Annotated in this window: 54 protein-coding genes and 1 pseudogene (2 of these 55 running past the window's edge); 25 read left to right on the top strand and 30 right to left on the bottom strand. The window is 70.8% G+C overall.

Features of this window, described 5'->3' with window-relative positions:
- On the top strand, positions 1-633 hold the 3' portion of the coding sequence (locus J3486_RS05595) for an ROK family transcriptional regulator (RefSeq protein ID WP_207818787.1). It extends 528 nt beyond the left edge of the window; only the last 633 of its 1,161 coding nucleotides appear in the window; its start codon lies beyond the left edge, outside the window; the stop codon is at positions 631-633.
- Positions 634-789: 156 nt separating this feature from the next.
- Positions 790-1,680, top strand: a complete 891-nt coding sequence (locus J3486_RS05590; protein ID WP_207818786.1) for an aminoglycoside phosphotransferase family protein — start codon at positions 790-792, stop codon at positions 1,678-1,680.
- A gap of 199 nt (positions 1,681-1,879) precedes the next feature.
- On the opposite strand, the gene J3486_RS05585 is transcribed toward J3486_RS05590, so the two are convergent.
- From J3486_RS05585 to J3486_RS05565, 5 genes are all read right to left on the bottom strand, one after another.
- Positions 1,880-2,728, bottom strand: coding sequence for a hypothetical protein (locus tag J3486_RS05585; RefSeq protein WP_207818785.1), 849 nt, complete (start codon positions 2,726-2,728; stop codon positions 1,880-1,882).
- A 960-nt stretch (positions 2,729-3,688) separates the two neighbouring features.
- Entirely contained in the window at positions 3,689-4,090 is a 402-nt protein-coding gene (locus J3486_RS05580; protein WP_207818784.1) for an SMI1/KNR4 family protein, read from the bottom strand.
- Positions 4,091-4,175: 85 nt separating this feature from the next.
- Positions 4,176-5,702, bottom strand: a complete 1,527-nt coding sequence (locus tag J3486_RS05575) for an ISL3 family transposase (protein ID WP_307804697.1) — start codon at positions 5,700-5,702, stop codon at positions 4,176-4,178.
- 311 nt (positions 5,703-6,013) lie between these two features.
- Complete coding sequence (locus tag J3486_RS05570) at positions 6,014-6,799, bottom strand: class I SAM-dependent methyltransferase (protein WP_207818783.1); 786 nt, start codon at positions 6,797-6,799, stop codon at positions 6,014-6,016.
- Positions 6,800-6,950: 151 nt separating this feature from the next.
- Entirely contained in the window at positions 6,951-7,586 is a 636-nt protein-coding gene (locus tag J3486_RS05565) for a TetR/AcrR family transcriptional regulator (RefSeq protein WP_229377418.1), read from the bottom strand.
- A gap of 91 nt (positions 7,587-7,677) precedes the next feature.
- Between J3486_RS05565 and J3486_RS05560 the strand changes: the two genes are divergently transcribed.
- A complete protein-coding gene (locus J3486_RS05560; RefSeq protein WP_207818782.1) occupies positions 7,678-9,180 on the top strand; it encodes an APC family permease in 1,503 nt (500 codons plus the stop codon).
- 7 nt (positions 9,181-9,187) lie between these two features.
- A complete protein-coding gene (locus J3486_RS05555; RefSeq protein WP_207818781.1) occupies positions 9,188-10,084 on the top strand; it encodes a carbon-nitrogen hydrolase family protein in 897 nt (298 codons plus the stop codon).
- 29 nt (positions 10,085-10,113) lie between these two features.
- Here J3486_RS05555 and J3486_RS05550 read toward each other — a convergent pair whose 3' ends face one another.
- Both J3486_RS05550 and J3486_RS05545 read right to left on the bottom strand, forming a co-directional pair.
- Positions 10,114-11,037 carry a GDSL-type esterase/lipase family protein gene (locus J3486_RS05550; protein WP_207818780.1) on the bottom strand — a complete coding sequence of 308 codons (924 nt, stop codon included), beginning with the start codon at positions 11,035-11,037 and terminating at the stop codon, positions 10,114-10,116.
- A gap of 44 nt (positions 11,038-11,081) precedes the next feature.
- Complete coding sequence (locus J3486_RS05545; protein WP_207818779.1) at positions 11,082-11,891, bottom strand: acyltransferase; 810 nt, start codon at positions 11,889-11,891, stop codon at positions 11,082-11,084.
- 209 nt (positions 11,892-12,100) lie between these two features.
- On the opposite strand from J3486_RS05545, the gene J3486_RS05540 reads away from it, so the two are divergent.
- Positions 12,101-12,952, top strand: a complete 852-nt coding sequence (locus J3486_RS05540; RefSeq protein ID WP_307804696.1) for a class I SAM-dependent methyltransferase — start codon at positions 12,101-12,103, stop codon at positions 12,950-12,952.
- 20 nt (positions 12,953-12,972) lie between these two features.
- On the opposite strand, the gene J3486_RS05535 is transcribed toward J3486_RS05540, so the two are convergent.
- Complete coding sequence (locus J3486_RS05535; protein WP_207818778.1) at positions 12,973-13,755, bottom strand: hypothetical protein; 783 nt, start codon at positions 13,753-13,755, stop codon at positions 12,973-12,975.
- Between the two features lie 461 nt (positions 13,756-14,216).
- On the opposite strand from J3486_RS05535, the gene J3486_RS05530 reads away from it, so the two are divergent.
- From J3486_RS05530 to J3486_RS05515, 4 genes are all read left to right on the top strand, one after another.
- Positions 14,217-14,417, top strand: coding sequence for a cold-shock protein (locus J3486_RS05530; protein WP_207818777.1), 201 nt, complete (start codon positions 14,217-14,219; stop codon positions 14,415-14,417).
- A 294-nt stretch (positions 14,418-14,711) separates the two neighbouring features.
- Positions 14,712-15,035, top strand: coding sequence for an STAS domain-containing protein (locus J3486_RS05525; RefSeq protein ID WP_207818776.1), 324 nt, complete (start codon positions 14,712-14,714; stop codon positions 15,033-15,035).
- A gap of 204 nt (positions 15,036-15,239) precedes the next feature.
- On the top strand, positions 15,240-15,923 hold the full coding sequence (locus J3486_RS05520; protein ID WP_307804695.1) for a hypothetical protein: 684 nt from the start codon (positions 15,240-15,242) through the stop codon (positions 15,921-15,923).
- Positions 15,924-16,358: 435 nt separating this feature from the next.
- A complete protein-coding gene (locus J3486_RS05515; protein ID WP_207818971.1) occupies positions 16,359-17,384 on the top strand; it encodes a YdcF family protein in 1,026 nt (341 codons plus the stop codon).
- A gap of 31 nt (positions 17,385-17,415) precedes the next feature.
- Here J3486_RS05515 and J3486_RS05510 read toward each other — a convergent pair whose 3' ends face one another.
- From J3486_RS05510 to J3486_RS05495, 4 genes are read right to left on the bottom strand one after another with little or no spacing between them, the layout of a single operon-like run.
- The gene (locus J3486_RS05510; protein ID WP_207818775.1) at positions 17,416-18,423 is read right to left on the bottom strand and encodes a DUF5914 domain-containing protein; all 1,008 of its coding nucleotides are present in this window, start codon (positions 18,421-18,423) and stop codon (positions 17,416-17,418) included.
- Positions 18,420-19,445, bottom strand: coding sequence for a phytoene/squalene synthase family protein (locus tag J3486_RS05505; protein WP_207818774.1), 1,026 nt, complete (start codon positions 19,443-19,445; stop codon positions 18,420-18,422). The genes J3486_RS05510 and J3486_RS05505 overlap by 4 nt, the downstream gene beginning before the upstream one ends.
- On the bottom strand, positions 19,442-20,986 hold the full coding sequence (crtI, locus tag J3486_RS05500; RefSeq protein WP_207818773.1) for a phytoene desaturase family protein: 1,545 nt from the start codon (positions 20,984-20,986) through the stop codon (positions 19,442-19,444). The genes J3486_RS05505 and crtI overlap by 4 nt, the downstream gene beginning before the upstream one ends.
- The gene (locus J3486_RS05495) at positions 20,983-22,278 is read right to left on the bottom strand and encodes a polyprenyl synthetase family protein (RefSeq protein ID WP_229377416.1); all 1,296 of its coding nucleotides are present in this window, start codon (positions 22,276-22,278) and stop codon (positions 20,983-20,985) included. The genes crtI and J3486_RS05495 overlap by 4 nt, the downstream gene beginning before the upstream one ends.
- A gap of 190 nt (positions 22,279-22,468) precedes the next feature.
- On the opposite strand from J3486_RS05495, the gene J3486_RS05490 reads away from it, so the two are divergent.
- Genes J3486_RS05490 through J3486_RS05480 form a run of 3 tightly spaced genes read left to right on the top strand, consistent with a single transcriptional unit; the run spans position 22,469 to position 26,032 of the window.
- On the top strand, positions 22,469-23,680 hold the full coding sequence (locus J3486_RS05490; protein WP_307804694.1) for a lycopene cyclase family protein: 1,212 nt from the start codon (positions 22,469-22,471) through the stop codon (positions 23,678-23,680).
- 52 nt (positions 23,681-23,732) lie between these two features.
- Complete coding sequence (locus J3486_RS05485; protein ID WP_207818772.1) at positions 23,733-24,455, top strand: methyltransferase domain-containing protein; 723 nt, start codon at positions 23,733-23,735, stop codon at positions 24,453-24,455.
- Positions 24,392-26,032: an FAD-dependent oxidoreductase gene (locus tag J3486_RS05480; protein WP_207818771.1), complete on the top strand. Its 1,641-nt coding sequence runs from the start codon at positions 24,392-24,394 to the stop codon at positions 26,030-26,032. Before J3486_RS05485 ends, J3486_RS05480 begins: the two co-directional genes overlap by 64 nt.
- 31 nt (positions 26,033-26,063) lie before the next feature.
- On the opposite strand, the gene J3486_RS05475 is transcribed toward J3486_RS05480, so the two are convergent.
- Both J3486_RS05475 and J3486_RS05470 read right to left on the bottom strand, forming a co-directional pair.
- Positions 26,064-26,564, bottom strand: a complete 501-nt coding sequence (locus J3486_RS05475) for an isochorismatase family protein (RefSeq protein ID WP_207818770.1) — start codon at positions 26,562-26,564, stop codon at positions 26,064-26,066.
- A gap of 41 nt (positions 26,565-26,605) precedes the next feature.
- Entirely contained in the window at positions 26,606-27,262 is a 657-nt protein-coding gene (locus tag J3486_RS05470) for a TetR/AcrR family transcriptional regulator (protein WP_229377415.1), read from the bottom strand.
- Between the two features lie 145 nt (positions 27,263-27,407).
- Here J3486_RS05470 and J3486_RS05465 point away from each other — a divergent pair, with 145 nt between their 5' ends.
- Together J3486_RS05465 and J3486_RS05460 are read left to right on the top strand one after the other, a co-directional pair.
- Positions 27,408-28,019 carry an NAD(P)-dependent oxidoreductase gene (locus tag J3486_RS05465; RefSeq protein ID WP_207818769.1) on the top strand — a complete coding sequence of 204 codons (612 nt, stop codon included), beginning with the start codon at positions 27,408-27,410 and terminating at the stop codon, positions 28,017-28,019.
- Positions 28,020-28,156: 137 nt separating this feature from the next.
- Positions 28,157-28,933, top strand: coding sequence for a hypothetical protein (locus J3486_RS05460; protein ID WP_207818768.1), 777 nt, complete (start codon positions 28,157-28,159; stop codon positions 28,931-28,933).
- Positions 28,934-29,527: 594 nt separating this feature from the next.
- Here the strand turns inward: J3486_RS05460 and J3486_RS05455 are convergent.
- From J3486_RS05455 to J3486_RS05435, 6 genes are all read right to left on the bottom strand, one after another.
- The gene (locus J3486_RS05455; RefSeq protein WP_207818767.1) at positions 29,528-30,091 is read right to left on the bottom strand and encodes a dihydrofolate reductase family protein; all 564 of its coding nucleotides are present in this window, start codon (positions 30,089-30,091) and stop codon (positions 29,528-29,530) included.
- 102 nt (positions 30,092-30,193) lie between these two features.
- Positions 30,194-31,447: an ROK family protein gene (locus J3486_RS05450; protein WP_207818766.1), complete on the bottom strand. Its 1,254-nt coding sequence runs from the start codon at positions 31,445-31,447 to the stop codon at positions 30,194-30,196.
- 9 nt (positions 31,448-31,456) lie between these two features.
- Positions 31,457-33,982, bottom strand: coding sequence for a beta-galactosidase (locus J3486_RS05445; RefSeq protein ID WP_307804692.1), 2,526 nt, complete (start codon positions 33,980-33,982; stop codon positions 31,457-31,459).
- Positions 33,979-34,917, bottom strand: a complete 939-nt coding sequence (locus J3486_RS43905) for a carbohydrate ABC transporter permease (RefSeq protein WP_229377414.1) — start codon at positions 34,915-34,917, stop codon at positions 33,979-33,981. The genes J3486_RS05445 and J3486_RS43905 overlap by 4 nt, the downstream gene beginning before the upstream one ends.
- Positions 34,917-35,837 (bottom strand): carbohydrate ABC transporter permease, encoded by a 921-nt coding sequence (locus J3486_RS05440; protein WP_207818764.1) that lies wholly within the window; start codon positions 35,835-35,837, stop codon positions 34,917-34,919. The genes J3486_RS43905 and J3486_RS05440 overlap by 1 nt, the downstream gene beginning before the upstream one ends.
- Before the next feature lie 6 nt (positions 35,838-35,843).
- Positions 35,844-37,136 (bottom strand): sugar ABC transporter substrate-binding protein, encoded by a 1,293-nt coding sequence (locus tag J3486_RS05435; protein WP_207818763.1) that lies wholly within the window; start codon positions 37,134-37,136, stop codon positions 35,844-35,846.
- A 305-nt stretch (positions 37,137-37,441) separates the two neighbouring features.
- Between J3486_RS05435 and J3486_RS05430 the strand changes: the two genes are divergently transcribed.
- From J3486_RS05430 to J3486_RS05420, 3 genes are read left to right on the top strand one after another with little or no spacing between them, the layout of a single operon-like run.
- Positions 37,442-38,965: an alpha-N-arabinofuranosidase gene (locus tag J3486_RS05430; protein WP_207818762.1), complete on the top strand. Its 1,524-nt coding sequence runs from the start codon at positions 37,442-37,444 to the stop codon at positions 38,963-38,965.
- Between the two features lie 50 nt (positions 38,966-39,015).
- The gene (locus J3486_RS05425; RefSeq protein WP_229377413.1) at positions 39,016-40,299 is read left to right on the top strand and encodes a glycoside hydrolase family 27 protein; all 1,284 of its coding nucleotides are present in this window, start codon (positions 39,016-39,018) and stop codon (positions 40,297-40,299) included.
- An 8-nt stretch (positions 40,300-40,307) separates the two neighbouring features.
- Positions 40,308-41,342 (top strand): LacI family DNA-binding transcriptional regulator, encoded by a 1,035-nt coding sequence (locus J3486_RS05420; RefSeq protein ID WP_207818761.1) that lies wholly within the window; start codon positions 40,308-40,310, stop codon positions 41,340-41,342.
- Between the two features lie 158 nt (positions 41,343-41,500).
- Here the strand turns inward: J3486_RS05420 and J3486_RS05415 are convergent, their stop codons facing one another.
- The 3 genes and pseudogenes from J3486_RS05415 to J3486_RS05405 all read right to left on the bottom strand — a co-directional run.
- Positions 41,501-42,085 carry a DinB family protein gene (locus J3486_RS05415; protein WP_207818760.1) on the bottom strand — a complete coding sequence of 195 codons (585 nt, stop codon included), beginning with the start codon at positions 42,083-42,085 and terminating at the stop codon, positions 41,501-41,503.
- Between the two features lie 43 nt (positions 42,086-42,128).
- The gene (locus J3486_RS05410; protein ID WP_207818759.1) at positions 42,129-42,677 is read right to left on the bottom strand and encodes an NUDIX hydrolase; all 549 of its coding nucleotides are present in this window, start codon (positions 42,675-42,677) and stop codon (positions 42,129-42,131) included.
- Between the two features lie 271 nt (positions 42,678-42,948).
- Positions 42,949-43,209, bottom strand: a pseudogene (locus tag J3486_RS05405) (hypothetical protein); the annotation flags it as partial.
- 376 nt (positions 43,210-43,585) lie between these two features.
- On the opposite strand from J3486_RS05405, the gene J3486_RS05400 reads away from it, so the two are divergent.
- Both J3486_RS05400 and J3486_RS05395 read left to right on the top strand, forming a co-directional pair.
- A complete protein-coding gene (locus tag J3486_RS05400) occupies positions 43,586-44,839 on the top strand; it encodes an amidohydrolase (protein WP_207818758.1) in 1,254 nt (417 codons plus the stop codon).
- 160 nt (positions 44,840-44,999) lie between these two features.
- Positions 45,000-46,094, top strand: a complete 1,095-nt coding sequence (locus tag J3486_RS05395; protein ID WP_207818757.1) for a chemotaxis protein — start codon at positions 45,000-45,002, stop codon at positions 46,092-46,094.
- 46 nt (positions 46,095-46,140) lie between these two features.
- Here J3486_RS05395 and J3486_RS05390 read toward each other — a convergent pair whose 3' ends face one another.
- A complete protein-coding gene (locus J3486_RS05390; protein ID WP_207818756.1) occupies positions 46,141-46,932 on the bottom strand; it encodes a hypothetical protein in 792 nt (263 codons plus the stop codon).
- A gap of 275 nt (positions 46,933-47,207) precedes the next feature.
- On the opposite strand from J3486_RS05390, the gene arr reads away from it, so the two are divergent.
- The 4 genes from arr to msrA all read left to right on the top strand — a co-directional run bounded on the left by arr (position 47,208) and on the right by msrA (position 50,121).
- A complete protein-coding gene (arr, locus tag J3486_RS05385; protein ID WP_207818755.1) occupies positions 47,208-47,618 on the top strand; it encodes an NAD(+)--rifampin ADP-ribosyltransferase in 411 nt (136 codons plus the stop codon).
- Between the two features lie 79 nt (positions 47,619-47,697).
- The gene (locus J3486_RS05380; RefSeq protein WP_207818754.1) at positions 47,698-48,069 is read left to right on the top strand and encodes a hypothetical protein; all 372 of its coding nucleotides are present in this window, start codon (positions 47,698-47,700) and stop codon (positions 48,067-48,069) included.
- Positions 48,070-48,204: 135 nt separating this feature from the next.
- Positions 48,205-49,419, top strand: coding sequence for a carbohydrate-binding protein (locus tag J3486_RS05375; RefSeq protein WP_207818753.1), 1,215 nt, complete (start codon positions 48,205-48,207; stop codon positions 49,417-49,419).
- Between the two features lie 177 nt (positions 49,420-49,596).
- Positions 49,597-50,121, top strand: coding sequence for a peptide-methionine (S)-S-oxide reductase MsrA (gene msrA / locus J3486_RS05370; protein WP_207818752.1), 525 nt, complete (start codon positions 49,597-49,599; stop codon positions 50,119-50,121).
- 31 nt (positions 50,122-50,152) lie between these two features.
- On the opposite strand, the gene J3486_RS05365 is transcribed toward msrA, so the two are convergent.
- The 4 genes from J3486_RS05365 to J3486_RS05350 form a co-directional block, all read right to left on the bottom strand.
- A complete protein-coding gene (locus J3486_RS05365; protein ID WP_207818751.1) occupies positions 50,153-50,419 on the bottom strand; it encodes a hypothetical protein in 267 nt (88 codons plus the stop codon).
- A gap of 73 nt (positions 50,420-50,492) precedes the next feature.
- Positions 50,493-51,470, bottom strand: coding sequence for an alpha/beta hydrolase (locus tag J3486_RS05360; protein WP_207818750.1), 978 nt, complete (start codon positions 51,468-51,470; stop codon positions 50,493-50,495).
- 156 nt (positions 51,471-51,626) lie between these two features.
- On the bottom strand, positions 51,627-52,532 hold the full coding sequence (locus J3486_RS05355; RefSeq protein ID WP_207818749.1) for a YihY/virulence factor BrkB family protein: 906 nt from the start codon (positions 52,530-52,532) through the stop codon (positions 51,627-51,629).
- A 268-nt stretch (positions 52,533-52,800) separates the two neighbouring features.
- On the bottom strand, positions 52,801-53,304 hold the full coding sequence (locus J3486_RS05350) for an Asp23/Gls24 family envelope stress response protein (RefSeq protein WP_207818748.1): 504 nt from the start codon (positions 53,302-53,304) through the stop codon (positions 52,801-52,803).
- A 188-nt stretch (positions 53,305-53,492) separates the two neighbouring features.
- On the opposite strand from J3486_RS05350, the gene J3486_RS05345 reads away from it, so the two are divergent.
- Entirely contained in the window at positions 53,493-53,876 is a 384-nt protein-coding gene (locus J3486_RS05345) for an SRPBCC family protein (RefSeq protein WP_207818747.1), read from the top strand.
- 27 nt (positions 53,877-53,903) lie between these two features.
- Here J3486_RS05345 and J3486_RS05340 read toward each other — a convergent pair whose 3' ends face one another.
- Positions 53,904-54,872: a hypothetical protein gene (locus J3486_RS05340; RefSeq protein ID WP_207818746.1), complete on the bottom strand. Its 969-nt coding sequence runs from the start codon at positions 54,870-54,872 to the stop codon at positions 53,904-53,906.
- A 354-nt stretch (positions 54,873-55,226) separates the two neighbouring features.
- On the opposite strand from J3486_RS05340, the gene J3486_RS05335 reads away from it, so the two are divergent.
- Positions 55,227-55,466 carry a hypothetical protein gene (locus tag J3486_RS05335; RefSeq protein WP_207818745.1) on the top strand — a complete coding sequence of 80 codons (240 nt, stop codon included), beginning with the start codon at positions 55,227-55,229 and terminating at the stop codon, positions 55,464-55,466.
- Between the two features lie 124 nt (positions 55,467-55,590).
- Here the strand turns inward: J3486_RS05335 and J3486_RS05330 are convergent, their stop codons facing one another.
- Positions 55,591-55,653 carry the 3' end of an aldo/keto reductase family oxidoreductase gene (locus J3486_RS05330; protein ID WP_207818744.1) on the bottom strand. Its footprint extends 867 nt past the window's final position, so the window shows 63 of its 930 coding nt (coding positions 868-930); its start codon lies beyond the right edge, outside the window — the gene reads right to left on this strand; it ends in the stop codon at positions 55,591-55,593.

Raw genomic sequence — 55,653 nt, 5'->3', positions numbered from 1 at the left:
GAGGAGCGCACCGGTCTGCCGGTGGTCGTCGAGAACGACGTCGCCGCCCTCGTCGAGTCCGAGACCTGGTTCGGGGCCGGCCGGGGCCTGGACCGCTTCGTCGTCCTGACCATCGGCGCCGGAATCGGCTACGGCCTGGTCCTGGGCGGCAAACGGGTCCCGCCCGCCGAGGAGGACCGCGGGTTCGGCCGCCACTGGATCATCGATCCCCACGGCCCGCTCACCCCCGACGGTGCGCGCGGCAGCGCGGAGTCACTGCTCACGATCCCCAACATCCGCTTCCAGATCCGCGCCGCCACCGGCCGCGACCGGAGCTACGAGGAGATCCTCGCCCTCGCCGACGCCGGTGAACCCATGCCGGCCCGTGTCATCAAGGAGGCCGCTCGCGCCCTCGGCATCCTGGTCTCCCACATCGCCAACTTCGCGATGCCGCAGAAGATCCTGCTCGCCGGCGAAGGGGTCGGCCTGATGGATGTGGCCGGGGACACGGTACGGGCGACCGTCCGCGCTCATCGGCATCCCATGGCGACCCCGGTCGTCCTGGAGACCAAGGTCTCCGACTTCCACGACTGGGCGCGCGGCGCCGCGGTCCTGGCGATCCAGATCCTGGTACTCGGCTCACCGGAATCGTGACGCTTCCCTCGGTTCCGCGTTTGCTCCTTTTCATGGCCCGCTGCATGCCATCGTTACGATCCGGACCACGGGCCCACCGGACCAGGGGACTACGGGACCACGAGACCACGAGACCACCGGACCACGGGACTAGTGAGAGGACCTGCGAGATTGCCCATGCACGACGACCAAGTGGACGTGACCACCGACATCGTTGCGACCTTGATCCGGGAACAGTTCCCTCAGTGGAGCGACCACGCGATCCACCTCCTGTCGTCGACCGGAACCGTCAACGCCATCTTTCGTATCGGGGACGGCCTCTCCGCGCGATTCCCGCTGCGTCTGACGGATCCGGCGGAGGCACTGGCAGTTCTGGAACGGGAAGCGCGGGCGAGTGCGGAGCTGGCGCAGGTGTCCCGGTTCCCCGTTCCGGAACCCGTCGCCCTTGGAAAGCCGGGGCCGGGCTGTCCCATGCCGTGGTCGATCCAGACCTGGCTCCCGGGAATCGTCGCCTTCGACGCCGACCCGAGCGGGTCGGACGCTTTCGCCGAGGACCTTGCGGCCTTCATCGCAGCCCTGCGGGGCGCCGAGACGCGCGGCCGGCGTTTCAGCGGCCAGAATCGCGGCGGCGTTCTCACTGACCACGACGACTGGATGGCGAAGTGCTTCGAGGAGAGCGAGGGGCTCCTCGACGTGCCCCGGCTGCGCCAGGTGTGGAGCCGTCTAAGGGAGTTGCCACGCACGGCCGCCGACGTGATGAGCCATGGTGACCTGATTCCCGGCAACGTACTGGTCATGGGAGACCGGCTCAGCGGGGTACTCGACACGGGCGGCTTCGGCCCGGCCGACCCCGCGCTGGACCTGGTCAGTGGCTGGCACCTGTTGCAGTCGGGCCCACGTGCGGTGCTCCGTCGAGCACTCGCCTGCGACGATCTGGAGTGGGAACGCGGCAAGGCGTGGGCCTTCGAACAGGCGATGGGTCTTGTCTGGTACTACGTCGAGAGCAACCCGACGATGAGCAGCCTGGGACGCCGGACACTCGAGCGCATTCTGGAGTCCACGCCATAACGCGGGCTCGATCGTGGGCCGCGTCCGGGACGGCGCCTCCAAGGGCACGGCGATCGGTTGATCGCGCGGCGCGACGAGGATTCCCAAAATGTGGCCATGGAGCCCAGGACGGACGCAGCCGTGGAGAACGAAGTGCCGTTGTCCGGCGGGCGCATCACCCCTGGCATGGTCAGGGTCGGCAGCACCGTCCGTCGGCCGGTCAGCCGCTCTCGGTAGCGCCCTGCGCCATGATCCGGGCGATGACCGTCTGTCGCGCCCGCTCGCGTGCGGAGGCCAGGCGCCGGTCGAGGATGAGCAGGGGGACGAACCACAGGAAGCCCCAGAACGTGATGCCCTGCACCACATCGAGCGTCCGCAGCATGAAGTTGGTGACGAAGGCCAGGCCCGCGGCCACGACGTAAGCCCCTGAACGATTACGGGCCACAAACCTCAGCGGTGCGTACGCCCTGCCCGACAGCTCCTCCAGTGTCGCAGCGAGGATCGCCGCCCGCTGTTCTTCGGCGATTCCGGCAGCCCGCAGCCAGGAGTCGGCAACGGTCGCGTCGACGCCCACCCCAGCGTCGCCATGCCCCCTCTGCGCCGTCAGAGCACGATCCAGGTCCCCACTCTGCTGCTCCAGCTGCGCCCTGCGCGCCCGACCGTCCACGACCGCCAGCCGGAAGTCCTCCAGATAGCCACGCCGATGCCACGCAAGGACCTCCCGGATGTGCTCGTCCTGCGGCGATCCCGCGGCCAACTCCTCAAGCCGCGCCACCAGCTCCGGCGCACGCCGGGCTCTTCGCGGATACTCCCACTCATCGGCACGCAGACACAGTTCGGCATACGCGGCGAGCAGATCAACGTCGTCGGGCGCGAGCTCAAGGCCCCGCAGAAACGCCTTCTCCGCCTCCGCATCATGATCGTCCTCATCCTCGGCCATGTGCCCAAGACCTAGCCACAGGTACACCACCGGGTCGGGCCCGTCCACGGCCAGCGCATCCGCGGCGAGACCGCGTATCTCCCGATATCCCTCGACCACGAACAACTCTTCAACGGTTTCCCGATTCACCACAGCTCCTCACAACCACACCGCCCATTTCGGCGACTTGCACGCAAAACACTCCACGACCGCCCCGCAGCAGGAGCCGACGCCAACACAGACCGATCCCCAGAGTCGACTTCAGAACCCGTTCTTCACCGTTCCGTTCACCTCATCGTGGCCGACGCGGGCCCGATTGAAGCGGGCGGTCACCGAACCACAGTGCCACCGCAGGCGCCATCGGGAATTGTGCCCCACCAGCGGCGACAAGCGGTTCTCGGCCGGCTGAGGGAGAGACGTACGCGGACCTCAGCGATGCGTGCCTGCCGGTCGCGCCGTTCTCACGCCCCCCTGACCAAGAGCACGTAACTGGCCGGGAATTGAGCACTCCCTACCGCTCACTTCCCCGGATCGGCAACGGCCTCCTGGGCATCGTACCGACGGTTTGTCTCATCGATCCGCCCCCGATGCCACTCGGCCCACACACGCAGCGCGGAAAGCGGCTCCTCCAGGGAGCGGAACTGCGCCCCCATGGCATCGGCGTGTTCGCGTCCCACCCCGGCCTGCTCGGCCTCGGCATCGCCCGGGAGCACCTGCCTCGCCACCCCACCGGCGGCCCGCGGACCGAACACGTCGGCGAGTGGCTCAGCGCGAGCAGGGCCGATTCATCCCGCCCGAGCAGGCCGTGCAGGCCGTCCCGCACCCGGCCCGAGGCAAAGCCGACGCGAGGTCGGGGGGCCACTGCCTCACCCCCGACACGATCCCCCTCGGTCCGCCCGACGTTCAACCCGAGGCGGAGGCACTTCCTGGTGAGGGCGCCGAGGCCGCAAGAGCCGTTCGGATCAGAGTCTGGTGCCCAACAGCCAGACCGTGTGCGCGAGATAGCCGCCGACGAAGAGCCCTCCCTCGAGTCGGCCGAGCCTTCGGTGGCTCCAGAAGGCGGGCACGCAGACCCCGACGGAGGATCAGGCACACATTCCGTGAGGACGATCAAGGTGCGGGGTCGTCCCACTTCCACCCTGTCTGGGGGAACTCTTCGAGGAAGGCTGTCAGGGAGGACGCCTGGTGGATGGCGGATGACCAGTCTTGTGCGGATACGTCGAGCAGGACCAGAGGCGGCGGGTCATGTCGGAAGTCGTAGGTGAGCATCTCGCGACTTCCGTCGCCACCGATGACGAGGCTTCCAGGGAATCGCTCCTGGAACTCGCCGGCCTCGTTGACCTCGACGAGCTCCGCAGCCTCATTGATCATCAGGTAGTCGTCGGCCGGGAGGACGAACTGACTCATGCTGCCCTGTGTGGCCAGGAAGTGCCGGTAGTCCGGGGGAAACTGGATTCCGAAGTGCTGCTCAGCCTGCCTGATCGGGCTGATCGGGTCCTCGTTCGAGCTCATGACGCTGTTCTATCAAGGCAGCGTCCTGCCGAGCAGAACGCCCCTGAGCGGCGGTGAGGAGTACCCGCTTGCGGAGGAGGGGAAGTTATGCCCGGCCGAACATTTGCCTCTTGATCATTTTGATGTGGTTGACGCGGCCTTCGACGGGGCCGGAGTTCCAGCGCGTGGTCAGGCCCTGGAGCACGGCGTCCCAGCCCTTCTCCAGGCCGTGCGCGAAGGCATGGAGTGAGGGGAGATCCTTGGCCTGGGCGGCGATGACCCAGTCCTTGAGATGCTGGCCAGAGCGGGTGGTGAGGATCTCGGTGAAGGACCGGACAAGCTGTTCAGCCGCGGCGAGCTCGGGGCAGCGGCCGAGAATGCCGGCTAACTGCTCCCGATCCTCGTCCCGCAGCCGGTCGGGGTGCCGCATCATCCAGCCGGTTACCTGACGGACGCCCGGCGATGCCGGGCCGACGACACGGACACGCTGTCGGCGACGGGGCCGCAGATAGTCACTGATGATCTGGTAACTGCCCCGATAGCCGAGCTCTTTCAGCTCGGCGTACAGATGAATGGCATTGGTGTGGCCCTCGGCCCAGCGCCGGTCCAGATGCGGCTTGAAGGGATCGAGCTGGCTCGGGCGGGGCTGGTGACGACCGTTGAGCATCTGCTCGGGTATTTCGGCGCGCGCCGCCCGGCGGACGGTATTGCCGCCCATGTGTAGTTCCCGGGCGATCTCCCGGATGCCGTGTCCTTGGTCGAGCAGGGAATGGACGACCGCGTGGCGTTTTCGCAGTCGTGCCTCGATGGGCGACATCTCCTTCGTCGTGTTGTCCTGCCCGGCGAAGGAGATGTGCACGGTGCTGTTCGCGTCGGCGTCGGGCGGTTTGAGGCAGGCGTTGTGTCGGCGGACGCAGCGTTCCACCGCGGTGCCGAGGTTTTGCAACAAGTGGAAGGGGTCTGCGACCTGGACCGCGAGGGGTGCTCCGGTGCGGGCCCCGTCGGCGTAGGACCCGGCCCGGTCCCGGCAGATGCACTCAGGGCCCGGATGGGCCCGCAGCCAGGCGGCCAGCGTCTCGGCGTCCCGTCCGGGCAACAGGTCCAGGGGCTGACCGGTCTCGCAGTCGATGATGACGGTGCCGTAGTGCTGCCCTCGGCGGGTGGCGAAGTCATCCACGCCCAGCACCTTCGGCACGGTCCAGGCCGGGTCGGGCATGGCCATCACCAACCTCAGTAGTGTCATGCGGCTTACGACGCTGTGGAGGGATTTCGTGAAGCGAGCCCCGGAACGTCCGGCGAGAGCGACAGCCACGGCTTCTAGCACCCGGCGGAAGGCTGGAGTCTGCCTGCCGTACCGCACGGTGAGTCCCTCGACCTGCTCGGCGAACGTGCGGCGCTGACAAGCGGCGTTCTCGCAGTACAACCGCCGGACGGACAGGTCGATCCGTACCGACTGATCGCCCACAGGGCCGTCGGCCAGATGCCGCTCATAGGTGCTGTGCACCCGCTCGGAGGGCATTGCGCAGTCGGGACATCTCACGACGACATCCCGGGTTCTGGCCACCACATGAACCGCATCCTCCGTCGGGATGACGGCGTCCACCTGCACGGTGCCGAGATACGGGAACAGCACGCTGACGAGCTCGTCACACCGCACCACGGTCCCAGATGTTGCTGCGTCACCGTCCTGAAGCTCCGCTGATCGTCCTCACGGAATGTGTGCCTGATCCCGACGGACACCACCATGACGACCAGATCGAGAGCGAGCACGTCGCCGAGTGCCTCCACGGTTCCCGGCGCCACCAGCACGGTGGGACCGAGGAGAGGCCGCGTTCCCCACGGCCGCCGAAGGAGCGGCGCACCGAGCGTCGGGACCACCGGATGGGCGGCGAAGTCCTGCCCCTGCCGCTTGCCACAGCCGGCCCGGGCCGCACCGCGCCCCGGTCACCGCCCGGCCGCTCCCGCGTCCATGGACCGCGCCGCATAGACCGTCGCCGTCATCTCCGCGCTCACCGGCCCCGTACCCAGAGCTTCCGTCATCGCCCGGGTGACGGCGGCTCGGATGGTCGCCGCGTCCGGGCGAGCGGCGAGCGCGGCGCTCACCGGTGTGCCGGTGAGGAATCCGGTGGCCACGGAGGCCGCCGACTCCGCCACGCCCTCCAGCGTCACCTCCTCGGCGGTGTCCAGGACGAGTCCCGCCGCCGCGAGGTCCTCGGCCACCACGGCCGGGTCGGAGTAGCCGTGCGGCACGTCGGGCAGAAAGGTCGGCGCGCCCTCGGGCATCGCGGCTTCCAGGGCGCTCTGGAAGGCGGCGTCGAATCCGTGCGAGGCCAGCGGTCCCCAACTGCTGAACAAGAAGCGCCCCTCCGGAGCGAGGACTCTGCGCACTTCCGCGTAGGCACCGGGCCTGTCCGGGAAGAACATGACTCCGAACTGGGACAGGACGAGGTCGAACGAGGCGTCCTGGCACGGCAGTTCCTGCGCGTCCGCCTGCCGCCAGTGCGCACGGGACTCCCGGGCCGACCCGCGGGTGACCATCGCCTCGTTGAGGTCGGTCGCCAGGACGTCGGCGTCGGCGGCCGCGTCGAGCACCGCGCTGGTGAGGGCCCCGGTGCCCGCGGCGAGTTCGAGGACGCGGCGCGGGCGCAAGGCCGCCGCCCGGGCCGCAAGGTCCACCGCGAAGGGCCGGAACAGCACCGGCACGAGGTGACGCTCGTAGGCATCAGGCATGGACCGGGTCCACCGCCGGTTCGTATCGTCTCCGCTCACACTTGCGACGGTACTCGCGCCTCCGGCACTCGGCAGCCCCAGCCGGCCGCAGGTCGCGTCGGCCGGTTCGAGCCGCTCCTCTCGGGCTCAAGCCGTCTCGGCTCGGCTCGTTTCAGGCGCGGGCGGCCACGTCGTGTCCCGTGACCGCGCGGGCATAGGCGTGCAGCGCGGCGATCACTTCGGCGCGCGAGCGGCGGCCGGCGAGGACTTCCATCTGATAGCCGTCCTCCATCGCGACGAAGCTGGCCGCGAGCAGACGCGGCGGGTCCTGCAACGCGAAGTGGCCCTGGGCCTGCCCCAGGACCAGGATCCCCGAGTAGACGGCGATCTGGCGTTCGGTCAGTGCGCTGTCGAGGGCGGCGGCCTTGGCGTCGCGCAGGCAGCGTGGCCAGTACTCGAAGAGCAGCCGGGTCAGTGTGTCGTCGGGGCCGCTGGCCACCCCTTTGTCGATGCAGGCTTCGAGCTGGTCCCGGGCGTCCTCGAAGCGGCTCGCGGCCCGTTCGCGTTCCTGGCTGTAGCGCTCGATGGCCTGCTGATAGGCCGCGTGGACCAGTGCGTCCAGGTCGCCGTAGTAGAGCACCGCGGCAGGCGTGACCCCGGCCTCCGCCGCGACATCGCGCAGCCGCAGTCCCTCAAGACCGCGCGCCACCAGCGCGCGCTCCACCGCCTCGCCCAGCTCGGCCCGGCGAGCTTCCTTGCTACTGCCCTTCCTGGCGGCCACGTGCATCCCTTCGCCGTTCTGTTCCATCGAGATTTAACAGTAGCCCGACAGCTATTGACCGCGCGACCACCCATGTCTTAAATCTGCGTTTAACAAAACTGCGGCCCACGGAGGCACCATGCCCAACCCGATCGACGCCGAGGCCGGACCGGGGTCGGCGCCCGCCCCGCCGGACAAGGGACTGCGTGGAGGCTCGGTGGGGCTGCTCGCCTCCGTCACGCTCGGTCTCTCCTGCGTCGCCCCGGCCTACAGCATCGCCGTCACGCTCGGCTTCGTGACCCTGACCGTCGGGAATCTCGCGCCGGCCGCCCTGTTGCTGGGCTTCGTGCCGATCCTGCTCACCGCGTTCGCCTTCCGTGAGCTGAACCGCGAGATGCCCGACTGCGGCACCACCTTCGTGTGGACCACGCGCGCGTTCGGCCCGCTGACCGGCTGGCTCACCGGCGGCTGGGTGGTGCAGATCGCCACGCTCATCGCGATGACGGCCCTCTCCCAGGTCGGCGCCGGCTACCTGCTCCAGCTGCTCGGCCTGCACTCCCTCGCCGACCGCAGCCTCGCCGTGACGATCACCGCGGTGGCTCTGCTGGCGACGGTGACGGCGATCGCCTACCGGGGCCTGCACCTCGCGGCGTCCGTCCAGTACGTCCTGCTGGGACTGCAGCTGACCGCCCTGCTCGGCTTCGGAGCCGCCGCCTTCGCCCGCCACGGCGCCGTCACCCCCTCCCTGACCTGGCTCGATCCCTTCGCCTTCGACGGGATCGGCCCCTTCGCCGAGGCGGTCATGCTCTGCCTGTTCATCTACTGGGGCTGGGACGCACTGATCACCGCGAACGAGGAGACCCGCGACGGAGAACGTGTCGCCGGACAAGCCGCCGTCATCTCCACCCTCGCCCTGCTCGGGACCTACCTGTTCACCGCCTTCGCCGCGATCAGCTTCGCCGGAACCGGCACCGGCGGCACCGGCCTCAACAACCCCGACAACGCCGCCGACATCCTGTCCACCCTCGCCCCACCGGTCCTCGGCCCGGCCCTGGCCAAGGTGATGCAGCTGGCCGTCTGCGTCTCAGCGGTCTCCGCCCTGCTCACCAGCCTCGTCGGCTCCTCCCGCGGCACCCTGTCCATGGCCGCCCACGGCGCCCTGCCCGCAACCTTCGCCCGTATCCATCCCCGGCACCGCACCCCCGGCTTCGGCACCCTGTTCATCGGCGCGACGGCCGCCGGCCTGCTCGTCCTGCTCACCCTCGTCTCCACCGACTTCCTCGGCGACGCCGTCCTGTGCATCGGCCTGCTGATCGCCTGCTACTACGGCACCACCGCCCTCGCCTGCGTCTGGTACTTCCGGGGACGGCTGCGCGACTCGCTCCGCGACCTGCTGCTGCGCGGCGTCCTGCCCCTGCTCGGCGGGCTGATGATGCTGGCCGCCTTCGCCCGCAGCGCCCACGACATGTACGACCCGGCCTACGGCAGCACCTCCTTCCACGGCATCGGCGGAGTCTTCCTCCTCGGCGCCGGCTCCCTCGCCACCGGAACCCTGGCCCTGGCCGCCGCCCGCACCCGCTATCACCGCTTCTTCCGTCACGGCCGCTCCACGGTCACCGAACTCACCGTCACCGAGGACTGACACACCCATGCGCACACTCGCCATCGCCGCGATCCAGACCACCCCCGTCGCCCACGACCTCGAGGCGACCTGGCAACGCTTCGCCGACCAGGTCCGCAGCACGCGCGACCTGTTCCCCCATGTCCAACTCGTCGTCGTACCCGAGCTGTTGCTGGCCGCCGAGGGCGCCCTGCTCCAGCCGGCTCCCGAGGACTGGATGGAACGGACCGCCGTCGCGATCCCGGGCCCGCTCACCGACCGGATCTGCGCCCTGGCCGTGGAGACCGGACTGTGGCTGGTCCCCGGAAGCATCTACGAGCGGGCGGAGGACGGGCACATCTACAACACGGCCCTGGCCGTCTCCCCGGAGGGCGAGATCGCCGCCCGCCACCGCAAGGTCTTCCCGTGGCAGCCGTACGAGAAGACCTCCCCGGGCGGCGAGTTCACCGTCTTCGACATCCCCGGCGCAGGCCGGGTGGGCCTGGCCATCTGCTACGACGGCTCCTTCCCGGAGACAGTGCGCCAGTTGGCCTGGCTGGGCGCGGAGGTCGTCCTCCAGCCCACTCTCACGCCTACCCGCGACCGGGAGATGGAACTGGTCTGCGCCCGCGCCAACGCCTGGACCAACCAGGTCTACGTCGTCAACGTCAACGCCGCCGACCCGGCCGGCGTCGGCCAGAGCACCGTCGTCGACCCCGAGGGCCTCGTGCGTCAACAGGCAGGCCCCGGCGAGGAGATCCTCGTCGACGTCCTCGACCTCGACGCCGTCAGCCGAGTACGCGCCTACGGCTCCACCGGCCTCAACCGGCCCTGGGCCCAGCTCGCCCGCTACGGCGGGTCGGTGCAGCTCCCGGCGTACGGCGGCGGGGGGTTCCGCAGACCCGACTGGATCAAGGACGAACCCCACGCCGGACTTCAGCCGTAGGCGCGAGCCGTCACCTCTTCCTCACACGGTCATCGGCGCCCCCGTGCCGGGGGCTGAGCCGCGGGAACCGGACTTTCAGCGCTCCTGGCACCGCCGGTCGGGCCGGCCACCGCCCCGGAACCGGCCGTGACCGGGTCGGGGACCGGGTCCAGGCCCGCTCCCAGGTGTTCGGCGCTGATCGCGGCCAGGCGCTGGGCCTTGACCGCCGCCAGCTCGACGTCCGGCACATCGGGGTAGGGGCGCGGGTAGGAACGGCCGATGCCGAACCGGTAGGCGAGGACGTCGGCGAACGCCGCGGCGACCCGCATCTCACCGTTCGGGTTGGGGTGGACCCCGTCGTAGGTGTGCCGGTCGGCGAAGAACTCCACTGCCGTGTCGGCCACTTCGATGGGCGACACATGGGTGCGCAGTTCGGCGGCAACCGCGCGGATCCGGTTGTTGCACTGCTGCACACGTTTGTCGAAGTCGTGTTCCACGTTGGCCCGGTGGGTGTCCAGGATGGTGCCCAGGATCAGGTGCACCCAGCGGTTGCCGGCGCGGGCGTTGGCGATGAACTCGCGCAGGTTCGCCTCGAACTCGTCGGGTGTGGTGGGGTGCCAGGCAAGGTCGTTGATACCCAGCAGGACGAGGACGAAGTCGGGCTGATGGTCAGTCACCCACTCCCGTACGAGGTCCTTGGCCACCATGTAAGGCTGTCCCCACTGGGCGGCGTGGTCGCGGTCGAACGCGGTGTCGGCGTACCCCTGCTGGGGTGTGCCGAGCCGTTTGCTCCGGGCGTCGGCGAGGTCCTTCTTCGGGCCGACGAGATCGACTTTCACCCCGCTGGCGTCCATGTGCTGCCAGAACCGGTAGCGCCAGGTCCAGTCGCCGCTGGTGCCGTGGCTGATGGAGTCGCCGACGATCATCAGGGAGATGTCCCAGTCGGCGGGGTTGTCGAAGTCCTTGGCGGGCATGCGGAGTTCCTTTCCTCGGACCGTTGTGCGCCGTGCAGGAGGGGCTACGGGGTTGCGGTGTCGTCCGTGACGCGCGGCCGCTTCACGGGGCTGAGCGGCCGGATGCCCCGGCGCCGCGGGGCGCGGGCCCGGCCGTGGCGCCGGTCCTGTGCGACCTGGCGTCGGGAGTCGTACGGTGCCGCGCCGGCCGGGGCCGGTCCGGCATCGGCCGGCGCGGGCGCGGGCGCGTGCCAGCCGCTGCCGGGGGTGAACGATCGAAGGACCCGGGCCGGCACGCCCCCGATCACACAGTGGTCGGGGAAGACGCCGCGTACGACGGAACCGCCCGCCACGGTGACGTTGCGCCCGAGCCGGGATCCCGGCAGCACGATCGATCCGGTGCCCAGCCAGCAGCCGTCACCGATGACCACCGGCGCGTTGACGGGCCACTGGCGGCCGACGGGTACGTCCGGTTCCGCGTACGTGTGGTTCTGATCGGTGATGTACACGTACGGGGCGACGAACACGTCGTCGCCGATGGTCACGGACTCGTGCACCACGACATGGCTGCCGCGGCCGATCGAGGTGCGGGCACCGATCCGCAGCCGTACGTCAGGGCCGAGGTCCTGCTCCGGCGCGTAGCCGACACTCAAGGTGACCAACTCGCCGATGAGCGCCTGCTCACCGATGGCGATCTTGTCCTCGCCGTAGACGCAGCCCGGCGGGAAGGCGAGCAGCGCCCCCGACCCGAAGGAGGCGAAGCGGTAGGGGTTCGGGGTGTGCGGGCCGATGGCGCCGTGCCGCTGGGCCCATCTCCAGCCGCGGTGGAACAACCACGCGGACGTGGGGATCACGAGCCTCCGTCGGATGTCCATGCCTACGAGCCTGCAATGCGCGTCCTACCTGCGCAAACGCACCCTACGGAGCGTGACGGACCATTCCGGACATCGACGCCGTCGTCCTGCACGCCGGAGCCGCACGGGTGCCGGGCAAGTTCCGGGAATGCCCGGCGGCGGCCGTGGTGAAAAGGAGCGGGGCCGGCTCCGCTCATCAGACCCAGAAATCGGTCATCTAGGCTGGCACGGTGACTGAGGAGCAGGAGCAGGTGCAGCCGTCGGGAGTGTGGGCCACGGCGGTAGGTGTGGCCCGGGTACGGGCGCTGGAGACCGCACGGGAGAACGCGCTGTTCCACGATCCGCTGGCACAGGCCTTCGCCGCCGCCGGCGGCTTGTGGCCCTCCTCGTCCCCGCTGCCCGATGACGAGGCCGCGCGACGCCGTCGGCTGGCCGTGGCATTCTCCATCGTCATCCGGACGAAGTTCCTCGACGACCTGTTGCGGGAGGCCTCCGCCTCCGGGGTCCGGCAGGTCGTGCTGCTCGGCGCCGGGATGGACAGCCGGGCCTTCCGGATGGACTGGCCCGAGGGCACCCGCCTGTTCGAGGTCGACACCGCCGTCCCGCTGGACTTCAAGGCGTCGGTCCTGCGCCAGGAGCAGGCCGTCGCGCGCTGCGAGCGGAGCACCGTCGCGGTGGATCTGCGGGACGACTGGCCGGCCGCGCTGGCCGCCGCAGGGCACGATCCGGCGGCGCCGACCGTGTGGATCGCCGAGGGACTGCTGATCTATCTGCCCGAGGACGCGGTGGAGTTGCTGCTGGCCCGGATCAGCGCGCAGTCGGCGGCAGGCAGTCGGCTGGGGCTGACGTTGGGCTCGCGCGGCGTGATCGAGCGCTTCGGCGCCGACGCGGCGCCGGGATCGGCGGCGTCCATGTGGGTCTCGGAGATGCCCGACGACCCGGTGGGCTGGCTGGCCGGGCACGGCTGGGAGGCCGACAGTCGCACCCTGCGTGAGTGCGCTGCCGCCTACGGCCGCCCGATCAACACCCCGCCGCAGCGCGAGGAGCGGCCCGGCGGACTGATCTCGGCAGTCCGCCGGTAGAGCCCTGTCGCCCGTCCCGTTCAGTCGGCCAGGGTGTCGTTCCGTGTTGCCGCACGTGCTTCGGTGAGGGCTTGCCGCCTGAGGTTGCCGCCGAACAACTGCATCGTGGCGGCGGCCAGTACGTCGTCCCTGCTGATGGTCCGGCTGTCCCCGTCGCGGGTGGACAGGGCGTGGATGTCATCCGGCAGGGCCGGAGGTGAGGCTGGTTCGCCCGGTATCACCAGGCTGACCGCCCCGAAGCGCTTGACCCCGCCCTCACGAACGACCGTGGTCGCGTCCCGGGCGAGTCCGGCCATGAACACGCTCGCTATGCCGTCCAGGTCGCGGACCAGCGCCGGGACGGCCCTTGCCCCCTGACTGCGCAGCAACTGCTTGACCCCGGCCTCGAACCGGTGGGCGCCGACCACCGCGCTCGGTCTGCGTGACCTGCTGCGTCTGCGGCGCGGTACGACGACTCCCTGAGCGTCGTACCGCACACCGGTCAGGCCATGGAACGTCGGGCTGTGCTCGTACCACTTGTCCCCCACCTCGAGTTCGACGTTCCGGTCGATGGCCGAGACAAGATCTCTGGGCATCAGCTTCTTCCTGGCTTCCTCCTCCGCCGCTCTCCTCGCGCCGCCGATGATCTCCGTGATCACGGTCCGCGTCACCACCGCGGCGGCCAAGGCGGCCGACCGTGAGACGTGCATCGGGGTCACTTCCCGGAACACCGCTGTGACGAGGCCCGGCTTGAACGGCGAGACGCCCATGTCCGAGACGGTCTCGGTGCCGCGGCGCCCAGAACGGGCGGGGCGTGTGGTCATAGGAAGGAACGCTCCCAGCTGTCGAAGTTGCCGCCGATCTGCGCTGGATGACGCAGACCCGCGCTCTGCCTCACCCATCCTCCGTCCCGGCAGCACCTGGTCAAGGTCAGGGAACGGACGCTCACCTCCTGACGCCCGGGCTCACGCCGAGCGTCATCTCCCTCACGCCGTGGTGCCGTTGCACGTGCGCGGGACACTCGCGGCTGTTCACGCTCAGCCCTCCACGCTCCCCTCACTCGGTGATGGCCGCCGCCTGCCACGCACCGGGGCGCACACCGGTCGTCGGCAGGGCAGGGCCCCACCGGACCCATCGGATCCGCCCACGGAAACATGCCGTGGCGTCCGTTCCGCCGGAGGGGATAGGTCTGTGAGGTTGTGGGTAGAGGTCTCGTGCCGTACGAATGATCTCGCTCGGCGCTCACACCCCCGCCCCGTTCGGGGCTTCGAAGAAGGACGTATGCATGGCCAGCGGCACGGTGAAGTGGTTCAACTCCGAAAAGGGCTTCGGGTTCATCGCCCAGGACGGCGGTCCCGACGTCTTTGCCCACTACAGCGCGATCAGCGGCTCCGGGTACCGCGAACTCGTCGAAGGTGAGACCGTCACCTTCGACGTGACCCAGGGACCGAAGGGCCCGCAGGCCGACAACATCATCCGCGGCTGACCATACGCGCCCCGGCGAAAGGGTGGCCTCGGCCCGACGGCCGTCGCCACCCTTTTCCCTGTCCTGATCGGCCCGCCTCACCGCACGCCTTCGTACGGGCGCTGGCCATCACGCGTGCGTCTGTGCCACGGTGGACGGACATGAGACCGAGTCGGTCCGGCCATGTGCCGGCTCTTTGGGTCGCGGACGTTGCCCCCAACCCGGGCATCCGCCACCCGCCTTAGTCGTCGACCCCGCACCCGAGGGGTCGTCTCGTCTTCGGGCTCAACGACCCCCGGAAGGGGGACGACCACCATGCACATCACCACAGAACTCCACGGCGACCGTGCCACCCTCACGCCGCACGGCGACATCGACGCGGACCACGTCGACCAGCTCCGCGCCTCGGTCACCGCTCTCCCCGACGCCGTGACTTCCCTGGTGTGGGACCTGCGGGACGCACCGTTCCTCGACATCCCCGGGCTGCACCTGTTCGAACCGGCCACCGACCCGGTCCGCACCACCGTCGTCAACCTGCAGCCCCAGCCCCTGCGCCTGCTGCGACTGGCCCACGAACTCTTCCCGGATTCGGGCTGGGAGCGGCACCTCAACGACCCCGGTACGGCCGAAGCCGCGTAGCACCGGACCGGCCGCACCCGAGGAGATGCGGTCTGTGAGGGTTGCACGGACGGACGGATCAGTTCCGTAACCGTCCGGCGCACCTTTGATCACACCCTCGCGCCCACACCCGACACAGGCTCCGTCCAGGGAAAGATGGGCACGCCACCCATCTCATGGTCCGGGCGTTGCTTCTCCACGGGCCCGGCACTTCAAGGATCCACTGTGTCCCACCTCCGGACGGCGCTCGTCGTCCTGGCCCTGTCGGGGCTGACGCTCACCGCGTGCGGTTCAGGCTCACCCACCCCCACCCCCACACCCGCCAGGACCGGCCGCCAGATCGTCCTCGACCGGCTCGACGCGGCGGACCGGGCACCGTACTCGGCCGCACTCGACGCCGTCACACAGTCAGGAACGAGGCGGCTCCAGCACATGACCGGCCGGATCAACCTCAACGCGCCGCTGACCGGACGGACGAAGGACAAGACCGAGCAGTACACCGAGGACGTCGTCATGACCCGCCGGCATGTGTACCGGCGGGCCACCGGCACCCACGGCACATGGCAGACGTTCGCCGCCTCGACGGCCAAGGGCGGCATCCCGACCGACCGGCTTCCGCAGTACGCACGCCTCGTGCTCGACCACGGCGGCGCGGTCCACCGGAACGCCGAACCCCTCCGCGTGTCAGGCCGCTTGACGCCGAAGGACGTGGAAAAGGTCGACAGGACGAGCGGACGCAACCTGCGCCCCGCCACGTCCATCGACGCGGACGTCTGGCTCGACAAGCAGGGTCGGATCGTCGAGGTCCGCCAGACCATTCACTTCGCGTCCCGTTCGCCCATCCGCAACACGCTCACGCTCACGGACTTCCAGAAGCCCATGGCGGTCAGGTCTCCCGCCGCGAACTGAAGGGGCGACTCCCGGATGACGCGAGCAGGGCCTCCGGTGTCAGGCGTCGGTGGGTTGTGTCCCCGGAGCCGGGTCGGTAAGAGGTCGCCGCGGTGCCGACGCCGGCGGAGATCACTGAGCAGCCCCGTCGTCTGACGCGCCGTCTGAAACCCGGCGGTGGTGCGGAGGCCGTCCGTCGGCCGCCGGCCCACGCCGCCGCAGGTCGATCGGCCGGGTTCCTCGGCGCTCGGTCTTTCGAGCCGGTCGGCCTCCTTCACCGAGCCGGACGGTTCCCTCGCTCGACACGATGCTGGACCTCCGCCCGGCTCTGGAGCCGGCAGAACCCCTGACTCGGCGCGGTCACCCGTCACGCATCTGCGCCGCGGTCACCCGTTGGCCGCTGGCGCCGCCGCCCGTTCGGGAGGCACCCGTCGCGCCCCTAGCATGTTCGGCATGCTGCTGCTCTACGTGCCGTCCGTGCTGTGCCTCGTCGGGTTCTGTGCGGGGGTGGTACGGGAGCGTCGCAGGCTCAGCAACGCGGTGTTCCTGGGACTGACCATTGTCTTCGCAGCCGTGGCCGCTCTGCTGCAACTCGGCTCCCTGAAACCAGACTTGAGCGGTGATGTCGCGATCGGCCTGTTGGTGGTGGCTGCTGTCGCGGTGGTCGTCCTCGCCGGGTTTCTGCTCGCCAACGGCATCACCATGGTGCGCAAGGAGGGCAGGAGCCCGGCGAATCTGGTGTCCTTGGGCGTCGGGCTCGCGCTGATCGTGCTGCTCGCCCTGCTGGTCGCGGCGCTGGTGCTGCACACGCGCGCGCTGGCTGTCGCCGCGGGGACCGCCGTGGTGCTGGCCGGCCATGTCGCCTTCCTGTTCGTGTGTTTCCTCTTCTACTCCGCTCTCTACCAGCGGCTGGCCTTCTGGCGCCGAGGCGACTTCGTGGTCGTACTCGGCTCGGGGCTGATCGGCGGCAGCACGGTACCTCCGCTCCTGGCCGGCCGGCTCGACAGGGCTCACGAGGAGCACACGAGGCTGTCCCGTCGCGGACGGCGGCCCGTGCTCATCGTCTCCGGCGGGCAGGGGCCCGACGAGGAGCTGCCGGAGTCCCACGCGATGGCCTCCTATCTCCTCGAGCGCGGCTTCCCTGCCGACCTCATCGAGCGTGAGGACCGCTCCACGACCACGGAGGAGAACCTGACGTTCAGCCAGGACCTGATGCGCACGCAGCAGCCCGCGGCGCGCTGTGTGATCGTCACGAGCGACTACCACGCGTTCCGCGCCGCCATCACCGCGCGACGTCTGGGGGTGCGCGGCCACGTCGTGGGTGCGCCGACGGCGTCGTACTTCTGGCCGAGCGCCGTCATCCGTGAGTTCATCGCGTTGGTGGTGCACTACCGCCGCCTCAACGCGGCGCTCCTCCTCGTCATCCTTCTGGGCGGCCTGTTCATGTGGTGGTGGGGCTGGCCGCCCACGAACCACATCTGAGACTCCCCCGACCCGAGTGCCCTCAGGACGGTCAGCAGGGCAGGTCGGGCCGTGACCGCAGTTTCCAGCGCCGTTCCGCGTAGGCGAGGTCGTCGCGCCACAGCCGCCCGGCGGTCGCTCGCATCAACGGCCGCAGCAGCGCCGAGGCGTGGCGTGCAACGGTGAACCCGGGGCGCTCGGACGTGGCGATCACCGCCTCGACCACCGCGGTGCGGGGCGTGGGGTGTCCCGGAGCGGTGAGCGGCGTGGCGTGGGTCTCGACGACGGAATCGCGGCCTTCGCCGTCCGTGATGTGCATGACGACCGTCCGCGGCTCCGGCGCGGTGAACGCGGCACGGACCGGGACGACCAGGCGGGAGGTGAGCCGGAAGGAGACCTCGACGGTGAAGGCGTCCGTCTCGGAGGCGTCACCGTCCGGGCTGTCGACGACCTTCAGGTCGACGAAGGAGTACGGGTGCAGCCAGGCCCCGTGCCAGGGGTCGAGCCGGTTGGCGACGATGTCCTCGGGTTCGCAGCGTCCGACGCCGGTGTAGACGGCGCCCACGGATCGTGCCAGGCGCGGGCGCGCGGGGATGACGGGGCGTTCGAGGGGCTGTTCCTCCCCCGCGCTGTCGAGGCGGACCCACATCAGGACCCCGTCGTCGTGGACGGGCAGCGTGCGCCATCCGGCCCGGCCCTGAGCGGTCAGGGAGAGGCCGTGCCAGTGACAGACGAGGGTGCCGCAGCGCACCGGACTGTCCTTGAGCGGGGCGCCCAGATGGGGGCAGGCGCCCGGACCGGCGGCCAGATTGCCTTCGGCGTCACGCCAGATGACCACCTCGCGCCCGGCGACGGTCCGTCCGAGCGGAGCCCGGCGGGGAACCTCGTCGCTCCCTCCGACGACGTACCAGTTCCCCGAAGGGCGTGCCTGCGCCCGCTTCAGCGCGGAATCGATCACGGCGGGCCGCGCGTCGCGCCAGGTGGGATCCTGGCGTTCCCACGACAGCGGGTTGCGCCGCAGGGCCAGCGGAAAGCGCGGCGTCCTGCTCCGGTTGCTCATGCCACCTCCCGGCTGCACGTCGTCGTGCTCACCGGTACGCGCGCCGGCCCGGCGACGGTGCCCTCCTGTGGGTGCGGCCCCGGTACGCGGCGGCGGCTGATGCGGGCGCACGCGATCCGAGCGAGGCCGTCCACGGCGACGGCCGCGCGGCGGCGCCGGGGCACGACGGCGCGCCGGTGCAGCACGCTGTACCCGTCGGCGGCGACGGCGTCGAGGATGCCGGAGTACAGCACGAACGCGGTGCGGATGCAGGGGCGGGAGACCGGGTCGAGGAGGGCGATGCCGGGAGCCGCCTGCCGGTAGATGTCACGGGTGAGCGCTTCGAAGTCCTGGAAGGCTCGGGTGATGCGCGGGTCGCGGCGGCCGGTGTCGCGGCTCCACTGCAGGCGGTCGCGGTCGATTCCGTGCGCGTGCAGCACTTCCCCGGGGACGTAGACGCGTCCGCGGTCGAGGTCCTCCCCCACGTCTCTCAGGAAGTTGGTGAGCTGGAAGGCCACGCCGAGGTCGGCGGCGTACGGTTCCGCCTCGGCCCGTGGCACGACGGTGCCCAGGACCGGGAGCATCTGCAGGCCGATGACGGCTGCCGAGCCGTGCATGTAGCGACGCAGGTCGGCGTAGGTGGGGTAGTCCGTGACGGTGAGATCGTCGCGCATCGCCGTCATGAAGTCCTGGAAGTGGCGGTGGTCGATCGCGTACCGGTGAGCGGTGTCGGCGAGGGCCCGGACGACGGGTTCGGTGCTGCGGCCCGTGGCGAGGCCGTGCTTCAGCCGGGTCGACAGGTCGTGCAGCGCCGTGGTGCGTTCGCCGGCGTCACGTTCACCGGTGTGGCAGTCGACGATGTCGTCGGCCCAGCGGGCGAAGCCGTACAGCGCGTGGACGGCCGGGCGACGGTCGACGGGCAGCAGCCGGGTGGCGAGGAAGTAGGTCTTGCCGTGCCGGGCGTTGAGCCGGCGGCAGTGGGTGTAGGCGCTGCGCAATGCGGTGTCGGTGATGCCTGCGGCGTCGAGTTCACGGGCGGTCACGAGGACGCTCCTTTGAGGATGGGGGACGTCCCCGGGGCCCGCGGCGCGGACGCGGTGCGCGTTCCGGTGATGCGGGCGGCGGCGAGTTTCCCGGACAGCAGCACGGTGGGGACGCCGACGCCGGGCGTGGTGCCACAGCCGGCGAGTACCGCGTTGTCGGTGCCGCGTACGAGGTTGCGGGGGCGGAAGGGCCCGGTCTGGGCGAAGGTGTGGGCGGCGGAGAACGGGGTTCCGGCGGCGTGTTCCTGGGCGTGCCAGTCGGCCGGGGTGACCAGGCACTGTTCGTCGATGGCCGCGTCGATGCCGTGCAGGCCGCGGCGTTCGAGCTCGGCGAGGAGTGCGGAGCGGTAGCGGGGTGCCAGGTCGCCCCAGTGGGCGGCGCTGGGCCCGATGTCGGTGTTGGGACAGGGCGCCAGGATGTAGTGCAGGTGCCGGCCGGGCGGCGCCAGGGAGGGGTCGCTCGCCGTGGGTCGCGTGATGAGCAGCGAGGGATCGCTCATGAGCCGGCCGAAGCGGGTCAGCTCGTCGAACGTGCCGTGCCAGGCGGCCCCGAACGAGATCGTGTGGTGCGCGAGTTGGGGCCACGTGCGGTCGGTCCCGGCGTGCAGGATCACGGCGGAGGGGGCGTGCCGCAGCCGCAGGGCACGCCGCGGGGTGCGGCCGAGCAGCCGGTAGGCGACCGGCAGGTCGGGGGTGAGGACGACGGCGTCGCAGGCGATCCGGTCGGTGTCGGTGATCACGGCGGTGACGCGGTCGCCCGAGCCCGAGCGCTCCAGCCGCTGGACGCTCTGGCCGTAGCGCAGTTCGGCGCCGGCGGCCTGCGCCGCGTCGGCCATGGCCTGCGGCAGCGCGTGCATGCCGCCGCGCGGGAAGTAGACGCCCGCGACGGTGTCCATGTAGGCGATGACCGCGTAGGCGGCGAGGGCGCGGGCCGGGGGCACTCCGGCGTACAGCGCCTGGAAGGAGAAGACGCGGCGCAGCCGTTCGTCCTTGATGAACCGGCCGATCCGGGCGTCCATGCGGCCGAATCCGCCCAGCGCGGCCAGCCGCGCCAGGTCGGGGGTGAGCAGGTGCAGCGGCGAGTCGAAGTTCGTGTCGATGAAGTGCTTCATCTGCGCCTGGTAGAGCCGTTCGAGCCACACCCGCAGCCGGTCGTACCCGGCCGCTTCCCGGGGGCCCGCGAAGTCCCGGACGGCCTGGTGCATGGCGTCCGGCTCCGTGTGGACGTCGAGGGCCGACCCGTCGGCGAACGCGGCGCGGTAGGCGGGGTGGAGGGGAATGAGGTCGACGCGGTCGGCGAGCCGTTCTCCCACGGCGGCGAAGGCCTCGTCGGCCAGATGCGGCATCGTGAGCACGGTGGGCCCGGTGTCGATCCGGTAGCCGCCGCGGTTGAGTCGTCCGGCGCGTCCGCCGGGCAGTGGGTCGCGTTCGACGACGGTGACGCGGCGGCCCGCGCCCAGCAGGTGCAGGGCGGCCGCGAGCCCGGACAGGCCGGCGCCCACGACGACCACGTGGTCGGTTCTTCCCTTCACGGTCTTCACCGGGCTGCTCCCCAGGCTTCGGCGGCCGGCAGGCCGGACAGGGTGTCGCCGGCCCGCGCGGGCATCCCGGCCGCTCGGTGCATCAAGGTCTGCAGCCGGGTCAGGGCGACGGGATCGAGCGGGGCGGCGTGCAGATGACGTGTGCTCTGCGCGAGCAGGCGGTGGATCTTGTCCTCGACGTTGCGGCGGGCACCGGTGCGCTCCAGTACGTGCCGCAGAGCGCCCAGATCGTTCTCGTCGAGGTCCGGCCGCCCCAGCCGGTGGTTCAGGAGGTGCAGCGCCTGCCGGTCGCCGTCGGCCTCGGCGCGGGCGTGGGCGAGGGCGACGAGGTAGGTGGGTTTGCCGGTGCGGAGGTCGCCGCCGGCGGGTTTGCTGCGGGGCGCGGAACCGACGAAGACGTCGTCGAGGTCGTCGCGCAGCTGGAACGCCAGTCCGGCGCAGCGGCCGGCCGAGCACAGGGCGCGCAGGACGGTGTCGTTCGCGTTGCCCAGGATCGCGCCGAGCTGGAGGGGCCGCTCCACGGTGTAGAGCGCCGTCTTCAGGCACGCGGCGCTGATCGCCCGGCTCAGGGACCTGCTCCGGGTGAGCTCGCCGTGGATGTCCAGGTACTGTCCTGCGACCATCTCCAGGCGCATCCGCGACCAGGCGTCACGGATCCGCTCGGCCTGCCACGGCGGCAGGAGCAGCGCGGCCGCGGTGTCGTCGGCCCAGGCCAGCGCGAGGTCTCCGGCGAGGATCGCGGCGGATTCACCGAACCGTTCGTCCCTCGCTCCTGCAGGCGAGGACGAGGCGTACTGCGTGGCGCAGTCGGTGTGCAGGGCGGGCCGGCCGCGTCGGGTCGGGGCCTGGTCCATGACGTCGTCGTGGACCAGGGCGCAGGTCTGTATGAGCTCCAGAGCGGTCCCCAGTCGGAGGGCCGCGTCGATCTGCTCGTCGTCGGGCAGGCCGCAGGCGCGCAGGCCCCACCACAGGAACTGCGGGCGCATCCGGCGGCCTCCGCCGAGCGTGAACCGCGCGACGCGTTCGGCGATGTCGGCGCCGAACGTCGCGTCGACGTCGGTCGCCTGCGCGACGCGGTCCGCCAGCACCCGCTCCAGACGGACTTCCACCTCCTGCGCGACCCCGGCGTCGATCCGGCGCACCCGCGCGGACGTCGGCGGGTGGTCGCGATCGGTGGAACGGTCACGATCGCCTGAGCGGTCGTGTCTGGTGGAACGGTCGCCGTCCGCCAGCTCCGCCCCCTTGGGTGGCGCTACGGCCGTGCTCGCGCCCATCGCCTCGTCGGGGGGCATGTCTGCTCCTTCAGGGTTAAAGGGAGTCGATGCGTCCACACCATTCGCCGCCGGCCGCGTGATCGGATGCGCCCTCGTACGGCAACTGGAGCAACCCGGTCCATCGGTCGTGTCCTGGTTGCCCGCTCCGAGGGATCTGTAACGAGGCGCATCCACGATCGAAGCCGAAAGAGAAGGATCCTCGGACCACGTGGGCTACTCACAGGAGGTGAACGTGCGTTCGGACGTGGTGATCATCGGCGCCGGCGCCGCGGGCCTGTCCCTTGCGGACCGGCTGTGCGCCGCGGCGGGACGGCCTTCGCCGACCGTGCAGTTGGTGCAGGCGCCCGCAGGTCCGCTCCGGCCCGCGCCCAGGACCTGGTGCTTCTGGGAGAACGAGCGGGGCCGCTACGACGAGGCCGTCACCGCGTCCTGGAACCGCTTGCGGGTGCGCGGCCCGAGCGGGCGGCCGGTGGACGCCGCCACGGGCGCCCTGCGCTACAAGATGATCCGCTCCCCCGACTTCGAGGCGGCGATCGAGGGCCGTCTGGCCGACCACCCCGCCCTGAGCCGCATGGAGGGCACCGTCGAGGCGGTCGAAGGCATCGCGGACGGCGCGCGGGTACTGGTCCGCACGACCGACGGGGAACAGTGCGGGCTCACCGCCCGCTGGGTGTTCGACTCGCGTCCGCTGGGCAGCCTGCCGCCCTCCCGCACCACGCTGCTGCAGCATTTCCACGGCTGGTTCGTCCGCACACCCCGGCCCGCCTTCGACCCCGGCGCCGTGGAGCTGATGGACTTTCGCACCCCGCAGCCCGAACGCGGCCTGGCCTTCACCTACGTCCTGCCCACCAGCCCTCGCACCGCGCTGGTGGAGTACACGCAGTTCTCGGCGTCCGTACTGCCCCCGGACCGCTACGACCGTGCCCTGGAGACCTACTTGGACACCGTGCTGAGGGTCCGCGACTTCCAGGTCGAGGCGCGCGAGGAGGGGGTCATCCCCATGACGGACGCTCAGTTCGCCCGGCAGAGCGGCCCGTCCGTCTTCAGGATCGGCGCGGCGGGCGGCGCCACCCGTCCGTCCACGGGCTACACGTTCGCCGCGATCCAGCGCCAGACATCGGCGATCGCCGCCGCGCTCCGTGCGGGGCGACGCCCGGTGCCGCCCGCGCCGCACTCCCGGCGGTCCCGTGCGATGGACGCGGTCCTGCTGCACGCGCTGGCGACCGGCCGGCTCGACGGAGCGGCCTTCTTCACACGGCTCTTCTCCCGGGTCCCCGCCGAGCGCCTGCTGCGGTTCCTCGACGGCGCCACCACCCCGGCCGAGGATCTCTCCATCGGCCTGAACAGCCCTGTCATGCCGCTGTTGCGCAGCGCCCTGACGCTTCCGTCACGTCCGCTCCGTCCCTCCCCCGCCCCCTGACCTGCCTGTCCCGTCCGCCCTCTGTGCCCTGTCCGTCCCGCCGAGGAGAATCATGCCGACCCTGCGCGACGCCTCCCTCGCCCGCGCGTTCGACCACGCCGCCGGCAGTTACGACGCCCTGGTGCGGGCCAATCCCGGGTACCACGCTCATCTGCGGCGCTCGGCCCGCCGGCTCGGCCACCGGGCACCCGGGCGCGGGCTGCGGGTGCTGGACCTGGGATGCGGCACGGGCGCCTCGACCGCCGCGCTGCTGTCCGTGCTGCCGGAAGCGGAGATCACCGCCGTGGACGCCTCGGCCGGCATGCTGGAGCGGGCCGCCGCCAAGCCCTGGCCGTCCACCGTCACGTTCGTGCACACCTCGGCGGAGCACCTGGACCACCCGCTCGTGCGCGGCCCCTTCGACGCGGTCTTCGCCGCGTACCTGTTCCGCAACACGGCCGACGCGTCCCCGGTCCTGTCCGCGGTGCACGACCTGCTCGCACCGGGCGGCCGGCTGGCCGTCCACGAGTACACGCTCAGCGGCAAACACCGCCATCGTGCCGTGTGGACGGCGGTCTGCGCAGGTCTGCTCCCCGTCACCACCGCTCTGGGCGACGGAGCCCTGTACCGGCATCTGTGGCGCAGCGTCATCGAGTTCGACACCGCCGACCGGTTCAGCCGGCGGCTGACCGCCACGGGATTCGTCCGCGTGCGCGCCCTGCCGCTGCCCGGATGGCAGACGGGGATCACGCACACCATCGTCGGCCAGGTGCCGCAAGAAGGGATCCACCCGTGAAGCAGCGACACCCCCTGCCGCCGGGAGCCCGGGACCGCCGGGCCGAGCACGTACCAGCCGTCCCCGGAGCGATCAGCGCCACCGGCACTCCGCCGTCGACGGCCGTCGTCGGCGGAGGCATCGCCGGCATCGCGGCCGCCGTCGCCCTGGCCGAACGCGGCGTACAAGTCACCCTCTACGAGCGGGACGACACGCTCGGCGGCCGCCTGGCCGGCTGGGACACCCGCCTCGCGGACGGCTCTTCGGCCACCATGAGCCGCGGATTCCATGCCTTCTTCCGTCAGTACTACAACCTGCGCGCCCTGCTGCGCCGTACCGATCCCCACCTGGAACGGCTGACACAGCTGCCCGACTACCCGCTGTGGCACGCCAACGGGATGCGGGACAGTTTCCAGCGCGTCCCGCGCACCCCACCGTGGAGCGCGGCGGGCTTCGCCCTCACCAGCCCGACCTTCACGCTCTCCGACCTGCCGCGGATCAACGCACGGGCCGCCCTGCCCCTCATGGACGTACGCGTGCCCCAGGTGTACGAGCAACTGGACTCGGTCAGCGCGTACGACCTGCTGGCCTCGATCCGTTTCCCGGAGGCCGCCCATCATCTGGCCTTCGAGGTCTTCTCGCGCAGCTTCTTCGCCGACCCCCGCCACCTCTCGGCCGCCGAGATGGTGCTGATGTTCCACATCTACTTCCTGGGCTCCGCCGAGGGTCTCCTGTTCGACGTGCCCAACGACCCGTTCCCGACCGCCCTGTGGAACCCCCTGCACCGCTACCTGGAGAGTCTGGGTGTGGACGTCCGGGTGTCCACACCGGTGGAGCGCGTCGCCGCGGCGCCGGACGGCGGTTTCCGGGTGACGGCCGACGACCGGACCCGACGCCACGACGCGTGCGTGCTCGCTCTCGACACCCGGGGCCTGCAACACCTTCTCCGGCACAGCCCCGGCCTCGCCGACGACGACTGGTACGCGCGCGTCGCACGCCTGCGGACCGCACCCGCCTTCCTGGTCTCACGCCTGTGGCTGGACCGGCCGGTGGCCGTCGACCGCGCGGGCTTCCTCGGCACCAGCGGCTACGGCAACCTCGACAACGTCAGCGTGCTGGAGCGCTGGGAGCACGAGGCCCACAGCTGGTCGCGCCGCACCGGTGGTTCGGTGATCGAGCTGCACGCGTACGCCGTCCCGGACGACGCGGACCGCAAGGCCGAACAGGACCGTGCCGTCGAGCAGTTGCACCTGCTGTATCCCGAGACGCGGGCCGCACGCGTCGTCGACTCCCGCAACGAATGGCGCGAGGACTGCCCCATGTTCGCCACGGCCGGATACGGCGACCGTCCCACCGTGCACACCACCAACCCCACCCTCATGGTCGCGGGCGACCTCGTCCGCACCGGGCTGCCGGTGGCGCTGATGGAGCGCGCCGCGACCAGCGGCATGCTCGCGGCCAACGCACTGCTCCGCCAGTGGCGCCTCCAGGGCCACGACCTGTGGACCGTCCCGACCCGCGGCCGCAGCACGCTGCTGCGCACCATGACCCGCCGCAGCACGTCGCGCGCACGCCGCACGGAGCTGCCGGTGCCGTGAGGAACCATGGGCGACCGCTGCGGGGACCGGCTCACCGACCGGGTCGGACGTGGTCGGCGGTGTTCCGCACCTCACCGAAGCGGGGGAAGATCCGTTCCACGGCGAACTCGTGCTCGTCCGCGGCCAGTCCGGACATCGCGTCGGCGACGAACTCCACCTCGTAGCCGTGGTCCGCCGCGGCCCGTGCCGTGGACTCGACGCCCATCGTGGTGACCAGCCCGGCGAGCACCACGGTGTCCACGCCCCTTTTGCGCAACTGCTCGTCCAGGTCGGTGCCGTAGAACGCGCCGATGGTGCGCTTGACCACGACGACATCGTCGCCCTGCACCAGATCGTGAGCGAAGTCGCTGCCCGGGGGCTGCTCGGTGACGTTCGGGCGATCGACCCGGACCAGCACCACCGGCCGCCCGGCGGCCCGGAACGCACCGGCCAACTCACGGCAGCGTGCGAGCACTTCGTCGCCGGTGTGCGGGGCGAGGGGCATGGCGATGATGCGGGGCATCAGGTCGATGAGGATCAGTGCGGAGGTCATGACGGACGATCGTAGGGCCGTTCGACGCTCCGGGACCTGGCTCAGGCCAGGAGGGCGGCGAGTTCGTCGGCCGGCCGGCCGGTGTGCAGGCCGAGGAGGTCGGCGAGAAGGTCGTTCAGCGGCGGCCAGGGGAGGTCGCCGTGGTCGTTGTAGAGGCCGATCAGCCCGTGCATGGCGGTCCAGAGCATGAGGCCGTCCCGCCACTGCTGTTCCTCGGTTCCGTGCCGGCCCCGGGCGGTGTTGACGCCCGCCAGGGCGACGATCACCGTCTCCAGGAGGTGGGCGCCGTCGCCGTGGCCGGCCCCCGGCGCGAGATCCGCCGGCATGCGTCCACCGAAGAGGGTCCGGTAGTTGCCCGGCTGTTCGACGCCCCAGTGCACGTAGGCCGCACAGCGGGCCACCAGGTCGGACAGCGGGTCCGAGGCTGATGCCGCGGCCCGGTCCATGAGCCCGGAGAGCTCCTCGTAGCGCAGCCGGAGCACGTGCTCGACCAGCGCGGCCAGATCGGGGAAGTGCCCGTAGATGCTGGCGGGCGCCACGCCCACCTCGCGGGCCACTTGCCGCAGCGTCAGCGTCTCCGGCTGGTCGAGCGTGGCCAGGAGCCTCGCCGCGGCGTCCACGAGCTGGGCCTTGAGTACCTGCCCCTGCCCCCGCGGGTTGCGGCGACGGGCCGGGCGCGCCTCCTCGTGCGACGGCATCATCGCTCCCTTCCCGCCGACGTCTGCCCCTCGACCGCGGTGAGCAGTGGTGATCACTTTACCGGCGCCGACGTGGTTGACAAGCAATCACCAACACTTGTTCACTTACTTGACCAACACTTGTTTAGTTAAGGATGGGAACGCCATGCACATCGCCGTACTCGGAGCCTCGGGCAAGGCCGGCCGTCTCCTCGTCGCGCAGGCCGTGGAGCGGGGACACCAGGTCACGGCCCTCGTCCGCGCGCCGGAACAGTTCGACGCCCCGGCCTCGGAGCTGCTCGACGTCGCCCGGGCGGACGTCATGTCGCCGGACGCGTGCCCCGACCTGAGCCGCTTCGACGCGACCGTCTCCGCGATAGGGATCAGCAAGGGGGACGGCCCCGGCGCGCTGGTCGCGGGCGCGCGGCTGCTCGCCGCCGCCGGTGTCCGCACCGTGTGGCTCGGCGCGCTCGGCACCGGCGTGTCGACGGGCGCGGGCGGACGGCTCTACCAGGCGATCATGCAGAAGGTCGTCGGCAAGGAGATGCAGGAGAGGACGGAGGCCGACCGGATCGCGCAGGACGCCGGCGCCACGGTGTTCCACGCGCCGGATCTCTGGGTCGGGTCCGTGAGCCCCAAGCGGCGTCTCGTGCCGCTCGCGGACGTCGAGCGTCCCGTGCTGCCGCCGCACATCTCCCGCGCCACGCTGGCCGCGCTCATGCTCGACGAGGCGGAGAAGGGCCGCCACAGCGGCGAGATCGTCGTCCCCCTGAGCTGACCCGCAGGTGGTCGGGAACGCGCGGCGCCGTTGCCGAAGGCAGCGCTGACGGCACTCTTGTCCCGCACCTGAGCAGAGGGTGATGCTTCTGTTGCACAGGTGCTTGGAGTGCTCGATCTCAGGGGTGTACGGGGGCCATGAGCCAGAACGGTGAGCGACGCAAGCCGCGCGGGCGTCTGTCGCCGGCCTCCCTTCTCCGTAGGCCGGTCGGCTGGATCATCGTCGTCGTCGGCCTGCTCATGGTCGGTCTGATCGCGACCTGGGCCACGCGGAGCCGGCCGACCGTCGGTCGGCCGGACAACCGCCAGCAGGTGTTCCGGGACCGCGTCGCCGAAGACCGGAAGCACCTCTTGGCAGGGTCCTTGAGGGTTTCTCGGCAAGCGGACGTCAGCGTGGGTGACTCCGTCGTGCTCGATGTCCGGCTGACGGCGCTCACCGACACCGCTGCGGCTGCCTTGGAACGTGGCACGCCGGACGTGGTCCGGGATTTCCGGGTGGGCGGTGTCCAGGGAGCGTCCCTGGCATCGGCGAGCGGCCATGTCCGGATCAAGCTGTTGTCGGACGCGAAGGCGCAGCAGGTGATCGCCGGTCCCGGAGACGTCGCCCGCTGGCGGTGGGCCATCAGCGCGAGTGCGCCTGGAGACTACGACCTGCAACTCGTGGTCACGACCTACCAGGAGGACTCCGACCGTGCCCTGGCCACGTTGGCGCCGCCGGCCACCATCCACGTGACCGTGCACGACACCTTCTCCCACCGACTGAGCGTGATGCGGGGCGAGTTGATCGCCTGGAGCGGTGTCGTGGTGGCGCTGGGCGTCATCTTCGCCTTGCGGCGACCCGTGGTCGCCTTCGGGCGCTCGCGAGTGGAGGCGGCGAAGGAACGGCGGCGGCAGGGGCGCGACGGATACCTGTGACGGTCACGGGACCGCTCAAGCACGCAGGAGAAGCAGCGCCGTTGGACGCTCGCTGACACCCCAGCCGTTCTCACCCCTCCGCCTGGAGCCGCAGCGGCGCGGCGGCGTGTCACCCTGGTCCTGCTGCGGCGCACCCGGCCTCGCCGACCCGGCCCGCTCCCTTCGGCCGGACCGGTCGGGTCAGGTCAGGTCAGGTCACCGCGATCGTCGCGACGGGCCGGCTCACGTTCGCGGCGATCGAGGCCGGTGCTGCCGGGTTCACCGCGCCGCGGGTCCTCGGTACCGCTGTGGGCGAGCGCGCTGCTGCTCGTCCCGGCCGGGCCGCTGGTCAGGCCTCCCACCACCGCACTGCTCCTGGAGCACGTGCCTGCCGAGCGCACCGGTACGGCCGGCGGCGTTTTCAACACCAGCCGCCGGCTCGGCGGCGCCCTGGCCGTCGCCGTCTTCGGCGCACTGGTCCCCCGCCCCGGCCGGGCTCCAGCACGGGCTGCGCGCCAGTCTCGTCCTCGCCGCCGTCATCGCCCGGCCGGCAGCGCTCGCCGCCCCGCGGCTGGGCCGTGGCCGGGCCGCGGGGCGGTCGCACGAGCGGTTCGGTCAGCGCCTCGTCTCGTAGCGGGTCAGGAGCACGCCGTCGGGAAACGCCCGCGTCTCCACCAGGTTCAGGTTCACCCAGCTGTCCACCGCGGTGAAGAACGGTGTGCCGCCGCCCACCAGGACCGGCGCGGTGAGCAGCAGGTACTCGTCGATCAGCCCGGCGCGCAGGGCCGCCCCGGCCAGCGTCGCACCTGCGACGGCCATCGGGCCGCCCTCCTCTGCCTTGAGCCGGGTGATCTCGGTGACCGCGTCGCCGGTGACCAGGCGGGTGTTCCAGTCGACCTTGTCGGTCGTCGAGGAGAACACCGCCTTCGGCATGTCCCGCCAGCGGCGCGCGTACGCGATCTCCGCCGGGGTGGCGTCGGGCTGCCGGTCGGCGGTGGGCCAGTGGGAGCTCATCACCTGCCACAGCTTGCGCCCGTACAGGGACAGGCCGGTCGCCTCCAGTTGGTCGGACCAGAACTGGAACAGCTCGTCGCTCGGCACACTCCAGCCGAGATCGTCGCCGGGCGCCGCGATGTAGCCGTCGAGGCTCACGTTCATGCCGTAGATCAGTTTCCGCATGGCACCAGCCTTCCGTGAGTCGGCCGTGCGCGTACAGACCGGCGCGGCGCGCCGCCGCATCGATCCGCCGCGCGGCCACCGCATCGTTCGACGGCGTGTCCGCTACCGGTCCGCCGCTCTGCGCCGGACCGGGCGGCTGCTCGCGGGACCGGCGAGCCCGAGCGTGACCAGGAACCGTTCCAGGGCGAACGCCGCCATGCCCACGGCCACCGGATTGCCCGGCACCTCGGACGCCGCCACTGTGACGTCCGCGCGCGAGCCCGGCAGGACGTGCGCGGGGAGTTCGGCGCGTACGGCCGGGACGAGCCAGGGAGCCAGGGCCCTGGTCGTCCAGCCGGTCAGGGTCAGTCGGGGGATGTCGAGGAGGTTGACGAGGTCGCCAAGGGCCGCGGCCAGGTAGTGCGCGGTGCGGTCGACGAGGGTCGCCAGGTCGGGGTCGGGCTCGCCGGACGCCAGGCCCGCGGCGACCGCCTGGACGAACTCGCTCTGTCCCGTCGTGCGCAGGGCCGGATGCTCGGGGGCGATGTCCGCGAGCGTGATCTGCAGACCGTGGACCCCGAGATACGCCTCGACGCAGCCGCGCCGCCCGCAGCGGCAGGGCCTGCCGTCGAGCTGCAGGAGGGTGTGCCCCCATTCCCCCGCGTTGTTGGCGGCTCCCCTGATCAGGCTGCGCTCGATGGCGACGCCGGCGCCGACGCCCGTGCCGAGGTTGACGACGGCGAGGCTGTCGGCCGCCCGGCCCGCGCCGAACCACAGCTCGGCCACCGCGATGGCCTTCAGCGGATTGTCGACGTAGACGGGGATGCCGAGGCCGGCTTCGAGGAGTTCCTCGATGCGGACGTCGTTCCAGTCCCAGTTGGGGGCGAAGACGGAGACGCCGGCATCGGGGTGGACGTGGCCGGGCAGGCTGACGCCCGCGCCCAGGAGGGTCTCCGGATCGGTGATCCCCGCGTCGTCCAGGGCGGCGCGCACGACGCGGGTGATGCCGTCGACCACGTACTCCGGGTCGTTCTTGTACTCGTCGAGGGCGACCTCGGCATGGCCCATCACGCCGAGGGCCATGTCGAAGACCGTGGCGTCGACGTAGGTCTCGGCCACGTCGACGCCGACGATGCGGCCGCGCACGGGGTTGATGGCAAGGCGCTCGTAGGGCCGGCCCACGGTGTTCTTCTCCACCGTGGCGATCTCCAGGACCTCCTCGACGACGAACTCGGTGACCACCGTCGCCACCGTGGCGGCGCTCAGTCCGGTGTGCCGGGTGAGTTCCTGACGGGTCGACGGCCCCCGCTCGAAGAGTGCGTGCAGAACCTCGAAGCGGTTCTCGTTGCGAAGATCACGAGCCGTGCGGCGCGCCACCGTTCCCCCTCAGTCGTCCAGATGCTCGAGCCACAGCCTACGTAGCTCCGCCTCCTCCTTCCCTGCGAGTCCCCTGATCAGCAGTCTCGGGTTCGACCAGCCTGACGGGAGCCAGAGCGCGTCGGGGTCACCGCCGGAGAAGGCGGGTCGGTCGCCCCCCACCCAGATCCGGCCGATGCACTCGGGGGCCGAGCCGTCCGCGTCGTCCGCCCATCCCGTGACGCGGATGTGGTCCCCGTCGACGCGCAGCAGCCGGCCGCTGTCCCCCGGCGGCAGGTCGACCTCCAGCCACGCCTCCTCACCCGGCCTCAGGGTGAGCGGCAGGTCGAGCGGGTGCGTCGCCGTCCGCCGAGCGGCGAACTCCGCCAGCTGTGCGTCGTCCTGGACCGTGCAGGTCCAGTCCGTCACCGGTTCCAGCGTGAGCAGTTCGGCGGTCGGCCGGGCGCCGCTCGGGTCGTGCGGGAGGGTCACCGCGACCGTGTGGGTGCCCTCGGGCAGCAGCAGCCAGGGGTTCTCGGCGTGGACGGTGCGTGGTGCGTCGCCGTCCAGCGCGACCCGGACCGGCGTCGTCAGTCCTTGCAGGTGGAGCGCCCCCTGACCGGGCAACGAGACGTCGCGGGCGTACGTGAGCGGGACGCCCACGCGCGTGCTGCTCCAGCCGCCGAGTACGCGCAACGGTGTCGGCTCGCCCGCCCAGTGGTCGGTGACCCGCCACAGCGCCGAGACGTCACGCGTCGCCCGGATCGTCCACAGCGTGCCGAGGCCCCGTGGCGCGCCGAGCCCGAGCGCGGGCAGCCGGGCGTCGTCGAAGTTGGCGTGGCCCCAGATCTCGACGGTGGCCTCGACGGCGGCCGTGCCGGTCACGTCCCGTACGTCGATGCGCTCGGCCGCCCCGAATCCGGCGATCGTGGGACGGACGCGGCCCGCGATCGTCAGGTCGACGATGTCGGCCGCGCCGGTCAGCAGCAGGGCGTCCGCGTCCGTGAGATCGAGGTCGGAGGTGCTCCGGTAGGTGCCGCGGCCCCGGTAGGCGCCCAGTGACTCCAGGGTCGGGGGGTGGCTGTGCCGGCCCGCCCGTCGCTCGGGCGCCGTCTCTTCCCTGCGACGTACCGTCCGCACGGCCTCGCGCCGTGGTACGTCGGGTGCCGTCGCCACCTTCTCGGGTGCCACCGCCGACAGCGTCAGTCCGCCGACCACCGCGTGTGTGGCGCGCCCCTCGGCCGGTGCCGGGAGGTCCACCCGTGTCCCGTCCACGATCACGGTGACCGGGACCGCGGAGGCGAACACGAGCGTGTGGTCCGTGGCCTCCACCAGATCGGCCGACGCGAGGTTCACGACGGTGGAGCCGACGGGGACGTCCACCGCCATCAGCGGACAGCTGTCCGCGGCGACGGCGACCTCCACGCCGTCGACCACGGCCCGGCCCGGCCGGTCGGTGCCCAGGTGCGGTACGGCGACCAGGTGTCCGCCGCCCTCCAGCGCGAGCACGCCGTGCACCGAGCTCGTCGGGAAGTCGCAGGTGATCATGGCCGGGGACGCCGCCGCCCGCGCACCGGCCAGGCGCTCCCCGTACGCCTCGACGACCCTCGCGAGCAGTCGGGCCTCGGCGTGCTCCGGGCGGGCGGCCCCCGTAGAGGAGACGTAGCCGCCGAAGTCGTAGCCGTGGCTCATGAAGTTGCCCGGCTCGCCCCAGTTCCCGGTGGACGGGGTGTACCCGAAGTTCCAGCCGGACGACTGGAGATAGGGGGCGATCAGCGAGGCGCCGCTCGCCAGCAGGCGGCGCAGGGTGCGGTGGCGGCGGTTCGTCTCCGTGACGAGGAGGGGGAGGTCACGGGCGCCGAGGACGTCGGCGTAGTGGCGGGCCTCCTCCTCGATGTACGGGGAGTCGTCGTCGGGGTAGAAGTTGCACGCCGGTACGACGCCGGGGACATCGCCCGTCGCCCCCGCGATGTCGCCCTGGCCCGCGCAGGCGACCAGCGGCACGGTGATGCCGTGGGCCGTGGCCATGTCGCGCAAGGCGGTCAGGTATCCGGTGCGGTCGGCGCAGTCGAAGAAGTCGAGCTCGTTCTCCAGCTGCACCATGACGACCGGGCCGCCCGCCGGGTACTGGCGCTCGGCGATCAGCGGCAGCACCCGGTCGAACCACTTCGCCACCTCGGCGAGGTACCGCGGTTCGTTCTGACGGACCCTCAACTCCGGTTCGAGGCCCAGCCATGCGGGCAGTGCGCCGCCGTCCCACTCGGAGCAGATGTACGGGCCGGGGCGTGCGATGACGTACAGGCCCGTCTCGTGGGCGAGGTCGAGGAAGGCGGCGACGTCGCGCCGTCCCTCGAAGGTCCACTCCCCCGGCGTCGGCTCGTGGAAGTTCCAGGGGAGATACACGTCCACGCACGTGTAACCGGAGTCGCGGACCTGTTCCAGGCGGGCCCGCCACTGTTCGCGCGGCAGCCGGAAGTAGAACAGGGACGCGCAGAGCAGGGTGCGGGGTTCGCCGTCGATACGGATCCCCGAACCGTCCAGGGCGATCTCTTTCACTTCACACCCGCGCTTCCGCCGCTGATGTCCATCTCGTACAGGTACTTCTGGCCCAGGTAGTAGACGATGATCATGGGGACGGCCAGCAGGACCGAGCCGACCATCACCAGGTTCCACGGCGGCGCCTGGCCGGCTCCCGAGGTGCTGGTGATGTACTGGATGCCCAGCGACAGCGGCATCTTGGACTCGTCGTTCAGATAGATCAGCGGGCCCATGAAGTCACCCCAGGTGTGGGTCAGGGTGAAGATGCCGATCGCGATGAGGACCGGCCAGAGCATGGGCAGCATGATGCGCCGGTAGATCCCGAAGAAGCCGAGTCCGTCGACCATGGCCGCCTCGTCGAGCTGGCTGGGCAGCCGGGAGACGAACTGCCGTACCAGGAAGACGTTGAAGGCGTTGGAGAAGAAGTTCGGGATGATCAGCGGCAGATAGGTGTTCACCCAGCCCAGGTCCCTGAAGAGGATGAACTGGGGGATCATCGTGATCTGCGTCGGGATCATCATCGTCGCGATGACGATGAGGAACAGGGCGTTCTTGCCGGGGGCGCGCAGGCGGGCGAAGGCGTAGCCGACGAGGCCGCTGCTGAGCATCTGTCCGGCGACCGAACACAGCGAGATGATCGCCGAGTTGATCAGGAAGCGGCCCATCGGCAGTTCGGTGCTGAAGACCCGGCTGAAGTTCTCCCAGTGGAACTGGGTGGGGAACAGTGTGAACGAGTTGGTGTTCACCGTCGCGTCGCTGGACAGCGCGATCGAGGCGACGAAGACCAGCGGCGCCGTCAGGACCGCCGCGACGACGATCAGCGTCGCGTACGTGAACGGGGTGGCCCGGAACGCCCGGACGGTGCCGGGGCCCCGCCCCGGGCGGGCGTTGCGCGGCGCGGGGTTGGCGTCCTTCTGCCGCTGCGGCGCCGTGCTCGTCAGGAGACCGGCCATCACTTCACCTCTGTTTCGTAGAACACCCAGCGCCGGGTGGTGCGGAACGCGATCAGCGTGAAGCCGAGCACCACGAGGAACAGCAGCCAGGAGATCGCCGACGCGTAGCCCATGTGGTAGTTGCCGAAGGCCTCGTCGAAGAGGTACGGCACCATCGTCTCGGCCCCGTCGTACGCGGCGCGCATCTTGCCCTTGGGGATGAGGATGTAGACCTGCGCGAAGACCTGGAACGCGCCGATCAGGCCCATGATCAGGTTGAAGAAGATGATCGGGGTGAGGTGCGGCAGCGTGACGCTCCAGAACTGCCGGACCGGGCCCGCCCCGTCGACCTCCGCGGCCTCGTACAGCTCCTTGGGGATGCCCTTCATGGCGGCGAGCAGCAGGACCGTCGCGCTGCCCGCGCTCCATGCCGACATCACGATCAGGGCGGGGGTGGCCCAGGATCCGTCGAGCAGCCAGTCAGGACCGGAGATGCCGATCAGGCCGAGCGCGTCGTTGAGCGGTCCGTTCGGCGCGAGCACCTGACGGAAGATCATCGCGGTGGCGACGAGCGGGACGAGGGTCGGCAGGTAGATCAGCGTGCGCAGCAACTTCCGTGCGCGTACTTGCTTGTTGAGCAGGTTCGCCAGCCACAGGCCGAGCACCAGACCCAGCGGGACCGAGATCGCCGCGTAGGAGAAGGTGTGCCACAGGGCCTGCCAGAAGCGGGGATCGTCGGTGAGCAGCGTGACGTAGTTCTTGAAGCCGACCCACTGGGGCGCGGTGAACGAGTCCCAGTCGGTGAGCGAGTAGTACATCGACGCGATCATCGGTCCGAGCAGGAAGACCAGGAATCCGATCACCCACGGCGAGACGAAGAGATAGAACCAGAGCGCCTCACGGCGCCGCCGTCGTGAGGCCGGCTTGGGAGTCGTCGCCATGGCCGGTCATCCCGCGGACTTGACGATGGACTCGAGGTCCTTCTGGAGGGAGGTCAGCGCCTTCTTGGCGCTCTCCTTGCCGAGCCAGAAGTCGGCGAGGTTGGAGTCGATGGCCGAGGTCATCTCGGTGTACTCGGGGATGAACGGCGCGCGGAAGATGAAGTCGCTGGACTCGCCGAACGCGGCCATGTCGATGTCGGTCTTCATCCACGACGGCTTGAGGAACGCCTGGCTCTGCTGCACCTCCAGGCTGGCCGGCACGTCCTCGCCGGCGTCGATGATCTCCTTCTGCGCGGTGGCGGCGGTGAGGAACTGGATGGCCTTGAAGGCGTTGTCGCGCTGCTTGCACGTACGCGAGATGGCGAGACCGCTGCCGAACGCGGAGACGGCCTGCTTCTTGCCCTGCCAGATCGGCGCGATGTCCCAGGCGAACGTGGCGTCGGCGACGCCGGCGATGACCCAGAAGCCGTTGGCGTGCGTGGCGATCTTCTGCAGCGGGAACGCCTGGTCGGCGCCGACCTCGGAGCCCATGTCGGCGTAGTCCGCCTTGCTCGGCACCACCTTGTGCTTGAAGACCAGGTCACCGGCCCACTGGAGCGCCTCCACGACCTCGTCGCTGTCGACGGCGGGGCGGCCGTCGGCATCGATGATGGTGCCGCCGTTCTGGTAGGCGAGGCTCCACCACTGCGGGAACCACTCGGCGCCGCCGTAGCCCCACTGCTTTCCGGGGACCGTGAGCTCCTTGAAGGCGTCGAGCGCGTCGTCCCAGGTCCAGTCAGCGGTGGGCGCCTTGATGCCCTTCTTGTCGTAGAGATCCTTGTTGTAGTAGACGATGATCGCGCCCGAGCGGTCCGGTATCGCGTACGTCTTGTCCTCGTACGCGTAGATGGTGCCGACCGGGCCGAACTGCTTCTCCAGGTCGAGTCCCGCCTTCTTGACCAGGTCGTCGAGGGGCAGGAGCTGGTTCTTGCTGGAGTACGTGTTGACGCTCTCGGCGACCTGCATGATGTCCGGGCCGCTGCCTCCCGCGATCATCGTCTGCACCTTCTGCGCGTACGAGTCGGAGGGGATCAGCTGCAGCTTGACCTTCATCTGCGGGTACTTCTCGACCAGCAGGTCGATGCGCTTCTGGTAGGTCGTGCGGTCGGTGTCGCCGCCCCAGACGGTCATGGTGAGCGGGGAGTCCGACGAACTGCCGCTGCCGGAGCCGCAGGCCGTGAGCGTGATGACGCCCGCCGCGACCCCCGCGCCCATCCCGAGGAATCCGCGGCGCGACAACTGGACCCTGTCAGCAGACATGGCTCTGCCCTTCGTTGGTGAGGTGTGCGATCGCACAGTGAGAAGGCTCGACGGCCGGAATCGGGGGTTCGAGCGGCGGTTAAACTAACCGTCGTTTTAATGCGCGGACAAGCCCTTGTTTCCCATGAGTTCTCAGCGAGTCGCCGGGGCGCGCGGCGTGGGAGCGCGTCCATGGCAAGCCGGCCGCCGATTCCGTCACGCCCCTTGACGGCGCCGTGCCCCGATGCCACTTTTTATCGATACAAACCGCGTCTCCCCCACTACACGTCTGCCTGTACCGGCCTTTGCCCGTTGGAGAGTCACCCGTGCCCCGAGCCACTGCGGTCATCAACCTGGACATCCCCGGCCCGACGATCAGCCGCCATCTGTACGGCCACTTCGCCGAGCACCTGGGCCGCTGCATCTACGGCGGTTTCTGGGTCGGCGAGGACTCGTCGGTCCCGAACGAGGGCGGCATCCGTCTCGACGTCGTCGAGGCGCTGCGCGCTCTGGACATCCCCAACCTGCGCTGGCCCGGCGGGTGTTTCGCCGACGAGTACCACTGGAGGGACGGCATCGGCCCGCGCGAGGACCGCCCCCGGATGGTCAACACGCACTGGGGCAACGTCGAGGAGGACAACAGCTTCGGCACCCACGAGTTCATGGCGCTGTGCGAACTCCTCGGCACCGAGCCCTACATCAGCGGAAACGTCGGATCCGGCACCGTCCGCGAGATGAGCGAGTGGGTCGAGTACCTGACCCGCGACGGCGACAGCCCCATGGTGCGGCTGCGCAAGGCCAACGGCCGCGACGAGCCGTGGCGGGTGAAGTACTGGGGCATCGGCAACGAGACCTGGGGCTGCGGCGGCAACATGCGCGCCGAGTACTCCGCGGATCTCGCCCGTCAGTACGCCACCTACTGCCGTGACCACGGCGACAACAAGCTGTACCGGATCGCCTCGGGGGCCTCCGACGCCGACTACGAGTGGACCCAGACGCTGATGCAGCAGATCAGCTGCTTCGGCTGCGACGCCACTCCGAAGAACTTCTTCCAGGGCATCTCCGTCCACCACTACACGCTGGCCGGGCCGTGGGAGGCGAAGGGCAGCGCGCTCGACTTCGACCGGGACGACTACTACCGGACGATGGTCGCGGCGCAGCGGACCGACGAGATCCTCACCGGGCACGCGCGGGTCATGGACGTCTACGACCCGGGGCGAACCGTCGGTCTGGTCCTGGACGAGTGGGGCACCTGGTGGGACGTGGAGCCGGGGACCAACCCCGGGTTCCTGTTCCAGCAGAACACGCTGCGCGACGCGCTCGTGGCGAGCCTGCACTTCGACATCTTCCACAAGCACGCGGCCCGGCTGCACATGGCGAACATCGCGCAGACGGTGAACGTCCTCCAGGCCATGATCCTCACCGACCCGGACACCGAAGCGCTGGTGCTGACACCCACGTACCACGTCTTCGAGATGAACAAGGGCCACCAGGACGCGACCTCCCTCGCCGTGCACCTGCGGGGCGAGAACACCGAACGGTCCGTGGACGGGACGGAGTTGGCGACCGTGTCGGCGTCGGCGAGTGTCAAGGACGGCTCCTTCCTCGTCTCCGTCACCAACCTGGACGCCGACGAGGCGGCCGAGCTCGTCATCGATCTGCGCGGCGGCACGATCGGCGAGCCGCAGGCCCGCCTGCTGACCGCGGGGCGGCTCCAGGACCACAACACCCCGCAGGCGCAGGCGGCGGTGGCGCCGCGGGAGTTCGACGGGCTGAAGGTCGCGGACGGGGGCCTCGCGCTGACGGTGCCGCCGCATTCGTTCGTCACGATCCAGGCACCGGTGCTCTGAACCCCCTTGTCCGACAGGCTCGTTGAACGAGTCGAACGATTGGCTGCGCGATGACGTCACTGCCCCGCCCGCTCCCCGACCGTGCGCTGCGCCCACCGATGGGGTGGAACAGCTGGGACTGCTACGGCACCACGGTCACCGAGGACGAGGTCCTCGCGAACGCGGTGTTCCTGCGGGACCACCTGCTGGCGTACGGCTGGGACACGGTCGTCGTCGACATCCAGTGGTACGAGCCGACGGCCCGCAGCCATGGCTACAACCCCGACGCGCCGCTGGTGCTCGACGCCCACGGGCGCCAACTGCCCGCGCCCGGCCGGTTCCCTTCGGCGGGCGCGGGCGCCGGGTTCGGGCCGCTGGCCGAGCGGGTGCACGGGATGGGGCTGCGGTTCGGTCTGCACATCATGCGGGGGATCCCGCGGCGCGCGGTGGCGGCCCGACTGCCCGTCCTGGGCACGGAGTTCACGGCCGCCGACATCGCGGACACCTCGTCGGTCTGCCCGTGGAACACCGACAACTACGGCCTGAACCACGACCACCCCGGCGCCCAGGCCTACTACGACACGCAGGTCGCCCAGTTCGCCTCCTGGGGCGTCGACTTCATCAAGGCCGACGACATGCTCTTCCCGTACCACGAGCGGGAGATCGCCGCGTACGCGCGGGCGATCGAGCGCTGCGGGCGCCCGATCGAGCTGAGCCTCTCCCCCGGTACCGACCTGTCCGTGGCCCATCTGGAGCACCTGCGCGAGAACGCCACCATGTGGCGGGTCTGCGACGACCTGTGGGACCGCTGGGAGGACGTCGAGGCGCAGTTCGCCCGCATGGCCCGGTGGGCACCGTGGCAGTCCGAACGGGGCTGGGCGGACGCCGACATGCTGCCGCTCGGCCACATCGGCATCCGCGCCGAACGCGGTGCGGACCGCCACTCGCGCCTCACCCGCCCCGAGCAGATCACGCTCCTGAGCCTGTGGCTGATCGCGCGGTCGCCCTTGATGATGGGCGGCGACCTGCCCACCACGGACCGGGACACGATCGAGCTGCTCACGAACGAGGAGGCACTCGCCGTCCTGTGGCACGGCCGGGCGGGCCGTGAGGTGCTGCGCGAGCGCGACCTCGTGCTGTGGACGGCGCAGGACGACACGGACCGCACGCGCTACGCCGCCGTGTTCAACCTTTCCGCCGCCCCGGTGCGCCACCGCGTCCCGCTGTCCTCGATCGGCGCCGGCCCGAAGGCCGCCGTACGGGAACTGTGGACCCGCACCGACACCCCGCACGACGGGCGGATCCTGGACGTGGGGCTCCCGGCACACGGCGCCGCGCTCTACCGCCTAATCTGACCGTCATCATGGCAACGATCCAGGATGTGGCGAAGGCGGCCGGCGTCTCGGCGATGACGGTCTCCAACGTCCTCAACGACCGGCCCAACGTCCGCCCGGCCACCCGCCAGAAGGTGCTCGACGCGATCGCCCGCCTCGACTACCGCGTCAACGTGGCCGCTCGCAACCTCCGCAAGGGCCGTACCGGAACGATCGGCCTGGCCGTCCCCGAGGTGAACCGCCCTTACTACGGACGCCTTGCCTCCGCCATCATCGCGGCGGCGGGGCGCCACGGGCTCCGGGTGAGCATCGAGCAGACCGACGCCCGCCGGGAGAACGAGCTGGCGGCGCTCTCCCAGTCCCGCACCCGCGTCTACGACGGCGTGATCCTCGCGGCCGCCGGCCTCAGCACGAGCGAGGCTCAGCAGCTCAAGGCGGAGGTCCCCGTCGTCGTCCTCGGCGAGCGGATCTTCGGCGGTCCCGTGGACCATGTGGCCATGCCGAACGTCGAGGCGTCGCGCGCGGCCACCCGGCACCTCGTCGACCAGGGCTGCCGGCACATCGCGTTCCTGTGCGGCGCGATCAGCGACAACCCGGAGGACGTCGACGTCTCCAGCCTGCGCCGCACCGGCTACCGGCAGGCCCTCCTCGACGCGGGCCTGCCCGCGGACCGCCGGCTGGAGTACGAGATCACGGAGTTCACGATGGCCGCCGGCGCGGAGTGGGCCAGGACGACGGCCGCCTCCCGGGCCGGCGTCGACGGCGTCTTCTGCGTGACCGACACCGTGGCGATGGGCGTCCTGCGCGGTTTCGCGGACGGCGGTCTCCGCGTCCCGCAGGACGTCAAGGTCATCGGCTTCGACAACGTGGACGAGAGCGCCTTCCTCGTCCCGTCCCTGTCGACCGTGGCCCCGGACCACGACGTCATGGCGGAGCGCGCCGTCGACTTCCTCGTCCGCCGCATCGAGGAGCCGTCCGGAGGCGAGCCGGAGGAGTTCGTCGCACCGTACGACCTGGTGGCGCGCGAGTCGACGACGGGGGGTGCGCAACGGGGCGAGCGGTGAGGCACGGGGACCCGAGCCCGACGCTCCGTCCCGCGTCACCGCGGAGGAACGCGCCCCCGCACGGGCCGCGCGTCCCAGGTCCTGAGCCGTCAGGTCCGTCCCGGGCCGGGCGCCCGGGCGCACCCGCCTCTACCGCTACGGCTCACGTCGTGCGGACGCTACGGCTCAAGTCGTGCGGCCGACCTGGCCGCCCGCTCGATCTTCGCCCAGTGGGCCGCACGCGCCTCTTCGTCGATCTGCTCCTCGTGCTCGGGGCGCACCCCGGTCCGGCCGTCGATGCCCTCGCGCAGGATGTCGGCGTGTCCGGCATGCCGGACGGTCTCGCCGAGGACATGGACCAGGATGGCGAACAGGTTCGTGTGGGAAAAAGGGTCCGGCCACCACGGCACGTGGCCGGGGGCGTCGAGGGGCAGCTCGTCGATCGTCGCGTCCGCGTGTTCCCAGGTGCGCCGGTAGAACTCGATGATCTGTTCCCGGGTCTCGCCCTCGGTGGCCCACAGATCGGTGTCGTCCGCGTCCTGCCACTGGGGCAGGGGCTCCGGGGAAGGACGGTCGAAGACCTCGCCGAAGTATCTGGCCTCGACGTTGGCCACGTGCTTGACCAGACCGAGGAGATTGGTCCCCGTCGTGGTCAGAGGCCGGCGGACGTCGTACTCGGACAGGCCGTCGAGCTTCCAGAGGAGCGTCTTGCGGTCCCGCCGCAGTCTCCCGTGCAGGTTGTCCTTCGCGAAATCATCGATCATGCGGCATGAGCCTGCCATGGGCCGGTCGTCGCCTCAAGATCCCTCATCCCTCGTTCTGCGAAGGTGCCGTATCAGCACGAGAAGCAAGGTACCGATCGAAGATCTCCCGGCTGTCCGGAGTGAAGGTCCACTGCCGCAGGGAGCGCCGCACCTCGGACTCGGTCAGCCATCCGTGCCAGGCCACCTCGTCCGGGTCGGGGACGCCGATCTCCGACAGCACGGCATCGCACACCCCGAGCCAGTGCGGGCTGAGCCCGGTCCGGTTGAGGAACGTGAACCGAAGGCGGACGGGTGCCGGCACGCCCAGTTCCTCTCTGAGCTCGCGGGCGGCTGCCTGCGCGTAGGACTCTCCGACCGCGGCGGCGCCCCCGACCCCGAGTTCGTAGTGCCCTGGGAAACGGGACAGCGACTGCGCGCGGCGATGGACGAGGAAGCGGCCCTGTCCGTCACGGCACACCACTACCGCGACGCGGTGCAGCCAGCCTCTCCGCACGGCCTCCCCCCGACTGACCACTCCGAGCATGCTGTCCTGAGCGTCAACGCGTTCCACGAGTTCATCCACGACGAGCACGATCGCAGAGACCACTGACATCGGGGCGTGGTCCCGGGGCCGCCGCCGCGTGGGAGCCGCTCCGATCCGCGAGGAGCCGTAGGAAGTTCGGGCACCGGGTGACGTCCTCGTCCTGGACGTCGGGCTGCCCGACGCGGACGGCGACCTGACGCTCGACGCGGTCGGCCATCACTTCACGGTGCGGGGCGTGCGCGTCCAGCTCTCCCCCGCCTAGTTCCGGCTCCCCGCCGCGCTCGTCGCCGCGGACGGAGCCCTCGTACGCCGCTGTGACCTGATCAGGACGGGCCGGCCGGATGACGGCCAGGATCAGGGCGCTGGTCACCACCGTGCCGAGGCCACGCCGCCGTCCCCGGTCGGCTGGGAGAGGTGGTCGCCGATCGAGCCGCCGAGCGGACGCGTGAGGATGTACGCGATCCCAGAAGGCCCAGGTCGCGTCGAGGCCGATGGTGCGCCGGGCGACGGCGTCCGCGGCGATGGCCAGGGCGAACAGGACGGCGGAGAGCCAGTAGCCGAGGTTCATGCGCCCGGAGACCAGGTCTGCCGCGGTGCTGCCATCGGGGACCTGAACGCATCCTGACGGTCGCGCGGCCCGGGCGGGCGTCGGGGCGTGGCGGGTTCGCTGGGGCGGGTCGTCGCCGGACAGACAGCGTCACTTGAGCTTCGGATCGCCCGCACGGGGGTGCCCGTTCGGGACCGGACGGGCCCTGCGAAGATCACGAGGCGCACACAGGACGGCAGTGATGCGCGCCCGTCGGTCCGTCGCGCCCGGACCACGGCGACGGCTCGCAGGGAGGCCCGCGCGCGGCGTGACGGAAGCATGTTGTGGGGCCGCGCAGGTGCGCCGACCGTGTGCGTCCCCGAAGCTGCCGGAAGGACCGTCCGCGAGGGCGCGTACGCCGCACATGCCGGCACCGAGGAGGACACCGCACATGGCACACCAGGTCATTGCCGGGCTCGCCACGATCAAGGACGAGCTGGCCGATCTCTACCGCGACCTGCACGCGCACCCCGAGCTCTCCCTGCAGGAGACCCGGACCGCCGCTCTGCTGGCCGAACGTCTGCGGGCGGCGGGCTTCGACGAGGTCGCCGAGGGCGTCGGCGGGACCGGCGTCGTAGGTGTCCTGCGCGCCGGTGAGGGCCCCGTCGTCATGCTGCGCGCCGACTTCGACGCGCTGCCCGTCGAGGAGAAGACCGGTCTGCCCTACGCGAGTCGGGCCCGCGGTGTCGACCAGGACGGCCAGGACGTCCCGGTCATGCACGCCTGTGGTCATGACATGCACGCCGCCTGCCTGGTCGGCGCAGCGACCCTGCTCGCCCAGGCCAAGGACCGGTTCAAGGGCACGCTCCTGGTGGTGTTCCAGCCCGCCGAGGAACTCGCGCGCGGAGCACGGGACATGATCGCCGACGGGCTCTTCGAGCGGTTCCCCAAGCCCGAGATCGTGCTCGGCCAGCACGTCGGACCGCTGCCCGCGGGCTTCATCGGCCACGGCACGGGCCCCCTGATGGCCTCCTCCGACTCCCTGAACGTCACCCTGCACGGCCGCGGCGCCCACGGCTCGCGCCCCGAGGCCTCCATCGACCCCGTCCTGATGGCGGCGAACGTCGTGACCCGCCTGCAGGGCATCGTCAGCCGCGAGGTGCCGCCGAGCGAGACCGCCGTGGTCACCGTCGGCCGCCTCCAGGCCGGCACCAAGGACAACGTCATCCCCGAGACTGCCGAGCTCGGCATCAATCTGCGCGCGTACACGCCGCAGACCCGCACCCAGCTGCGCGCCGCCGTCGAACGCATCGTCCGCGGCGAGTGCCGGACCAGCGACGCGCCGCGCGACCCCGACCTCGCCTGGTCGGCCGCCGCTCCCGCCCTGGTCAGCGACCCTGAGGCGACCTCCACCACGGTCGCCGCACTCCGCTCGCACTTCGGCCCGGCGCGCATGCTGGACATGCCGCAGGTCAACGCCAGCGAGGACGTCGGCGTCTTCGGCGACACGATCGGCGTACCGACCGTGTTCTGGTTCTGGGGCGGCCTGGAGACGCAGACCGTGGTCCAGGCCCTCCAGGACGGCACCCTGGACCAGCTGCCCAGCAACCACTCCCCCTTCTTCGCCCCGCTCGTCGAACCCACACTGAGCACGGGCGTCGAGGCCCTCGTCGTCGCCGCGCTCACCTGGCTGCGCACGGACTGACGGCCCGCGCGAACGGCCGTCGAACCGTCGGCCCGGCTCCGCTCCCCTTCCCGGAACGGTTCACATGGTGCCATTTCTGGAGGGAACGTAACGTTTCGTAGGTGTGCGGGGGCAGGCCTCACCGAACGGCGCCCGGCGCGAGTAGGAAAGGCAGTCAGGCATGCAGACCTCACTCACCCCGGCGATCCTCGCAAAGCTGCGCAAACAGCGTCCCTATCCGGCCGTGACGCTGGCGATGCCGACGCACCGGCGGCGCCCCGAGAACGCCCAGGACCCGGTCCGTCTCGGCAATCTGGTCAGCGAGGCGGAACGCCGGCTCGACGCGGACCCCCTCGTCACCAAGGAACTCCGCGAGGACGTCGTCGGGCAGCTGAAGTCCGCGGTGCGGGAGATCGACCTGGCGCACGCCAAGGACGGCCTCGTCGTGTTCGCCGCGCCCGGCGAGCACGAGACGTGGTTCGTCGACCGGGCGGTGCCCGAGCGCGTCGTCGTCGCCGACACCTACCTGACCCGCAATCTGGTCGCCGCCGACGCCGCCGGCCGCCCGTTCCGGGTGCTCAGCGTGGCGGCCGACCGCATCGCCCTGTGGGACGGCCGGGGAGATCGCGTCACGGAGGTCACCGGCCACGGCTTCCCGCTCACGCGCAGCCTGGAGGATCCCGACGCCGAGCGCGAGGAGCGCATCGGCGACCTGCCCAGCACGTTCCGCGACGAGCAGACCCGCCAGTTCTTCCGGGACGCGGACAGGGCGCTGGCGGGTGCGCCGGCGTCCGGGGCACACCCGCTCTACGTCACCGGGGATCCGGCCGCGCTCTCGCTGCTCGCCGATGTCGGGACGGCCGCGTACGGCGCGGTCCAGGTGCCGTTCGGCGGGCTCGCGCAGGCCGCCCCCGACGCCGTGGCGAAGGCCGTGGCCCCGGCCCGCGCCGACGAGGCGCAGCGCACCGTCGCCGAGGCGCTGGCCGACCTCGACCGGGCACGCGGGAACAACACGTACGCGGCCGGTGTCGACGAGGTGTGGCAGAAGGCCTCCGACGGCCGGATCCACCGCCTCGTCGTCGAGGAGAACTACCGCGTCACGGTCCGGGCCGGCGAGGGCCACCTGATGCCCGCCGAGGACGACGACGCGGACGCCGTCCACGACATCGTCGACGAGATCGTGGAGTCCGCGCTGGAGACCGGGGCCGGGGTCGCCTTCGTCCCCGACGGAACGCTGGCGGACGCCGGACACGTGGCGGCCGTACTGCGCTTCTGAGCGCGCCGCACACCGTGAGCGGCCGGCGCGCTCGACAGGCCGGCCGTCAGTGCCCGGGCCCCGCCCGGATGATGCGGTCGACGAGGCCGTCAGCCTGTTCCGGGTGTCGCTCCAGCCATGCGCCGACGTGCTCCTCCACGGCCTGTTCGACGCACTCGTGCACGAAGGCGCCGGCCAGCCTTTCGCGGGTGGCGCCTTCGTACTCAGGGCTGTCCAGCTTCACCGAAACGACCGCCGTCAAGCCCTGCTTCACCGCTTCCCAGGTGAGATCGGGGTCGCCCACCGTCAGCAGCAGCCGCTGACGCGCGTACGCGTTGAGGGCCGAGGCCACCCCTTGCCGGAACCCGTCCGCATGTGTGCCGCCCTCACGGGTGGGGAGGCTGCCGGCGAAGGTCCTCAGCACGTGGGAGCGCGATTCCCCCCAGCTCAGAGCCGCCTCGACCGTCCCTGCCATCCGTTCGTCGTCGCGCGCGAAGGCGATGATGTCCGGGGGAAACCGGGCCTCCGCTTCCGCGTCCAGGAACGCGACGAAGTCCCACGGCCCGTCGGGATACCGGAACTGCACCGCCCGCTGTCCGCCGGAAGGACGTTCATCGTTCAGCGAGATGCTCAGCCCCTGGTTGAGCAGGGCCACTTCTCTGAATCGTTTGGCCAGTACGGAGAACGAGCAGTCCGTCGTCTCGAAGATCTCGGCGTCGGGCCAGAAGGCGATGGTGGTTCCGTCGCCGATCTCCTCTTCCGCAGCGGCCGTCGGGGGGACGGCGACTCCACGCGCGTACTCCAGCCGCCGGGAGTGCTGACCGCACCGCGTCTCGGCGATCAGGCGGCTCGACAGCACATTGGCGACGCAAGTCCCCCAGCCGCTTCCGCGTCGGACCTGCTGATTCCCTCGCTCACAGAGCCCCTCCCACGGTCTCCGGCAGGACGTTCCCACCTTACGTAGAAGCCCTGGGCCCGTCGTGCCGACTGCTTCCGGAGACACGGGGCCGCCAAGGCCCCGGACGACGGTTCTCCGGGCCGTCCCGAGGCCGGAAAGTCGTGTGTTTCGAGCTCACGCAGCGGGCGGCCGGCCGGGCTCCGGCCGCACCATGGCGTTCTTGCTAGCCTTCCGCGATGAGCAACACGCTGGATGAGGGTCCGTTCTTTCACGGCACCAAGGCTGATCTGCAGGTCGGAGACGAGCTGACGGCGGGTTTCCGTTCCAACTACCGGCCCGATGTCGTGATGAACCACATCTACTTCACGGCGCTGCGCGACGGCGCCGGGCTCGCCGCGGAGCTCGCCGCGGGTGACGGGGCGCCGCGCGTGTACCGGGTGGAACCGACCGGGGAGTTCGAGAACGACCCCAACGTCACCGACAAGAAGTTCCCCGGAAACCCCACCCGTTCCTATCGCAGCGCGCACCCGCTGCGGATCGTCGACGAGGTCACCGACTGGACACGGCTGACGCCGGAAGCCCTTCAGGGCTGGCGGGACCGGCTGGCGGCGATCCGCGAGGACGACCGCGCCGAGATCATCAACTGACCGAGGTTCCCCTCGACACCCGTACTTACCGGTAAGTAGGATCGCGCGGCATCTGCTGCTCCAGTACCGGGAGGACCCCTTGCCCCGCGCCCGTTCCCCGCACCTCCTCGCCGGCCTGCTCGCCGGGGCGGGTGCCGCTCACTTCCTGATACCGAAGCCGTTCGACTCGATCGTGCCGCGCGCCCTGCCGGGCTCGCCGCGCACCTGGACGTACGCGAGCGGCGCGGTGGAGCTCGCCCTCGCCGCCGGTATCGCCCTGCCGCGGACGCGGGCCCGCGCGGCATCCGCGGCCGCCGCGTTCTTCGTCGCGGTCGTGCCCGCCAATGCGCAGATGGCCGTCGACTGGCGTGACAAGCCCGCCCCGTTGAAGCGCGCCGCCCAGGCGCGGGTGCCGCTTCAGATCCCTCTGGTGCTGTGGGCACGCCAGGTGTCCCGCGACGCCGCCGCCTGAGGGCGCCCCGGAGGTCCCAGGCAAAGAGATGGCATGGTCTAGTCCAAAGCATGTACTGGTCCAGTCCAATGCATTGACGTGTCCCTATCAGCCTCAAGAAGCTGTGCCGACTCCCCCCTGCACAGGAGGCACAGAGTGAGACGACTTCGCGCAGCCCTGGGCGCGGCCACCGCGATCACCACGGTCGCACTCGCCACTACGGCGTTCGTCGCGACGAACACGGCCAACGCGTCCACCGCGCTGAGCAACCGGTGGTACGCGGCAGCCCCGTATCTGATGCCGTTGGACAACGACCCGCCGGACGCCGGCGCCATCATGGACGCCACCGGCCTCAAGGCGTTCCAGCTCGCTTTCATCCTCGCTCCCAACGGCGGCGGCTGTTCGCCGACCTGGGACGGTACGGCCCCGGTGTCCTCCGACACCGCGGTCGGCGCCGTCATCGACAAGATCCGCGCCAAGGGCGGAGACGTGTCGATCTCCATCGGCGGCTACAACGGCACCAAGCTCGGACAGGCCTGCGCGGACGCCGCGTCCACCGCGGCCGCGTACCAGCAGGTCATCACCAAGTACGGCCTGCACGCCATCGACTTCGACCTGGAGGAGCCCGAGTACGAGAACACCGCGGCCGTCAGGAACGAGATCGGCGCGGCCAAGATCCTGCAGCAGAACAACCCCGGTCTCTACGTCTCCGTCACCACGGCCGGCACGGCGGACGGCACCGGCTGGTTCGGCAAGCAGATGCTGCTGGAGGCGAAGTCCCAGGGGTTCACGCCGAACAACTTCTCCATCATGCCGTTCGACGGCGGATTCAACGGGGCGGCGTCCCAGACCAGCGCCCTGACGAACTTCAACCAGATCCTCCGGTCCACCTTCGGCTGGGACCAGGCCACCGCCTACGCCCACGAGGGCTTCTCCGGCATGAACGGCCGCAGCGACACCGGTGAGATGTTCCTCCAGGCCGACTTCCAGACGGTTCTCGACTACGCGACCAGCCACAACATGGACCGGTTCACGTTCTGGTCGCTCAACCGGGACCGGCAGTGCTCCCCGCCCGACAACGGCGGCCGGACCTCGGGGACGTGTTCCAGCGTCGCCCAGAACTCCTGGGACTTCGCCAAGTACTCGGTGAAGTTCGCCGGGGTCACGCCGCCCACCACCACGCCGCCCGCGACCGGCACACCGACACCGCCCGCCGGCGACTGCAAGGCCGCGTGGAGCGCGACCGCCGTCTACACGGCGGGCGACGAGGTCGCCTACAACGGGCACAACTGGAAAGCCAAGTGGTGGACCCAGAACGAGCAGCCCGGCGCCGCCGAGTGGGGCCCCTGGGCCGACGAGGGCGCCTGCTGATCCAGAACGCCGGACACGATCGCGGTCGAGGGGTGAAGCACCCCACGGCCGCGGCCGCGCGCGTGCCCGGACGACTTGCGCCGCGTCGAGGCTCCACGAGGATGAAAAGGGCCGGTCGCGCTGTTATGACGACCGAGGGCGGACGACCCGCTCAGGACCTTTGAAAGGGAGCTGTGCATGCCGGGCGAGACGGACAAGGCAGTACTCGCGGGTGGTTGTTTCTGGGGAATGGAGGACCTGATCCGCAAGCAGCCGGGTGTGGTCTCCACGCGCGTCGGCTACACCGGCGGCGACACCCCGAACGCCACGTACCGCAACCACGGCGATCACGCCGAGGCGATCGAGATCGTCTACGACCCGGCGCGGACGTCCTACCGTGACCTTCTGGAGTTCTTCTTCCAGATTCACGACCCCAGCACGAAGGACCGCCAGGGCAACGACATCGGGCGCAGCTACCGCTCGGCGATCTACTACGCGGACGACGCCCAGCGCGCGGTCGCGCTGGACACCATCGCGGACGTGGACGCCAGCGGGCTGTGGCCCGGCAAGGTCGTCACCGAGGTGGAGCCGCTGGGTGACTTCTGGGAGGCCGAGCCGGAGCACCAGGACTACCTGGAGCGCTACCCGAACGGCTACACCTGCCACTTCCCGCGGCCGAACTGGAAGCTGCCGCGGCGGGCCGGGGCCGAGAGCACGTCGTAAGCGCGTACGGCACTCGCGCCGAGGCCCGGGACTACGCGTCCTGGGCCTCGGCGACCCACCCGTAGGGCAGTTCCTTCCCGTCGACCGTCACCGCCTCGACCGTGCGGGTGACGGGATCGATGTCGGCCTCCGCTCCGTCACCTGCGAAGCGCGGGAAGCCGGACGCACCCACCTCGCCGGTGGCCTCGACCGGTACGGTCCTCAGGGGATTGCCGTGGTCGGTGTGGCCGTCGGCAGCGGTCAGCCGGGCTTTCAGGACGAGCAGGTACCGGGCCGGGGCGGCGGAGTCATCGTTCATACCTGGACGCTAAGCCGGTGCCTCCGGCTCCGCTCGTTCACGGACTCCGTCGCCCCGGCCCCGGGGGCGGACCTCAGCTGTCGTGGAGGGCCTTCTTCAGCGCGTCGATCGCGAGGTGCCGGGCGACGTTGGCCGCGCGGGTGTCCCGCAGGCTGTCCAGCAGCAGGAAGTCGTGCACCATCCCCGCGACACGCACGGACGTGACGTCGACGCCCGCCTCACGGAGCTTGTTGGCGTACTGCTCGCCCTCGTCGCGCAGCACGTCCGCCTCGTCGGTGATCACCAGCGTGGTCGGCAGTCCCTTCAGCTGGTCGAGAGTCGACTGCAGCGGAGAGGCGTAGTGCTGCTTCCGCTCGGCCGGATCGGTCGTGTACGCGTCCCAGAACCACTTCATGCCGTCACGCGTCAGGTAGTAGCCCTCGGCGAACTGCAGGTACGAGGGGGTGTCGAAGTCCGCGTTCGTCACCGGATACAGCAGCACCTGTGCCTTCAGGTCGAGGCCGTTGTCGCGCTCCTTGTTCATCAGCGCGAACACGGCGGACATGCAGCCGCCGACGGACTCACCGGTCACCGCGACGCGTGAGGTGTCCAGGCCGTGGTCGGCGCCGTTCTTCCGCACCCACTGGCCCACGGCGTAGTTCTGCTCGACCTGCGTCGGGTACTTCGCCTCCGGTGCGCGATCGTAGACGGGGAACACGCCGGCCGCGTTCGCCCCGACGACCAGTTCCCGGAAGAGCCGGTCGTGGGTCTTGTCGTCGCCGAACACCCAGCCCGCGCCGTGGATGTACACCACGACGGGCAGCGGGCCGGACGCTCCCTTGGGCTTGATGACGCGGGTGCGGACCGTGCCCCACTCCCCTGCGTCGACGTCCACCCATTCCTCGTCGACTTCGGGCCGGTCGACGCCCTCGCCGCTCTGCAGGCCCGCGAGGATGTCACGGCCCTGCTCCGGCGGAACCTCGTAGATCCGCGGGTGGGGATCGGTGGCCTCGGCGAGCTCACGGGCGGCGGGCTCGAGGAAGGGGGTGATGGGGTCGGGGAGATTCGACATGCGCACACGCCTCCAGACAGCTGGAATTTCGCGGGAAACGGGCCGAAGTCGCCGATCCTGCCGAACGCTGTCGGGACGCACCGGCGACTGCCTCGCGAGGTTCCATCCTCTCCGACCTGCGGCGCTCCGCAACTCGTCGTCACCGTCCGTGACCGCTCAGGCGGAACCGTTGGATTCGCCTTCGGACGCGGCGAGTTCGGCCGAGAACTGGGCGCCGGTGAGCAGCGCCAGATTGGACAGCCACAGCCAGATCAGGAACACGACGGTGCCGGCGAGAGAGCCGTACAGACGGCTGTAGGTGGTGAACATGGACGTGTAGAGCGCGAAACCGCCCGTCACGATGAGCCACAGCACTGCCGCCAGGACACCGCCGGGAAGGCTCAGGTGCCGTACGCGGGCGGCCTGCGGTCCGTTGCGGAACACCGTGGAGACCAGCAGGACGACCAGGGTGAGCAGCAGCGGCCAGCGGGCGACCGTCCAGGCGAGCGTCACCGTGTCGTCCAGATGCAGCGCCCGGCCGATGCCTTCGGCGACCGGTCGGCTCACCACGAGCACCAGCGCGGTCAGGACGAGAAGGGCGAGCAGGGCGAACGCGGTCAGGATGATGCGGTGGGCCCTCGACAGGGGCGTACGACGGTCGGAAGTGCGGTGCATACGGTGCAGAGCGCGCCGGAAGACCGCCAGGTAGCTGCATGCGGACCAGAGAGCGCTCACCAGGCCGGTGGCGATCACGGTCCAGGCGCCGGCGTTCTCCCGGATCATGCGGGTGAGCAGTCCGTGGAGCTGGTTGCCCGCCTGTCCCGGCGCGTAGGCGGTGACGTCCTCGATCAGTGACCGTGCGGTGTCGGGGCTGACGAGGCCGAAGGCCGCCACCAGCACCAGCAGTCCCGGCAGCACGGCCAGCGTCGCGTAGTAGGTGAGCGCGGCTGCGTAGTCGGTGATGTCGTCGTTCCACAGCGACACGGGCGTGCGACGCAGGGCGCGGCGGAGGTCTTCCGGCGAGGGGGCGAGACCGGCGGCGGCGGTCGACGGCGCGGGCACCGGGGTGGGTTCAGCGGACATGGACGGTCCGGTGGTGTGTGCCGCGCAGGCGGGCCCGACGGGTGACGGAACGGGGCTCGACCGCGGCCCGGGCCTCTGTGGCGACGGCGTCGAGCAAGAACGCTCCGACCCCCACGAAGCTGCCGGTGAAGGCCGGCGCCGTTCCTGCCGGCCTTCCTTGAAACGCTCTGCTCACCTCTGAGCCTTCCTCTCCTCATGTGCCCCGGGGGGGGCGCAGGTGCAGATCCTCACCGCAACGGGGACGAACGCCCGCCCGGCGTCTCCTCGTCTACTCGACCCGGGGTTCGGCAGGGGCGGGGGCGTCGTCGTCGCCGGGGAGGTGGACGTCGTTGACGGTGACGTTGACCTCGACGACCTCCAGGCCGGTCATCCGCTCGACCGCGAGGATGACGTTCTCCCGCACGTCGGCGGTGACGTCCATGATCGGCACGCCGTACTCGACGACGAGGTCGATGTCGATGGCGGTCTGCCGCTGCCCCACCTCGACCTTGACCCCGCGGCCCACGTTGGCGCGGCCGCCGGGGATGCGCTCGCGCATGGCCCCGATCGTGCGTGACAGGCCGCCGCCCATCGCGTGGACACCCGGGATCTCCCGCGCCGCCATGCCCGCGATCTTCACGACGACCACGTCGGCGATCGCGGTCCTGCCGCGGGTCGACGCGGGCTGGTCCGCACCCGGGCGGCCGGCGCCGACCTCGGTCGTGGTCCCGGACAGCGTGCTCCCCTTCGGCGAGGCGTTCTTCTGCTCGACCGTTGCGATCGGCTGTGTCATGGTGTCCCCATCTTCCTGCTGCGTCGGCTTCGAACATCGGCGGCCCGACTGCTCGGCCCCGCCTGCCGACTACCCCCTGATCGGCAGTTCGGTCCTGGCCTCGTCGGGAAAGCGCCGCGAAGGGGTGACTCGCGCCGCCGCACCATCTGCTGGTGCGGCGCGTGCGCCCTTCATGACACGGTGGGTGCATGAGGCTGAGGCTGCGGGCCCACGGCGCCGCCGACGTGGACACGGTGTGGCGGCGTTATGCCGAGCCCGCTCTCTGGTCGACGTGGGCTCCGCAGATCCGGTCGGTGGAGTCGGAACCGGAGTTGCGGGCAGGGATGCGCGGGCGGGTGCGGCCCGTGGTGGGGCCGTCCGTCCGGTTTCTCGTGACGGACGTCGACGACGCGGCCCGCACGTGGTGCTGGCGTGTGCAAGCGGGCCCTGTTCGGATGGAGTTGGGGCACACGGTCGACAGTGACGGGAGGCCGGGCGCCGCGACGGAGCTGACCGTCGAAGGACCCGCACTCGTCGTCCTCGCCTATGCTCCACTGGCGCGCCGCGCCCTGCGCAACCTCGTCCGTCCCTGACCTCCGGCCCCGCCCCGGCGCCGTCGATCAGACGACCTGGCCCGCGGGGACGTCCCGCTCCGGTGACAACGCCCAGTGGAACGTCAACTGCGCCACGGACGCGTTCGGTAACGCCCACAGGGCCCGTACCTGGTCCAGCTGGCGCTGCAAGGACCGCGTCGACATGCCGAGACCGCGGGCCACACCCTCCTGCGTCGCCCCCTCGGAGAAGCACCGCAGAATGGCGCGCTGGACATCCGTCAGGATCCCGCTCCCGGCCCGGGCCGACCGGCGCTCGCCGTGCCAGGGCTTCGCCCGCCGCCACTCCTGCTCGAACGCGTGCACCGCGAATCCGACCATGGCCCGGTCCGTGATGATCCACGCGGCGTGCTCCGGCGCGTCCGGGATCACGTAGTCGGAGATCACCGCGACCTTCCGGTCGACGATGACGACCCGCTCGAACGGGTCCGCGAGCGTGCGGTACTGCGCCCCGCGCTCGGACATGACCGAAGCCCACTCGCACGACACCGCGTCGTCGCGCACGATGTCCTGGTACAGGGTCCGGTAGCGCACGCCCCGCTCGATCGCCGTCGCGTCCCGGGGGATCCCGACCCTCATCTGCTCACGCGTGCGCGGCTGGTGCGGGTGCGCGCCCAGCAGTTCCTCCTGCGCGCCGGCGAGGATCACGCCGATCCGCTCGTTGACCTCGGCGCGGTCCGCGAGGAACTCCGACCCGGCACCGGCCCGCTGCCGGGACTGCGCGAACTGCACGTTCAACTGCTCCAAGACGCCCGGCAGTTGGGCGAGCTGGACGATCTGCTGCTGCAGGTGCGCCAGCGCGTCCCGGCCCACGTTCCACGCGGCCTCGGTCGGCGGCAGCGGCGTCACCTGTCCGCCCGGCCCGGTTTCGCCGACCATCCGCCAGGCCCGCAGCTCGGCGAGCGCCTCGGCGTCCCCGGCACCGGGCCGGTCGCCCCGGGTGATCCGCCCGAAGAGGGCCACGGCCTTCGCCGACATCCCCTCCGAGGGAAGCGGACATCCGACCTGGGCCGTGCCCGCAACGCGCTCTCCCACCGCTCCCCCTGCAGCCGCTCAACACCGCACGCCGGTCCGCCCGTTGGCGTACATGCGCCAGTCGCAATGACGACAGCCGATTCGATTGAATCGTGCCGTCGCATACGCCAGATTCTACCCGTGGGGCCCTTCCCGGCTCCTCTGATCGGCCTCTTCACAAGCAACTGACGGGTCGCTTCCGTCAACCGCGTGTGCGCAGGCCTCAGCAGGCAGACCGGACACCAGGACAACACCCTGCCGGAGGATTCCGGCATTCCGCTCACCGACCAGTGAGCGGCGCGTGGGAGGGGAACCATCATGAGTCGTACCGTGCGCCGTTTCGGCGCCTTCATCGCCATCACCGCCATGGCCCTCGTGGGGCTGGCGTACGCGCAGTCCGCGGACGCGATGGCTTGGAACACCCGCGCCGACTCCGTGTGGATCGCCCCCGCCGACCCCGCCGCACCGTCCGGCGACACGACCGAGAACGAGCCGAACCAGGACGCGGCGCCCGCCGGCGGGCAGGTGCTGGCCGCGCCGCTCGACTCCGTCTGGTAGACGGACCAGGAACCACCTGTCCGAGGCTCGGACGGTCTGCACTTTCCAAGGGGGGAAGCACTGTGCAGACCGTCCGAGCCCACTGTCGTCTCATGGTGTCGCCGCGGCGGCGGGGACGTCTCGGCTACGGCAGCGTGTGACCTGCCGCGCGGAACAGCCGGTACCACTCCTCGCGGGTGAGCGGAAT

This window comes from Streptomyces sp. VRA16 Mangrove soil (genome assembly GCF_017377775.1).
Lineage (GTDB): Bacteria > Actinomycetota > Actinomycetes > Streptomycetales > Streptomycetaceae > Streptomyces.
This window is presented reverse-complemented; position numbering and strand designations above follow the sequence as displayed.

Excerpts from the sequence above, each read along its gene's own strand:
- J3486_RS05590 (WP_207818786.1), top strand. The coding sequence starts at position 790 with ATGCACGACGACCAAGTGGACGTGACCACCGACATCGTTGCGACCTTG.
- J3486_RS05580 (WP_207818784.1), bottom strand. The coding sequence starts at position 4,090 with ATGAGCTCGAACGAGGACCCGATCAGCCCGATCAGGCAGGCTGAGCAG.
- J3486_RS05570 (WP_207818783.1), bottom strand. The coding sequence starts at position 6,799 with ATGCCTGATGCCTACGAGCGTCACCTCGTGCCGGTGCTGTTCCGGCCC.
- J3486_RS05565 (WP_229377418.1), bottom strand. The coding sequence starts at position 7,586 with ATGGAACAGAACGGCGAAGGGATGCACGTGGCCGCCAGGAAGGGCAGT.
- J3486_RS05560 (WP_207818782.1), top strand. The coding sequence starts at position 7,678 with ATGCCCAACCCGATCGACGCCGAGGCCGGACCGGGGTCGGCGCCCGCC.
- J3486_RS05555 (WP_207818781.1), top strand. The coding sequence starts at position 9,188 with ATGCGCACACTCGCCATCGCCGCGATCCAGACCACCCCCGTCGCCCAC.
- J3486_RS05550 (WP_207818780.1), bottom strand. The coding sequence starts at position 11,037 with ATGCCCGCCAAGGACTTCGACAACCCCGCCGACTGGGACATCTCCCTG.
- J3486_RS05545 (WP_207818779.1), bottom strand. The coding sequence starts at position 11,891 with ATGGACATCCGACGGAGGCTCGTGATCCCCACGTCCGCGTGGTTGTTC.
- J3486_RS05535 (WP_207818778.1), bottom strand. The coding sequence starts at position 13,755 with ATGACCACACGCCCCGCCCGTTCTGGGCGCCGCGGCACCGAGACCGTC.
- J3486_RS05530 (WP_207818777.1), top strand. The coding sequence starts at position 14,217 with ATGGCCAGCGGCACGGTGAAGTGGTTCAACTCCGAAAAGGGCTTCGGG.
- J3486_RS05525 (WP_207818776.1), top strand. The coding sequence starts at position 14,712 with ATGCACATCACCACAGAACTCCACGGCGACCGTGCCACCCTCACGCCG.
- J3486_RS05510 (WP_207818775.1), bottom strand. The coding sequence starts at position 18,423 with ATGAGCAACCGGAGCAGGACGCCGCGCTTTCCGCTGGCCCTGCGGCGC.
- J3486_RS05495 (WP_229377416.1), bottom strand. The coding sequence starts at position 22,278 with ATGCCCCCCGACGAGGCGATGGGCGCGAGCACGGCCGTAGCGCCACCC.
- J3486_RS05485 (WP_207818772.1), top strand. The coding sequence starts at position 23,733 with ATGCCGACCCTGCGCGACGCCTCCCTCGCCCGCGCGTTCGACCACGCC.
- J3486_RS05480 (WP_207818771.1), top strand. The coding sequence starts at position 24,392 with ATGGCAGACGGGGATCACGCACACCATCGTCGGCCAGGTGCCGCAAGA.
- J3486_RS05475 (WP_207818770.1), bottom strand. The coding sequence starts at position 26,564 with ATGACCTCCGCACTGATCCTCATCGACCTGATGCCCCGCATCATCGCC.
- J3486_RS05470 (WP_229377415.1), bottom strand. The coding sequence starts at position 27,262 with ATGCCGTCGCACGAGGAGGCGCGCCCGGCCCGTCGCCGCAACCCGCGG.
- J3486_RS05465 (WP_207818769.1), top strand. The coding sequence starts at position 27,408 with ATGCACATCGCCGTACTCGGAGCCTCGGGCAAGGCCGGCCGTCTCCTC.
- J3486_RS05460 (WP_207818768.1), top strand. The coding sequence starts at position 28,157 with ATGAGCCAGAACGGTGAGCGACGCAAGCCGCGCGGGCGTCTGTCGCCG.
- J3486_RS05455 (WP_207818767.1), bottom strand. The coding sequence starts at position 30,091 with ATGCGGAAACTGATCTACGGCATGAACGTGAGCCTCGACGGCTACATC.
- J3486_RS43905 (WP_229377414.1), bottom strand. The coding sequence starts at position 34,917 with ATGGCCGGTCTCCTGACGAGCACGGCGCCGCAGCGGCAGAAGGACGCC.
- J3486_RS05440 (WP_207818764.1), bottom strand. The coding sequence starts at position 35,837 with ATGGCGACGACTCCCAAGCCGGCCTCACGACGGCGGCGCCGTGAGGCG.
- J3486_RS05435 (WP_207818763.1), bottom strand. The coding sequence starts at position 37,136 with ATGTCTGCTGACAGGGTCCAGTTGTCGCGCCGCGGATTCCTCGGGATG.
- J3486_RS05425 (WP_229377413.1), top strand. The coding sequence starts at position 39,016 with ATGACGTCACTGCCCCGCCCGCTCCCCGACCGTGCGCTGCGCCCACCG.
- J3486_RS05420 (WP_207818761.1), top strand. The coding sequence starts at position 40,308 with ATGGCAACGATCCAGGATGTGGCGAAGGCGGCCGGCGTCTCGGCGATG.
- J3486_RS05415 (WP_207818760.1), bottom strand. The coding sequence starts at position 42,085 with ATGATCGATGATTTCGCGAAGGACAACCTGCACGGGAGACTGCGGCGG.
- J3486_RS05410 (WP_207818759.1), bottom strand. The coding sequence starts at position 42,677 with ATGTCAGTGGTCTCTGCGATCGTGCTCGTCGTGGATGAACTCGTGGAA.
- J3486_RS05400 (WP_207818758.1), top strand. The coding sequence starts at position 43,586 with ATGGCACACCAGGTCATTGCCGGGCTCGCCACGATCAAGGACGAGCTG.
- J3486_RS05395 (WP_207818757.1), top strand. The coding sequence starts at position 45,000 with ATGCAGACCTCACTCACCCCGGCGATCCTCGCAAAGCTGCGCAAACAG.
- arr (WP_207818755.1), top strand. The coding sequence starts at position 47,208 with ATGAGCAACACGCTGGATGAGGGTCCGTTCTTTCACGGCACCAAGGCT.
- msrA (WP_207818752.1), top strand. The coding sequence starts at position 49,597 with ATGCCGGGCGAGACGGACAAGGCAGTACTCGCGGGTGGTTGTTTCTGG.
- J3486_RS05365 (WP_207818751.1), bottom strand. The coding sequence starts at position 50,419 with ATGAACGATGACTCCGCCGCCCCGGCCCGGTACCTGCTCGTCCTGAAA.
- J3486_RS05360 (WP_207818750.1), bottom strand. The coding sequence starts at position 51,470 with ATGTCGAATCTCCCCGACCCCATCACCCCCTTCCTCGAGCCCGCCGCC.
- J3486_RS05355 (WP_207818749.1), bottom strand. The coding sequence starts at position 52,532 with ATGTCCGCTGAACCCACCCCGGTGCCCGCGCCGTCGACCGCCGCCGCC.
- J3486_RS05350 (WP_207818748.1), bottom strand. The coding sequence starts at position 53,304 with ATGACACAGCCGATCGCAACGGTCGAGCAGAAGAACGCCTCGCCGAAG.
- J3486_RS05345 (WP_207818747.1), top strand. The coding sequence starts at position 53,493 with ATGAGGCTGAGGCTGCGGGCCCACGGCGCCGCCGACGTGGACACGGTG.
- J3486_RS05340 (WP_207818746.1), bottom strand. The coding sequence starts at position 54,872 with ATGTCGGCGAAGGCCGTGGCCCTCTTCGGGCGGATCACCCGGGGCGAC.
- J3486_RS05335 (WP_207818745.1), top strand. The coding sequence starts at position 55,227 with ATGAGTCGTACCGTGCGCCGTTTCGGCGCCTTCATCGCCATCACCGCC.